The following is a 56,524-nucleotide window of genomic DNA, read 5'->3' on the forward strand; positions in this document are numbered from 1 at the left end:
ATTTCAAAAAAGAATAGACCAAAAATTGAAAGATAATTATGAGTTGATTATTAACACAGATAATTCAAATTCTTTAACAAAAAAGTTTTTTTATAATAAAATAAAAAAAAATTATAATAGTCTTGCTTACACAAGCGTTATTAAACATAAAAAAGTTCCAAATACTTTTGCTAGACAGATTTTTACTAAAAAGGGTCCTATAGCCTTTTTACCAATTTCAAATAAGAAAACTTCTATAGTTTATTCGATTAACGAGGAGAAAAAAATAGATCAAAAAACTTTATTAAATTTCCTAAATATTTATAATGATTTTTATGACATCAAACAAATAGAAGAATTTAAATCATTTAATCTAATTTCTACAAATCTAAGAAATTATTTCTATAAAAATATACTTGCATTTGGTGACCTAATACACAGGATTCATCCATTGGCTGGCCAAGGTTTTAATATGACAATTAGAGATATTGAACAATTAATTAATATCATTAAACATAAAAGAGATTTGGGTCTCAATTTAGATATTTCTGTTTGTAAACAATTTGAAAAAAATACAAAATCAAAGAATATAATCTTTTCTAATGGAATTGATTTAATTCATGAGTTTTTTAGCTTTGAAAATAAAACTAACAATAAAGTTTTAAGCCAATCACTTCAATTACTTGGGAAAAATCAATCTCTAAATAAAATGTTTATAAAATTTGCAGATAATGGATTGATTTTTTAGTTATTGAACTGTGTTATTCTCATAAACATCAAATGTATATGTTTTTAAAATTTCAGCAATTTTATCTTTTCTGAGATCCAAGTTTTTAGCTTCTAGTAAAATCTGTTTTTCTTCCAGTGTGAAGGGAGACGCCATAGCAAGCGCATTTATTGTTTCATCCAAGCTTTGTTTTTCTAAAGCTTTCCAATTTATTATAAAGCCTTTCTTTTCAAATAGTGATTTTAGATCTTTAAATATGAGCTCTAGATCAGAAAACTTTAATTCTTCTATTCTTTCATCTAGATCTCTTGCAAAATTATCATAGTTAACTTTTAGAATTCTGTATTTTTTTTCTGATTGTATTTCTTTAATATTTTTAAATCTTGAGATACCTTTCAATTCAATTAAATATCGACCATCCTCGGTTTCTCTAAATGAAGTAATTTTTCCTACACACCCCACTTGGTATAGTTCTGGAACACCATGTTGATCACTTGATTTTTTTGGTTGAATCATTCCAATTAGTTTGTTTGATTTCATGCTGTCGTTAACCATATCTATATATCTTGGCTCAAAAATATTTAGAGGGACACTTGTTTTTGGAAATATTATAAAATTACTTAATGGAAATACAGGTAGTTCAGCAGGAAGATTTTTCATATATAACTATTAACAAAAATTATATTATAGTTCTATATTATTAATTTTATGATTATCTGGATTGCTTCATACCCTAAAAGTGGAAACACTTGGTTAAGAGCTTTAATTAGTACCTATTATTTTTCTAAAGACGGTATTTTTAATGATAGGTTATTAAAAAATATTGATCAATTTCCAACCAGTAACTACTTTAGAGATTTTAATCATAATAAAAGCATACCTGGAGATACCTGTAAATATTGGATTAAAGCGCAAGAAAAAATAAACTCTAAAATAGATATTAAATTTTTTAAAACTCACAATGTTTTTGGCAAGGTAAATAATTTTGATTTCACAAATTCTCAAAATTCAGTTGGTTGCATTTATGTTGTTAGGGATCCAAGAAATGTAATTACATCTCTAAGAAATCATTATCAATTAAATAATGACCAAGCTTTTAATTGGATTACTGATGAAAAAAATTTTATTTATAATGTATTAGAATTTGAAAAAGAGGGATACAGTGATTTCCAATTTATAAGTTCCTGGAGCACAAATTATAAATCTTGGAAAATTCAAAAAAAAATTCCAATAAAAATAATAAAATATGAAGATTTATTAAATTACACATATGTAATTTTTTCTGATGTTTTAAAATTTATACAAGAAATTACTAATGACAGTTCAAGTTTAGACAAGGACAAAATAAAAAAAACTTTACGTTCGACATCTTTCGAAGTTCTTAAAAAAAATGAGATTAAAAACGGTTTTTCAGAAGCTGTGCCCAAGAAAGATGAAAGAGATAGGAAAATTACTTTTTTTAATCTTGGACCAGATAATAATTGGAAAAAAATATTAGATAAAGATATTAAAGAAAAAACTGAAAAAGCTTTTGATAGTTATTTAAAAGAATTAAATTATAAATAGTAAATTTTCTTATTGCTTGCATTTATAAAAACCGCTAACTATAATGTTTTTTAAATAAGCGGGCATAGCTCAGTGGTAGAGCGTCTCGTTGCCAACGAGAAGGTCGAGGGTTCGACCCCCTTTGCCCGCTCCATTTTTATTTAAAAATAATGATTAATCAAAATAATAATGCTCTTAGAGAATTATTTAATTTAGCACTCGATAATCACAAAAATAAAAAATTTATAAAAGCTAAAAATCTTTATGAAAAAATTCTAAACATTAATCCAAATTTTCTAGATGCTAAAAATAACTTGGGCTTAGTTTTATTGGCAGAGAATGATTATTTAAACGCAAGAAAAATTTTTCAAGATGTTGTTGAAACGAATCCAAAGATTATTTCAGCTCAATATAGTCTAGGATTTATTTTTAAAAAAATAGGTGATTACGAAAATTCAATCAAGTCTTTTAAAAATGTAATTAAGATTAATTCAAATCAACTAAATACTAATTATAATCTAGGACTTATTTATAAAGATATTGGTGATCAAAAAAATGCCGAAAAACATTTTAAAGAAGAAATTAGACTAAACCCCAGATTTGTAGACGCACATAATAATCTTGGCATAGTATTTTCAAGTTTAGGAAATTATGAAGAAGCGATAAATTGTTTTATCAATGCATTAAAATTTGATTCAAACTTTAAAAGTGCTAAAGAAAATTTAGTGTTAGCTTTAACAAGTTGTAATTTTGAAAGCACTAATCCAATAGTAACTCTGCATAATGATATAAAAAAAAAGTATAAAAATTTAGATTTAAAGCAAAATTTAAAAAGTAATGACTTAACAAAAAATTTTGGGAAATTTAATCAAAATTTTAATAAACACAAAAAATATATTGAAGAGATTAATTTTACTGAAACTCAAACTTTTAGACGAAACTCCTATAATTTAAACTGTGAAAGGCATCATGAGCTTTACAATAAAAAAAAAATTATATCAAAGTTCTGTTTTGGTTGTTTTAAAATACAAATTGAACCAAATTGTGTTCTTGATTTAGTTAAGTTATATTTTGTATTTGATGATTTCAGATTTTTAAAAAATAATTGGAGAAAATGTATGCTTGAGTTTAGACAGAATATTAATGGTCTGTATAAAGGTTTTATTTATTGTACGTCTCTTAAAGAAGCAGAGGATATTTCAAATTATATTAAACCTATATTGCATAAGACTATGTCATTTAAATTAAGTATTAAAAGAGGATGTTCAGAGTTTTATGATACCTTTCCTAATTTCAAAGAACTTGATACAAAAAATAATGATTATATGCAGTATGATCCAGAATGGGAACTTTTAGAAAAAAATTTTGATAAAAATAAAAAAATTAACAAAAAAACTTTATCTACACTAAGTGGATTATCATTATCTGATTTTTTAGTTATTAATAATTGGCTAAATTATGCAAAAATGATAGATGATCGGTCATATAAAAAAGTAAGTGAAGAATTTATTTACTCAAATTATATTTTTGAAAAATTATCTAATCAAATTGAATTTCGAAAAAAACAATTTTCGTGTTAGTATTTTAAAAATGAGTGACCTTGAAAATAAAAAATGTTTGCCATGCGAAGGTGGGTTGATTCCATTTGATATATCAGAAATTCATAAATATCAAAAAAAGGTTGATGGTTGGGATATAGCAAAAGATGAAAATAAAATATTTTTCTTATTTAAAAAATTTAAATTTGAAAATTTTATAAAAAGTCAAAATTTTGTTATTGATGTTGGTAAAATTTCTGAAGAAGAGGGTCATCATCCAGATATAAGTTTTGGCTGGGGTTATGCAGAAATTAAAATCACCACTCATGCTATCAAAGGTCTTTCAGAAAATGATTTTATTTTAGCTGCTAAGATAGATAAAGCTATTAATGTCTGAAATGTCTTGTCTTAGAAAAGACTAGAATAGTATCTGTTTCGTTTGCAAATTTAATTATTTCTTTGTCTCTAATGGATCCTGAGGGCTGAATTACAGCCTGAACTCCTGATTGAACTAATTTTTCAATTCCATCTACAAATGGAAAGAAAGCATCTGATGCTGCAACTAAATTATTTCCAAATAAATTAAATTTTTTCATTTTATTAATTGCTATCTCACAGCTATCTAATCTACTAGGTTGACCTGATCCAATACCAACAATTGACTCATCTTTTGCAAGAACAATTGCATTCGATTTGACATATCTACAAACATTAAATGCAAAAAATAAATTTTTAAGCAGTTTGGGGTTTGGTTTTCTTTTAGACACAACTTTAAAATCTTTATTTTTGAATATTTTTAAGTCTTCAGATTGAACTAATATTGCTTCATTTGATGAGGCGAATTTCGTAATTTCACTAAGTGAATAATTTGTTGCATCAATTAAACGTAAATTTTTTTTAGTTTTAAGTATTTTTAGAGCCTCACTATCAAAACCATTAGCAATAATTACTTCTAAAAAAAGTTTATTAAGCTCTACCGCAAGATTTTTCTTTATTTTAAAATTACAAGAGACAATTCCCCCAAAAGCACTTATGGGATCACATGCTAATGCAGCTTTATAACTATCTAGAGGATTTGAATTTATTGAAACACCACAAGGGTTTGCATGTTTTACAATTACAGTACCTTTATTTTTTGGTAATGATTTTGAAATAGTTAAGGCAGCAAATATGTCGTTAAAATTATTATAACTTAGTTGCTTTCCTTGAATTTGTTTTAAATTAGTTTTTAAATTTTTTGAATAGTATCCACTGTATTGATGTGGATTTTCTCCATATCTAAGTTTTTCAATTAAATTTGCAGAAAAAACTTTTTTATCTGGTAAATGTATATTTGCTTTTTTATTAAAATAATTTGAAATCACAGAGTCATAGTAAGCAGTTTCAGTAAAAGCTGTTCTTGATAGTTTTTCTCTAAAGTTTAATGATGTAGCTCCATTATTTCTATTCATCTCATCTATTAATTCTTGATATTGATCTGCAGAAGTAATGACCGTTACGTCATTATAATTTTTAGCAGCAGACCTAACCATTGTGGGACCACCCACATCTATATTTTCAATTATTTTTTTGTGATTATTCGTAGTTTCTAAAGTTTTTTCAAAGGGATAAAAGTTAACAATTACTAGATCAATATTTTCAAAATTATTTTTTTTTAAGTCATTTAAATGTGTTTTATTATTTCTTTTATTAAGGATACCTGCATGTATTTTTGGATGCAAGGTTTTAACTCTTCCTTCTAAAATTTCAGGGGAATCTGTAAAGTCAGATACTTCTAAACAATTAAATTTTAATTTTTTAATTTCTTTATATGTTCCACCAGAACTAATAATTTTGATGTGATATTTTTTTAAAATATCTAAAATAGGTTTTAAATTATTTTTATCTGATACAGAAATAAGAGCTGTTTTTATTTTTTTCATTATATTTTACTTATTTCCCATCTAATTATTTGTTCACTTTCATTATTCAGGTCTGAAATAAATATATTTTGGTTTTCTTGATATGAATTTTTATTACCGAAAAATAAACCATTATCAATATTTATATCATAGTTATCACAACTAAATTGCCAACCCTCATCTTCTAATTGTATTAATATAAACTTATTATTTTGTGTTTTCATAACTTTAGAATCAGGATGAAGGTGAAACCTAATATCAAATTTAATTTGCTTATCAGGATTTTTTCTTACTATTTTGTCATGACCAATAAATTTAAATTGTTCCGGATAGAATTCTATTTCTCTATGATGATCTAATTTAAACTTTTTGAAGTAACCATTATGACTTGCTGAAATTTTCCAATAGTTTTTCTCAAAAACTACATTTTTATTCCCAATTTTTAAATCTTTTTGTGTAAAAAAATTATTACCAGCTTTAATAAAATCACATGAAGAATAATCTTCAATTGAAAGTGTACTTTGTAAAGCAGTACTTTTGGAAAATTTATTAAATCTATTTTTCGTATCTGGATAATATCCAGAATTTGAAATTAATTTTTTATCATTAGAAAAAATTTCAAAAGATAAGGCGCCTGCTTGGTAATCTTTGGTATATATTTTTTCAGGATTTGAACCAATGTCAGCTGCTAGAATAAACTTTTTATTTTTTAATATTATATATCCAGCTAACTCATTGATTTGATTTTTAAAAGTATATCCAAATCTTTTTAAATATTGATCAAATTCATGATGATTAGATAAATAATTTCCGTTAAAAAAAATATCTTGTTTTATGTTTTGCCATATAAAAGCATAACTGGATCCTAAATAATATATAGTTTCATCAATATATTCTGGAATTAGATTTTGTGATTCTTTAAACCACTCTCTAATAATGATGAGATATTTAAGATAAAAAACTAAATTTTTAATATTTCTTGATTTGGGAAAACCTTGTTTATCAAGAGAGTGTTTAATTAAATTTTTTAATATATTTAAACCCTTGTCTAAATAATTTTTCTCATCTTTATATGCTAAACCTGTTAAAATTATTGCAGCACAGCCAATCAGTTTTTCTTCTGTTTCATTTAAATTTTTGATTTCGTTTATCAAATGGTTAGTTTGTTTCTGAACCATATGATTAAAAAATAATCTATATTCTTCATTACTATCTTCATAAGTTAACTGATGATTGGAAAGCCAAGCAATAATTCTTTTTGCTGTAATATTGAATTCCCAGATATTCTCATCAAATTTTTCATTCTTATTAATCCAATTGAGAATAATTGTTTGCGTAGTTTCTTTTGACGATTTTAAATCTAAACTGAAAAACCAAAAAAAATTGTTAAGTTTTTTAAAGTCCTTTGAGGAAATATTTTTTTGCCATATGGTCTCAGTTGCAAAATCTTCAATTTTATATTTTTTTTTCTGATACGTTATAATTGAAGATAAAAGATGAGGACTTGGTTTATATTCAAAATTGTTATTAAAGGTTTTTGAAATTCGCTTTTCATAAAAATTTGAATTTTTATATAATTTTTTAAATAAAGATTTTAATTTAAAAAATATTCCACTAGAAAGATTTAAGGAATTTTGAGATTGCATTAACTTATTTTCTTTTTAATAAATTAATATTTTTTTTAATATCTCCATCATTGCTGTTAAAAACTGTTGTACCAGATACAAGAATATTAGCACCAGCTTCAATTGCTATTTTGCAATTGTCGAAATTTATCCCACCGTCTATTTCAATATCAAAGTTAAGTTTTTCTATTTCTCTAATTTTTTTTAATTGTTTAATTTTTTCTAAGACTTCTGGCATGAATTTTTGTCCACCAAACCCAGGATTTACACTCATTATTAAAACTAAATCAATTTTATTTAATAGATTTTTAACTAAATCTATACTTGTTTCAGGATTGAGAGAAACTCCTACCTTTTTTTTTAGATCTTTTATTTTATTTATTGAATCTTCTAAATTATCAGTTGCTTCTGGATGCACAGTAATTATATCTGCACCCGCATCTGCATAAGCTTCTATGTATTTATGTACTGGAGAAATCATTAAATGAACATCAAATTTTAACGAACAATGTTTTCTGAGGGCTTTAATCACTGGAGGGCCGATTGTTAAGTTTGGAACAAAGTGTCCATCCATAACATCTACATGAATCATGTCAGCCCCACCTTCCTCAAGTCTTTTTATTTCATTGCCTAATTGGCTAAAATCAGCTGATAAAATTGAAGGTGATATTTGTATATTTTTCATTGATATCTAGATTTACTAGTATCAATTTTTAAAATTTAATTGAATTAAAAAATTGATAAATCTGTCTAGAAATTTCACTTTCAAGAGGAAAAGACAACATCCCCATAACTGAATATCCCAAGATCCAAGGCATCAAATAAAATCTAATCATGAAAAAGAACCAAGCTACGTAAAGTGGCACTAATGGTTGTATAATAAATGATGGTGTGACAAGTTTAAAAATTCTTAATAAGGGATTAGTAAATTTTACAAAAGCTTTCATAAAGAAAAAATTTGAATCTTCTCTTTGAAAGATATTCATTGCTACTCTCCCAACTAAAGTCCACATTATAATTCCAAGGATATAGTCAATTATATAAACTAAAGGATGAAAGTTAGCAGACATTAAAGAATTTATATTTGATCTTAAAAAGAAAAAAAAGGGGCGAAATTAATCGCCCCTTAAAAAGATTATTTATTTTTGGCCACCGATTACAGATGCACCCGCAGGTACCCTAGAATCATCAACCATTTTTTGTGTTGCAGCGCTTGGTGCTGAAGTCATTAAACTTACAACAACCATAGCTACTAAGCTAACAGTAGATCCGAAGATACCAAATGTTAACTGAGTAATTCCTAAGAATCCGCTTCCTCCACTTCGTACCCAAACTAGATACGCGAAACCAGAAACTAATCCTAAGACCATACCAGCTATAGCACCTTCTTTATTAGCTCTCTTCCACCATACACCAAGTACAAGTGGCCAGAACAATCCAGACATCGCAAAGTCAAAAGCCCAGATTACTGAACCTAAGATACCTTGGATCTCCATTGCTGCAATAGTTGCTCCTGCAAAACCAATTACTACAAGTAATACCCTTGCAACAACTAGTCTCTTAGCAGTCTCAGCTTTAGGGTCTACCATTTTGTAGTAAACGTCATGCGAGATTGCATTTGCAATTGCAAGAATCAAACCATCTGCAGTTGACATCGCAGCTGCCAAACCTCCAGCAGCAACTAGACCTGAGATTACATATGGTAATCCAGCAATTTCTGGTGTTGCTAATACAACGGCTTTACCACCCATGAAGAACTCGTTTAATTCAACAGTTCCATTTCCGTTAAAGTCGCTTACAAACATCAGATTTGCTTGGTTCCAGTTTTGATACCAATCGATTGCTTGAACTTCTGCAATTGATTTACCAATAATACCTGTCGGTAAGTTTGGATCAATCAAAGCAAGCTTAGATAGTGTCGCTAACATTGGTGCAGAAGAATATAGTAGGAAGATAAAGAACACTGACCAACCTACTGATTTTCTAGCTGCTTTTACACTTGGAGTAGTAAAGAACCTCATCATTACGTGTGGTAATGAAGCTGTTCCCATCATCATTGCTAATGCTAATGAGATGAAAGCCCAAGGTGTTGCATTTACTTCAGAGTGAGCTTTAGTAATACCAGCTAACCCTTTAGGTACTGTAGCTAAATCAGCAGCAGAGTTTTTAACAAAACCATACTGTTGTTCTAACTCACCAATTCTAGCAACTTCATCAGCTAACATGAAGTGTGGGAAGAAACCCGCACCAATATTATTACTGATCCAGAATACAGGAAGTAGGTAAGCTATAATTAGTACAATGTATTGCGCAACCTGTGTCCAAGTTACCCCTCTCATACCACCAAGCATTGAACATAGTAAAATACTTACTAGTCCAACATATACTGCGTATTGGAATGGGATATCTAAAGCAACAGCTGCAATAGTACCTGTAGCGTTAATTTGTGCAGTCACATATGTGAATGATGCAACAGTTAAAACGATAACTGCCATCAATCTTGCAGTATTACCACCGTATCTAGTACCCACGAAATCTGGAACTGTGTAACAACCAAATTTTCTTAAGTATGGTGCTAATAAAGTTGCAACTAACACATAACCACCTGTCCAACCTACAAGCAAAGCCATATATCCATAACCTTTGAAGTAAATACCACCTGCCATCGCAACGAATGAAGCACCTGACATCCAGTCGGCTGCTGTTGCCATTCCGTTGAACACAGTTGGAACCGTTCTTCCAGCTACGTAATAGTTACTTGCTTGGGCTGTTCGAGATAGCCAACCAATTGCTGCGTAGATGAAAATGGTAAAACCTACAAAGCAAATACCTATTGCTTTTGCAGACATACCCATCTGCTCACCAATCGCCATTAAGATTATGAAACCTATAAATCCACCTGTGTAGATTCCATAAACTTTAGGCAAGTTATCTATAAAATTACCCTTAATCATTAGTCGTCTCCTTTTTCACTGAAGCCGAACTCTTCATCAATTTTTTCTTGTCTACCTGCAAACCAGAAAATAAGGATTACAAATATTGCAAGAGAACCTTGACATGTGAACCAATAAGTTAATGGATACCCAAAAGGTCCAGTAACCGAGTTCATTTCAGCTCCAAAAAGGAATATACCCATTGAGAATACAGCCCAGATTGCTAATGTAACAAATAGCAAACCTCTGGTCTTTTCCCAGTGTTGAGCGCTTTTCGCCATGTATACCTCTCTTTTTTAGTTATAACTGATAAAACCATAACCATTATGAAAGAGAATAAAAGTGTAAAATTAGCCGTATTAGGTTAATTTTTTCATTTATTTTCAATAAAATTAACTTTTTATGAGTAAAAAAAAATTAAGTTGGAAAGATTTATCTTTAAGTGATTTCAAAGTTTATTTTTTTTCCTTGTTTAAAGCTTTTATTCCTAAAACAAAAATTAAAACTTTAGATGAGTTAGAGGAGTTTATTCAAACAAAATCTGCATGGGTATCTCAAGTTACACTTTATAGTTATTTAAAAACTAGAATGGGGACAAGATATGTTCTTCATTTTGATAATGATGAATTTATGAAATCTGTAAATGAAGCCAAATGGAACATTTATTCTGTTGCTCTTCAAGATTTAACTTTCTTTGCTTTTTCATATTTAAAAGTTCATTCTAGTTTTAATGAACTAGACAAAGCTAAAGAAATTTTTTTAAAAATTTTAGATGATGAGACAACAAATAACATGCCCTTAAATATTATTGAAGACGCGAAAAAAGAATTTGATGAAAGACTAATTAAAATTAATTGGGAGAAGTATCACAATGATCGTCCTTTCAATCCAAGTGCTTTGGCAATGTATAAATGGGCACCAATAGCAGATGAATTAAAAACTCTTGATCGAAAAATAGTTTTAAATTCTGTTATTTTAAAATGGGATGTTATTAAAAAAGAATTTAAAGACAGAATACAGTTTTAAATATTTTTTCTGTTTTCAACTAAACTATCTACAACACTAGGATCGGCTAATGTAGTTGTATCTCCCAATTGACCATGTTCATTGGCAGCAATTTTTCTTAAAATTCTTCTCATTATTTTTCCAGACCTTGTTTTTGGAAGTCCCGGAGTAAAATGAATTAAGTCAGGTGTAGCAAGTGGACCAATTTGTTTTCTAACCCATAGCTTTAGATCTCTTTCGAGTTCACCAGTTTCTCTTTCACCAGCATTTAATGTTACATAACAATATAGTCCATTACCTTTAATATCATGTGGGTAACCTACAACTGCCGCTTCTGCTACCTTTGGATGAGCTACAAATGCACTTTCAATTTCAGCAGTACCCAAGTTGTGTCCTGATACAATAATTACATCATCTACCCGACCTGTAATCCAATAATATCCATCCTTGTCTCTTCGACATCCGTCACCCGTAAAATATTTGCCCTCAAACTGAGAAAAATAAGTATCAATAAATCTTTGATGATCCCCATATACTGTTCTCATTTGTCCAGGCCATGATTGCGCTATACAAAGTCTTCCTTCTCCAGGTCCTTTTATCTCTTTGCCTGATTTATCAACCAACATAGGCTTAATTCCATAAAATGGTTTTGTAGCAGAGCCAGGTTTTAAAGGAATAGCACCTGTTTGAGGGGCAATTAATATCCCTCCTGTTTCTGTCTGCCACCATGTATCTACAATTGGGCACTTAGAATTTCCTACTGTTTTGTAATACCACATCCAAGCTTCTGGATTTATTGGTTCACCAACAGTTCCAAGTAACTTTAAAGATTTTCTAGATGTTTTTTTTACAGGCTTATCACCTTCTCTCATTAGAGCTCTGATTGCAGTGGGTGCAGTATAAAAAGTATTTACTTTGTATTTATCTACTATTTGCCACCATCTAGAACTATCAGGATAGTTTGGTATTCCCTCAAACATTATAGTTGTTGCACCGTTCGAAAGAGGACCATAGATAATATAACTGTGACCTGTTACCCAACCAATATCAGCAGTACACCAATAAATATCTTTTGGTTTGTAATTAAAAATATATTGATGAGTCATTGATGCATACACCATGTATCCACCTGTTGTATGTAAAACTCCCTTTGGTTTTCCAGTTGAACCTGATGTGTATAAAATAAATAAAGGATCTTCTGCGTTCATTTCCTCTGGCTCACACTGAGAAGGAACATCTTTAATTAAATCATGATACCAAACATCTCTATCATAATTCCAACTAATTGAATTTCCTGTACGTTTAACAACGATACATTTTTTTACATTAGGACAGCTCTCTAATGCTTCATCAGTTGTTTCTTTTAATGGAATAGTTTTTCCACCTCTAACACCTTCATCTGCTGTAATTATATATTCAGACTCACAGTCATTCACTCTTCCAGAAATCGAGTCTGCTGAAAAACCTCCAAAAATAATTGAGTGGACTGCACCAATTCTAACACACGCTAACATTAAAATAGCAAGCTCTGGTATCATTGTAAGATAAATTGTAACCCGATCTCCCTTTTTAATACCTAATTTTTTTAAACCATTTGCAGCTTTAGAAACTTTTTGATGAAGTTGTTTATAGGTAATTTTTTGACTATCTTTTGGATCATCACCAACCCATATTATTGCTGTTTTATCTTTTTTATCTTTTAGATGTCTATCGATACAGTTTGCAGATGCATTTAGTGTTCCATCTTCAAACCATTTAATTTTTACTTCTTTAGAACTGTATTTAACATCTTTAATTTTTTTATAAGGTTTAATCCAAGTAATTCTTTTTCCTTCTTTTTTCCAAAATTCATCGTTATTTTTTATAGATTGAGAATATTTTTGCTCGTATTTACTTTTGTTGGCCAAACTACTTTTGATCCACTCAGGTTTAGTTTTTATAATTAATTCAGGAGCAGGATTTTCACTTTGTTTTAAAATTTTTTTTGATTTTTTTCTTTTAACTTTAGTTTTTTTCTTAACTGCAGTTTTCTTTCTTACTTTAGTTTTTTTTTTAGATTTAGCTTTTTTCTTTTTTTTTGGCATGGATTATTTTTTTTTAAATTTTACTCATGTTATTTATAATTTTCCAGCTTTTATCATCAATTGGCATTACTGAAAGTCTACTTTGTTTAATGAGCGCTAAATCCCTTAAATTCTTATTTTTTTTGATATTTTCAAGGGTCACTGTTTTAGAGAATTTGCTTTTAAATTGGACTGTTACTGCAACAAATCTTCCAGTCTTATCAGTTTTATCTAAATAGTGTTCTTTAATTACTTTTACTATTCCAACCACTTCTTTACCAATATTAGAGTGATAAAAAAAACATAGGTCTCCCTTCTTCATACTTTTTAGATTGTTTGCTGCTTGATAATTTCTAACACCATCCCAAGGTGCTCCTTTTTTTCCAGCCTTAATTTGTTGATCAATTGACCAAACGTTTGGTTCAGATTTTATTAGCCAATAATTCATTATTTAATTTATAATATAATAAGTTATATTTTAACTTTTTAAACAATTGTTGGGCAGTTAATATTTTAGTTTATGAGAGCAGCAAATTATTCATCGATGAATATATACAATCAAGATCAGATTAAAGAAATAAATAGCATTATTAGGTCTAATTTTGTACCAGGAAAAGATAATTTTGCATCAAAATCAAACAAAACTTCCGAGGTTAAATTTGTATATTACGGAAAGCTTCAAAAATATTTAGCTAAATTTGTAGACTTTTGTTTTACAGCAAACAATAATTTTTTTGGTTTTGATCTTCATCCACTAACTGATCTTAAAAAACTCAATTATAACATTTATGATACTGGTCAAGAATATACTTGGCATATAGATGCAGTTCCAGGCGATCCAGTTAGAGATATTAAATTAACAGCCTTATTAAATTTATCTGATGAGAATTATGAGGGTGGCGAATTATCTTTGTTCAGAGCTAATGAAATAATTTGCAATGAATTTAATCAACCTGGGAGCGCAATTATATTTCCCTCATTTATAAATCATAAAGTTAATAAGATAATATCAGGTAGAAGACATACTTTAGCAATTTGGTTGTCTGGGCCAAAATTTAGGTAAAAATTTTAAATTTTTACACCTGCACCTTTTAAAAATGCAGCTTTCTCGTCTAAAGGCCATCTTGGTTTTGCTGGATAATCTAAATTATTAAATTCATTCAATTTATATTTTTCCAGACCTACCATTGCGATCATTGCAGCATTATCCCCACAAAGTTCTATTGGTGGAAATATACTTTTGTAGTTATTAGCTTCACATAAATTAATTAACATAGATCTAATTTTTTTATTAGCAGCAACTCCGCCAGCTACTACAAAAACTTTTTCTTTTAATTCATTTTCTTTTTCAAATTCTTCAAATGCTATCTTAGTTTTCTTATAAAGAATTTCTTCAACTGTCTTTTGAAAAGAAGCTGCTAAGTCAAATTTTTCTTGATCTGTTTTTATAGTTTTTGAAATTTTTAAAATTGCAGTTTTTAATCCTGCAAAAGATAAATTGCATCCACCTTTATTAAAAATTGGTTTAGGTAAATCATATTTTTCAGGATTCCCTTTTTTTGCTAAAACTTCGATTTGTGGTCCACCAGGAAATTCAATTCCTAAAAGTTTAGCTGTTTTATCAAATGCTTCACCTAATGCGTCATCAATAGTTGTTCCTAACCTTTTATATTTTCCAAGACCTTGAACACTTAAATATTGTGAGTGACCTCCTGAAATTAATAATAATAGATAGGGATAATTTAAATGGGAATTTAACTTAGGACTTAATGCATGGCCCTCGAGATGGTTAACTGCTATAAAAGGTTTATTGATTGCGCTTGCAAAAGCTTTTCCAAAACTTAAACCAACCGACAAACAAACAATTAAACCTGGCCCAGCAGTTGAAGCAACAGCATCAATTTCTTCAATTTTTTTTCCACTATCTGAGATTGCTTTCTCAACAATCCAGTCTATTTTTTCTATATGTGATCTTGCGGCTAGTTCGGGAACTACTCCCCCAAATTCTTTGTGAACATCAACCTGACTAGAAACAATATTGGATAAAACTGTTGGAATTCCTTTGTCATTTTCAGTTATTATAGATGCTGCAGTTTCATCACAGCTAGTCTCTATTCCAAGAATTAAGGGTTTTTTACTCATTCAAATAGTTTTTAATAATTGTACAATCTCAATACAAGTAAGAAATAAATTTTTAATGAATAGAAAAATTATAATAGGCTCAAGAGGAAGTAAATTGGCTTTGCTTTATGCGCAAAAAGCTAAAGATAAAATTATTGAAGTTTTAGAATTACAAGATGATCAGATTGTCGTTCAAACAATAACTACAAAAGGTGATCAAATTCAGGATCGAAGATTGTCAGAGGTTGGTGGTAAGGGTTTATTTTCTAGTACGATTGAAAAAGAACTGAAAGAAAAAAAAATTGATATAGCGGTACATGCATTAAAAGATATGCCAGCCATTGAAACTGAAGGACTTAGAACTAATTCATTTTTACAAAGGACAGATCCAAGAGAAATTTTAATAACAAATGACAACAAAAATATTAAGGAATTAAAACAAAATGCAACAGTAGGAACCTCATCTTATAGAAGGGAATTTCAAATTAAAAAAATAAGATCAGATTTAAACTGTAAATTAATAAGAGGAAATGTAGATACCAGAATCAAAAAGCTAAGAGAAGGCATTTATGATGCAATAGTTTTATCTTATGCGGGTATAAAATATTTAAATTTAGATAATGAAATCTCTGAAATTTTTTCGACTGATCAAATTATTCCAAGTGCAGGCCAAGGTATTATTGCTTTACAGTGTAGAGATGATGATGATGAAATTATAAAAGTTTTGGAAAAAATAAATCATAAAGATACTTATATGAGAGCTCACATAGAGAGAAACATTTTAAAGGTATTGGAAGGTGACTGTGAAACTGCAATAGGTGCTCATTCAATTATAGAAGGGGATAAAATTACCGTTGAAGCTGAACTATTCTCACTAGATGGTTCTCAAATATTTTATGAAAAAAAATCTGGTAGTATTGATATGTTTAAAGAAATTGGAACAGAAGTTGGTAACACTTTAAAAATTAAATCAAATAATTCATATAAAAAGTAAAATGCATATTTTGTTAACTAGACCCATAGAAGATTGTTCAGAAATGATAGTTAAGTTTCAATCTTTAGATCATAAAGTTTCTCACCTTCCATTAATAAATATTCAAAAAGTTCAACATGAAGAAATTAACTCTGGTGATTATGGTGGTTTAATTTTTACAAGTTCTAATGCTGTAAAAAATTTAAATGTAGAAGATTTAGATAAAAAATTAATTTGTTTTTGTGTTGGTAGTGCTACAGAAAAAAAAGCTAGAAGTTTAGGATTTCAAAATACAATTGCTGCAGAAGGAAATGTTTCAAATCTTAAAGAACTAATTTTTCAAAATTATGAATTAAAAGAAACTCCACTTCTTTATATAAGTGGTGAGATCATAACAACTGATTTAGACCAACAATTATTAAAAGAAGGGTATGCAGTTAAACGTATTATTAATTATAAAGTAAATCATACTGAAAAATTTGATGAAAATTTTGTTAATGAATTAAAGCAGAATATACCTGATATTGTTTATGTTTATTCTCAAAATAGTGCCTCTAGTTTCTTAAATTTTATAAAAATCTATCAAACAGAAAACCTTTGGATGAATACAAACTTAATGTGTATAGGTGAAAAAACCTCGTCAATATTGAATGAAATCAAATGGAAAAAGATATTTCTTTTTAATCCTGGAGAAGAAGAGTTTTTGTTATATAAAATTTAGGTATGGAATTAATAAATAATTTTTCTGAAATATTTTTATCTGTTTGGAATAAAGGAATACTTGGTGTTGATATTTTTCAAATTTTAATTGGGATAGGGATATTCTTACTTTTTTTAGTCTTTAGAGGGTTAATTAGTAAATTAATTATAAAAAAATTAGAAATTATCTCAAAAAGAACAACAAACAAATTAGATGACACTTTTGTTCAGTCATTAATTGGTCCGGCTAGATTTTTACCAATTGTATTAGGTTTCTTTATTGCGAGTTACTACATGACTTTTTCAACAGAGGGTAGAGAAGTAGTTGATACAATTAATAGAACTTTAATTACGATATTAATTTTTTGGGTTATTCACCAAATTATAGAACCCATTTCATATATCTTAAGTGGACTAGATAAACTTTTAACTAGAGAACTTATTGGTTGGATAATTAAATCACTTAAGATTTTAATATTTATTTTAGGATTAGCTGCAGTACTAGAATTATGGGGTATTAAGATAGGACCAATTATTGCTGGTCTCGGTTTGTTCGGAGTTGCTGTTGCACTTGGAGCACAAGATTTATTTAAAAATTTAATTTCAGGAATTTTAGTATTAGTTGAAAAAAGATTTAAAATTGGAGATTGGATTGCAGTTGATGGGATCATTGAAGGTACAGTTGAAAAAATTGGTTTTAGATCAACAACTATAAGAAAGTTTGATAAATCTTTAGCGATTATTCCTAATTTTCAATTTGCAGAAAATGCTGTAGTTAATGTTAGCGAAACATCTAATTGGAGAATTAGATGGATAATTACATTGCAGTACGACTCTACGATTGATCAATTAAAAAAAATAAGAGAGGAAATTGAAAGTTATATAAACAACAGTGAAGACTTTAATCAATCAACTGGGGTTGCGGTTAGAATTGAGAAGTTTTCTGATAGTTCAATAGATTTATTGGTAAGATGTTTTACGAATTCAAATAGTTGGAGTAATTCACTAGAAGTTAAAGAGAGATTAGCAATTGAAATTAAGCAGATTGTAGAAAAAAATAAGGCCTCTTTTGCTTTCCCAAGTCAGTCAATTTATGTTGAGAAAAAATGATAGCAATTTTTTATTTAGTTTTACAGATTTTAAAATTGTATTCTTATGTTGTAATAGCAAATGTAGTTATAAGCTGGTTGATAGCATTTAATGTTTTAAATACTCAAAATAGATTTGTTTACTCAATTTTAGAGCTTACTTATAAATTAACTGAGCCAATACTTAATAAAATTAGACGTTTTTTACCCAATTTAGGATCACTAGATATTTCACCAATCATTCTTCTTCTATTGATTTGGTTTATTGAAATGTGTATGAAGCTCTACATTGCACCAATAATTTTTTAGAAAGTAAAATGATTTTAATTGACGGAAAAAAAGCTGCAGCTGAATTAAGAGAAGAATTAAAACAAGAAGTATCAGGACTTAAATCTAAATATAATAAAGTCCCAGGTTTAACCGTGATATTAATTGGAGATCTTACTCCAAGCCAAATTTATGTTCGTAATAAAGAAAAATCAGCAAATGAAGTAGGGTTAAAATCGGAAGTAATTAAATATCCAGATAGTGTTGAAGAAAAAACTGTTTTAGAAAAAATTGAAGAATTAAATAAAGATGAAACAGTATCAGGAATTTTAGTTCAATTGCCGTTACCAAAACATATAGATAAGCAAAAAGTAATTGAGGCCATCGATCCTTCCAAAGATGTAGATGGTTTTCATCCAATGAATGTTGGTAATCTTTCATCAGGTTATGAAAGTTCAGTTCCCTGTACGCCTCTAGGCTGTTATTTGTTAATTAAAAAAATTGAACCAAATTTAAGTGGAAAAAAAGCAGTAGTAGTTGGTAGATCAAATTTAAATGGAAAACCAATGACTCAACTACTCTTGAAAGAAAATTGTACTGTAACAATTACCCATTCAAAAACTAAAGATCTAAAAGCTGAATGTTTAGAAGCTGATATAATTGTTGCAGCAGTTGGAATACCCGAACTTGTAAAAGGAGATTGGGTTAAAAAAGATGCAATAGTAATTGATGTTGGTATCAATAAAACTGATAAAGGTATTGTTGGAGATGTTGATTTTGAAGATGTTTCAAAAAATGCAAAAGCTTTAACCCCAGTTCCAGGCGGTGTGGGACCAATGACTATCGCTTGTTTATTAAAAAACACAATTGAGTGTTTTAAAAGATCACAAAAATAAAGACTTTTTATATAAGTTTAATTGTCTCAAGGATATTTAAACTGATTTAATTACTGTTGTATTTGATAAGCTCGTTTTGATGAAAAAACCCAAATACGAATACAGGATTGCAATTATAATGATTTTATTAACTGCAGTTCCAATTGGAGCCACTCAATTGGGTTGGTATTTATATAACAAACAAGTTGGTTTTGATTTTGGAATGATTGCTGGAGTTTTTTCTGTTATCTTAGCTGGATATTTGATGTATGAAAAAGGTTGGAGAGATGAGGATGAGGATTAATTAATGGAAAAAATTATTTTTTTTGCTTTAGCAGTTCCAATTCTAGGATTTGTTTTTTACCTAGGTGGTTCTGCAATCATGAAGGGTTTTAAGGCTAAAGTTGATAATCGACCCAGTAAACCTGAGGAAACTGAAACAGGCTCTGAAACAGTAAATAGACTCTCAAATAGTAACGATTTAAGCTCTGAAATTTCTAAATTAAATGAGTTGTACAAAAATGGAGCTCTTACCCAAGAAGAGTTTGAGAAAGCTAAAAGTAAATTACTGAATAATTAAATTTAGACATGTTTAAGATAATTCCCAATAAAAAAAATATTGGGGCAGAAATTACTGGTAACGTTAAAAAAATTTCTAAAAAAGATTTTAAATTTTTTTTTAAAGCACTCGAACTTTATGGTATGATTTTTTTTAGAAGACAAAAACTAAATTCTTCACATTATATAGCGTTTGCTAAACATTTTGGTAAATTAGCAAAATATCCAAGACTAAAAGGATTAAGTAAGAAATATAAACAAATTACTGTCGTTCAAAGAAAAGCAACAGATAAAGGACCTAGTTTTGGAGAACAGTTTCACACAGACTCAATTTACACAAAAAAACCACCTAGATTTACAATGCTTTATTCTAAACTAGTTCCTAAAAAGGGTAGAGCAAATACTGAATTTTCCTCTCAATACTTAGCTTATGATTATTTGCCTAAATCAATAAAAAATAAATTACTAAAAGTGAAGGGAAGGTACTCTTCTGAAGGGCCAATTTCAGTTACTACAAGAGAAAGAGTAAAAGAGAAGGGTAGAAAGATTGATGAATTAAAATCTATTCATAAAATTATAAAAAAAATAAACTCTAAAAATACGATTTATTGCAGTCCCGGACATCTTGTAGGATTTTCTCCAAATTTAAAAAATTCTGAAAAAGTTAAAAAACAATTATTTAAGCACCAAGTTAAAAAAAAATTTCAATACTCATTAGAATGGGAAAAAGATCAGTTAGCTATTTGGGACAATAGATCCATGCTCCACCAAGCTACCCCTTTTAAAGGCAATAGAATTATGCATAGAATAACTATATTGTAGTTATAATAATTCGTTTAAGGATTTTACCTCACCAATATTAAATGTAATTGCATCTTCTCTTTTAAATCCATAATTTTCTGCATTATCTTTAAATCGAATTGGTGGTTCCATAATTGGCTCTAAAGATAAAACAAAAGTCCCCCAATGCATTCCTAATACTTTTTTGCTTTTAAGATCTTTTGCTACATTTAAAGCTTCTTCTGGAGTTGTGTGATAAATAGTTTTATCGAACATTGGTTTAAAATTATAGGCTCCAATGTTGATCATAGTAAGATCAATTGGACCATATTTTTCCCCTAATTCTTTATAAATATTTCCATAACCAGTATCGCATGCAAATAAAATTTTCCTATTTTTATATTCAATTAAAAAATTTCCCCACAAAGTTTTGTTTGTGTCTGTTAGGCTCCTTTTTGACCAATGAACTGCCGGTAGCAAGGTTACTTTTAAATCACTATTAATATTTTTATGATCATACCAATCCATTTCATTTACATCTTTGTAATTCTTAAAATATTTTCCAAGGTTAAGTGGAACCAACACTTTTGCATCCTTGTATGGAAAATTTCTGATAGTTGACATATCTTGATGATCATAATGATTGTGAGTTAATAAAAATAAATCTGTTTTTGGAATTTCGTTTAGATCTAAAGCAGGTTTAGTAAATCTTTTTGGTCCAAATATTAACGGACCTGCATTTTTTGAAAAAACAGGATCAGTAATAATTGTTGTATTACCTAATTTAATTAAATAAGTAGCGTGCCCAATCCAGGCAATGTAATCACCATCTTTGTATTTTTCTAAATCAGATTTAACTTTTTCTTTTTCGACAACATGTTCATTTGGAAAATTAAGACTAATTTTTTTTCTTAGTTTACTGAAAGTTCTATAAGAAAATTTACCCGACCTAGATATCACAACAGGCGAACCTTTAGGATTTCGAAAAGTTCCATCTGATAAATGGTGATAAGGTTTCTCTTTCATTACATTAATTATTTTTTTCCATTAGCCACAAATCATCTCCAGCTAAAAAGTAAATTTTCCCATCAATAGGGTGAACTTGTATGTCTCTAATTCTCCCAATTTTATCCTTAAAAATAATTTCCTCTTGGATTTCAGATGTGTTTGAAAATATTAATTTTCTTAAAGATTTATCTTTAAGGGAAGTAATTAATGCATGACCATTCCATTCTTTAAACTCTTTACCTTTATAAATTTTAATGGCACTTGCAGCGATTGATGGAACCCAATATCGAATGGCTTTTGTAAATCCTGGTTTCCATTTTGGACCAATTTTAGTACCTGAGTAATTTGTTCCTCCCCATCCTAAAATTTTCCAACCATAATTTTCTCCTTTTTTGGCCTCTCCAAACCAATCACCACCTCTTGCTCCATGATTGCTCATATAAATTTTTCCATCAAATTCTGAAAAAGTTAAACCCTGAGGATTTCTAACTCCTATCTGGTATATCTCTGGAAGCCAATCTGGCTTACCTTCAAACTTAGGGTTATCTTTTGGAATACTTCCATCTAAATTAATTCTAATAATACTGCCCGGATGTTGAGTTGGATCTTGAGCAATCATATTCAAGCCTCTTTCACCTGCAGAAGCAAATAAGTAATTTTCCTTGATAGCAAGTCTCGATCCAAAATGATATCCAGACTCAATTGGTGGATTTGCTTGAAATATATTCTTAAAATTTAAAGAATTCTTATTTAAATCTGCTTTTGCAATTGAGGTACTGGTTTTCCAGTCTCCTCTATTTTCTGAATATGAAATCCATAATTTTTTATCTTTATGAATAATATCTAAAAGACCACCTTGACCATGAACAAAATAGTTTAAATTATGTTCAACTTCAGAAATATTTTTTGAAACAATGTTAATTATTTTAATTTTGCCACCTTTTTCTGTAACAATTAATTCTTCATTATTAATGAAACTTGAACCCCATGGTTCACTAAAAGATCCTAATTTTTCAAAATTATAATTTTTGGAATTTGCTGTTGTAGAAATTAAAATAAAAAAAAATATAAAAATAAATTTTTTCACTTTATGAAAGTTTAGATCTACCACCATCTACAGCTATAACTTGACCAGTGATCCAAGAACTATCTTCTGTAAGTAAAAATTTAGCAAGTGATGCTGAATCTTTTCCCTCCCCTAATCTTTTTAATGGATGAGCTTTTGCAATACCTTCTGCTAAAGCAGCATTTTTTAACATTGGTTCAGCAATTTTAGATTTTGTTAAGCTTGGTGCCACACAATTTACTCTTATGTTTGGAGCAAATTCTGCAGCTAAAGAAACAGTCAGACCTTCAACAGCTGCCTTTGCTGACGCTATAATTGCATGATTGGTGAAACCTCTTTGTGCGGCAACAGTTGAAAACATTACAATTGAACCTTTATTTTTTTTTAAAGTTTCTTGATATCCCTTGATAGCCTCGACAGCAGAATAAAGATTAAGTTTCATACATTTTTGAAAATCTTGTTCATTAATCATTCTAAGTGGCTTTAAGTCTATGGATCCTACACAGTAGGCCAATCCTTTGATTTCAGAAATATCTGATTTAACTTTTTCTATAAATCCATCCTCCAAAACATCCGCAACAGTATGTGAGCACCCAAGCTTTTCTACAATTGGAGCAAGTTCACTTTCATTTCTTGCAACTAAATGAATATCATTTCCTGAATTTTTTAATTGTTCTGCTAAACTAGATCCAATCGAGCCAGTTGCACCAAAAATAAGATATTTTTCTGACATAAAAATTTTTATTAGTTATATTTAAATATGAAGTTATTTTTTATACTTGGCAATCAATTATTTCCAACAAAATACATTGACCGCTTCAAAAAAGACCATCTATTTTTTATGGCCGAAGACAAGGGTTTATGCACCTATGAAAAGCATCATAAACAAAAAATTTTATTATTTTTATCATCAATGCGATCTTATGCTGATCAATTAAAGAAAAATAAATTTAAATTAGACTATGTCAAAATTGAAGACAAAGAGTTTCATGATGATTATTTAAAAAAGTTAAAAAAAATTATTACTCAAAAAAAAATAAAAGAGATTTCTAGTTTCGAAGTAGAGGATAAATTTTTTGAAAAAAAAATTTCACAATTTTTAAAAAAAGAAAAAATTAATTGGCATGTAATTCAAACACCAATGTTTTTAAATTCTAGAGAAGATTTTAAAAATTATTTATCAAAATCAAAAAAACCATTTATGGCAACTTTCTATAAGGATGTTAGAAAAAAATCTGGAATATTGATGGGGTCAGATGGTAATCCAATCGGAGGTAAATGGAGTTTTGATGAAGATAACAGAAATAAATTACCAAAAGATACATCAATTCCTAAATTTCCAAAAATTAATGAAACTAGTCACACAAAAAAATTGAAGCCTATTATTGAGAAGGAATTTAAAAACCATCCAGGGAGTACAGATAATTTTTGGTTTGCTACTGAATATGACGATGTAGTTAAACTTTTAAACTTTTTTATAAAAGAAAAATCTAATCTATTTGGTGATTATGAGGATGCTGTTGATCAAAAAGATAATATTCTTTTTCATAGCGCTTTAAGTCCTTATATAAATTTAGGCATAATAACACCTGAATTTGTAATCCAAAAAATTTTAGATTTTCATAAAAAAAATAAAATTAGAATGAATTCCTTAGAGGGTTATGTGCGTCAGGTAATTGGATGGAGAGAATTTATGCGTGGAATTTACCAGTCCTACTCGCATGAAATGGAAACAGGAAATTTTTTTAAACAGAATAGAAAAATGAAAAGTTCATGGTATGAGGGTACTACTGGTCTTCCACCATTAGATTATGCGATTAAAAATGCAGTCAATCATGGTTGGTCACATCACATTGAAAGATTAATGATCTTATCCAACATCATGAACCTTTGTGAGATAAAGCCCACAATTGTTTACAAGTGGTTTATGGAGATGTTTGTAGACTCATCAGATTGGGTAATGGTTCCCAATGTTTATGGAATGGGATTGTTTAGTGATGGAGGGATTTTCGCCACTAAACCTTATATTTGTGGATCTGCATATTTTATGAAAATGATGGACTTTAAAAAAGGTGATTGGTGTAATACCATGGATGGTCTTTATTGGAGATTCATAGATCGGAACAGAAAATTCTTTTTAAAAAATCCAAGACTATCAATGATGGTTAGAATTTTTGATAAAATGAAAGATGAGAGAAAAAAAATGATTTTATCAGAGGCTGATAAATTTATTAAACAAAATACAAACTAAACTTTATGTATATTGCCATTACTGGTTTAAAGCCAAAAAATTTTTTTTCAAAATTAAGATTTTGGTTATTAGCAATCCCATCTTTTAGGGCAGCACAAAAAGCTGAAGGAAACATATTTTGTGAAACGAAGCCATTTAACGGATACCAGCATACTTTAACAGCTTGGAAAGATAGAAAGCTGATGGTTAAATATTTAAATGGAACTGAGCACTCAAAAGCAATGAGAAATTTTAGAGCAATTGCAACAGGTTCTACATATGGTTATGAAAGTGATCATATTCCAAATTGGGATGAAGCTTTAGATCTTTGGAATAAAAATTTTAAAGAATATTAAATTGAAAAAACAAAACTTACCTTCAAAAATATGTCTTGTATGTAAAAGACCATTTACGTGGCGAAAAAAATGGAAACTTAATTGGGATAGAGTAAAATATTGTTCCAAAAAGTGTTCTAAGCTAAGTTAATCATAGTGAATATAATTGTACTACAACATATTAAAATAGAGGATCCAGGCTACATTAAAGATTTAATGCTATCTGATGGATTTAATTTAACCACAATAGAGTTAGACGAAGGTGAAAAAATACCAGAGGATCTTAGTAAATTTGATGGTATGTTTTGTATGGGAGGACCAATGGATACCTATATGGAAAAAGAATATCCATGGTTAATTGAAGAAAAGAAAAAAATTAAAGAATTTGTTGTAGATTTGAGAAAACCATATTTAGGTTTTTGCTTGGGCTGCCAATTATTAGGAGAGGTAGTGGGTGGTAAAGTTGTTAAATCAAATCCTGCAGAAATTGGTATTATGGATATTGATTTTTCTAAAGAAAAAGAAAACGATAATTTGTTTTCACAATTTCCTGATAAAATAAAAAGTTTACAATGGCATTCCTATGAGGTCCAGGGAATCGAAAACAATAATGATATAACTTTATTGGCTTCCTCACCGATTACTAAATATCAAATATTTAAATATCAAAACCACGCTTATGGAATTCAATTTCATATAGAAATAAAAGATACAACAGTCAATGAATGGGGATGTGTTCCTGAATATAAGAAAGCTTTAGAGGATCAGCTTGGGAGTGATGCTTTAAAAAAGTTTGATCAATCAGCAAAAGATAATATGAATGACATGAACAATTATTCTACAATCCTTTATAATAATTTCAAAAAACTTCTATGATTTGCATAAAGACTGAAATACCTAATGAGCTAAACGATATAGATGATGAACTTAAAGCAATCTACCACAGCAAAGATACAGTCTGTTTTTACATTTTTAAAACAAGAGAGTTAAGAAATGAATTTTTAGAAAAAACAAAGGGTATGAACAAAAGTGAGCGTGAAGAGATATATAAAAATTATGAATAATAAAATTTTTGAATGGGCAGGGGTTATAACAGCAATATTATATTCTTTATTTGTAGCTTTAAACATAGGTATAGAATTTTTTGGATTTTGTTTATTGCTTCTGTCAGCTATTTTAATTGGAATTTGGGCTTATAGAGGTGGCCATAAAGGAATTCTTTTACTTCAATTCTTCTATGCGACTGCTGGAATTATAGGTATGGTCCGATGGTTTTAACTGAAGGTTGAAACAATTTTAGGAATATAATTTTTAAAATTAAAAAAACCCTTATTACAATATTGCCAAGCTAACTGATCAAGGTTTCTGTATAAAAAACTCACATTTATATCATTTGAATTTAAGTAGTCTAAATTTTCACCAACTGCTGGATACAAACCATAACGATTTTCAATGTTTGTCACTTCACTTATATCAATTAACTGAAAATCAATAGATTGATTTTTTAATCTTTGTTCTTGGTCTTCTATTAACTGAGATTTAAATTTCACTAATTTTTCACTGAGTTTAATAGATCTATTTTCGTTTTTGTTATAAACTAAGTAAATTTTCTTAAAGTTTTTTTCTTTAAAGTCAGTGATTTCAAATGAGAGATTATTATCAAAAATTAAAAGATTTTTTTCTTCAATATTTTGTGGGTTAGTAAAATCTTGTTTTATTATTTGATAAGATTTTTCTGAAATTTTCGGAGGAGCGTTTTCATTCAATTTTATATTTTGAAATCTATTGTTCGTGAATTTTTTAATATTCCATTCACTAGCAAGATAGTGTTTGCCTTGAGTTTGGATACCCGCAACCCATCTCCATCCTAGAGTATTTGATGCAGCATCTCCATCATATAGATGTTTCATGAAAAATTCCGCACCTAGTTGCCAAGGTAGTTCTAAAGTAAAAATCCAAATACTAGCAAACCACATTCTTGTGTGATTATGCAGATAATTGTTTTCTTTTAGCTCGTTAACCCACTCATTGAAGCATTCAATAACTGTTTTTCCTTCTATTGCTGAGATGTAATTTTTATTATTTTTAAACTCATTTTTTATTTGATTTAATTCAATAAGATAATCTGTCCAAACATTTGGTCTTAGCTCTAGCCAACCTTTCCAATAAGTTCTCCATAAAACTTCTTGAATAAATTTTTCATTTTTTGAAAAAGAAAATTTGCTTAGAGCTTTCTGGATGACTTCTTTTTCATTTATAATTCCGTGTGTTATGTATGGAGATAAGCATGATATATTGGATCTTTTTTCAGGACCAAAATCAAAATTTCTTAATTTAGAATAATCTGCAAGACCATTATTTATGAAATCGTCTAATTTATTTAATGCTTCATATCTGGAAGTTTCAAATATCATTTTAATTACAGTTTGTTTTAATTACATCTTCTAGCACAGTTGCACTTTGAGCACCTGAAATAAAATCATTTCCTATCTCATAAAACGGAACACCACTTATATTTTTTTTTTTAGCAATTAATATTTTTGAATTTACATCCTCAATATTTTTATCATTGATAAAGTTTTTAAAGATCTCTTCAGAAATATCATGTTGTTTTGCAATATTGGTTAAAACATCAATATCTCCTATGTCGAGACCATCAATAAAATATGATTGATAAATTTTTTCTTTTATCTGGTTTTGTATATTAAATTTTTCACTCAAAATTATTAGTAAATGAGATAGAACTGTATTTGGAGTTTTTTTTATATTATCTAAATTAAAATTCATTCCAGCCTCTTTTGCTTTTAATTTCATATTTTCATACATGGGATTTGCAAATTTTTTCCCACCAAATTTTATCTCAAGATATTTATCACGAGTAATTCCCTCAAGAGGCATATCTGGGTTTAATTGAAAAGGTATATGTTTAATTTCAAATTTTATGTTTGGAAATTTTTTAATCGCTGTATTTAAATTTTTATGACCTATGTAACACCATCCACAAATAGTGTCTGCGAATATATTTATTTTCATTTATTTATGAACGAAGTTTTTTCTTATGAAAATTAATAAATCTTTCAACATTAGATTTGTTAAATGTTTTATTTTCTTCAAATGAAACTTTTTTCATAGAGTAGGCTGAACTGTTTGTAATTCGAGACTCGATTATTACATTTCCTTTATAAAGTTTAAGTTTTACTGAGCCATTAACTTTGTTTCTTTTAAGATCAACAATTTTTTGAAGTTTAAATCTTTCTTTTGAATACCAATAACCATTATAAATAAGTTCAGCATATCTTGGCATAATCTGATCTTTTTTATGCATTGTTTCTTTATCTAAAGTTACAGACTCGATTGCTCTATGTGCATGAATTAATAAAGTTCCACCTGGTGTTTCGTATACACCTCGAGACTTTATTCCAATAAATCTGTTTTCAACTAAATCGACTCTTCCTATTCCATTTTTTCCAGCAATGTTGTTCAATTTTTCTAATAGTTTTGAAGGAGACATTTTTTTTCCATTAATTGCAAAGGGATCTCCATTTTTAAAATTGATGGTAATAAATGAAGGCTTGTTTGGAGCTCTCTCAGGAGAACTTGTTCTTTGGAAAATAAATTCTGGCGCAGAATTTTTTGGATTTTCTAATACTTTCCCTTCAGTTGATGTATGAAATAAATTGTCATCTACTGAAAAAGGTGGAGCACCTTTTTTATCTTTTGGTATTGGTATCCCATGTTTTTTTGCATAGTTAATTAAATCAGTTCTTGATCTTAATTTCCAAATTCTCCATGGAGCAATAATTTTTATTTTTGGTCCAAAGTAATGATAGCCTAATTCAAACCTTACTTGGTCGTTTCCTTTTCCTGTAGCACCATGTGAAACTGCATTAGCTTTAAATTTTTTAGCAACTCTTATTTGGTCTTTGGCAATCAATGGTCTAGCAATAGAAGTCCCTAAAAGATACACCCCTTCATAAATCGCATGTCCTCTAATCATTGGATAAACGTAATCTTTTACAAAAACATCTTTTAAATCTTGGATAATAATATTTTTGACACCAAATTTTTTCGCATTCTTAAAAATTTTTTTTCTATCAATTTCTTGACCAACATCAGCAGTGTAACAAATTACTTCAGCGTTATAATTTTCTTGAAGCCATTTTAAAATTATGGATGTATCTAAACCGCCTGAGTAGGCAAGTACAATTTTATTTTTTGATTTCATTTAATTATGTGCAAGCTTTTTTTGATGCATTGTACGCTTTGGTAAATCCAAGCAAAGAATAATGATCAATTGTTTGGGATCCATTTTGATTGTATCCAGTAATCATTATTCTTGATCCCTTCTTCATTCTACTAATCATTTTTACTTCAATTTTGTTATCAGCAATCCATGCAAATCCTTGTTGCATTATATCAAACTTAAATTTGTTCTTTCCAGATGCTGCAATAACAGAATTCTTGTTATTAAATTCATATCCAGGAGTAACACTTACTTCATTTGAAATATTTTCTTCTGGTCTAAAAGTTACAAATAATTTTGCATCTCTTTTGTTTGATTTTGGTGCTTGAAGTACAGGTACTGATTGAGCAAAACATACTTTGCCATCAGGTTCATATGCCACCATTGCCTCCCAATCTTTGTATTTACCAATTTTTTTTACTTCCTGAGCAAATAGATGATTTGAACTTAAGATAAGTATAGTTGATAAAATTAATATTTTTTTAATTAAGGACATGGGTTTGGATAAATTGTTTGAACTTGATTGATTTCTTCAATGACATCATTAGATAAATTTACATTTACACTTTCTATATCTGATTTCAACTGCCCCATTGTAGTTGCACCTATAATTACACTTGTCATAAATTCTTGAATTTCACAGAATTTAATAGACATTTGAGTCATATTTAAATTGTGTTTCTCACAGATTTTAAAATAAAGTTCTACTGCAGCCTCTGTGTTAGGTTTTCTATATCTTGTCCAAAAATCAAAGTCTCTTTCCATTCTTGATCCTTTAGGAAAATTTTTATTTCTGTACTTTCCCGTCAAGTATCCACTTGCTAGCGGTGAATATGCAAGGCATCCAATTTTTTCTCTAATAGAAACCTCGGCTAATCCCACTTCATAAGATCTATTTAGTAAGCTGTATGGATTTTGAATAGACATCATTCTTGGTAAATTTTTATCTTTTGATAGCTGTAAATAATTTAACGCTCCCCAAGGAGTTTCGTTTGAAAGACCAACGTATCTTATTTTCCCAGCTTTAATATATTTATCTAATTCCCCAAGAACATCTTCAAATTTATTCCATTCATTTTCTTTATGAACATAACCAAGTCTTCCAAAATTATTTACATTTCTTTCTGGCCAATGCAGTTGATATAAATCAATATAATCTGTTTTAAGTCTTTTGAGACTATTGTTCAAAGCCGACTCTAAGTTTGGACCTGTAAAACTATTTTCTCCATTTCTTAAATAATCTCTTGCTGGACCAGCAACTTTTGTAGCTAAAATAACTTCTTTTCTTTTTTTTGTTTTTTCAAACCAATTACCAATTATTTCTTCAGTGTCTCCATAAGTTTCTTTACGAGGAGGAACTGCATACAATTCAGCTGTGTCCCAAAAATTTACTCCATTGCTTAAAGCAAAGTCCATTTGTTCAAATGCTTCATCTGGAGTATTTTGTTCTCCCCAAGTCATTGTACCGAGACAAATTGTACTTACATCAAGATCGGTATTTCCCAATTTTTTGTAATTCATTAATGTTTTATGTTAACTTTTTATTAATCTTTTAAGGTGTCTTGAATAATCATTAAAAGACTATTATATATAGCATATTATGGAATTTGATAAAAACGGAATATTAAACAGAGCAAAAGCAGCGCAACAAACTGCAGCTGTAATGGATGAAGGCTTAAGAGCCTACATGTTAAAAGTTTACAACTATATGGCAACAGGTGTGTTGTTAACAGGGATCATTGCATTAATAACATTTAAGATGTCAGTCGTGACTGATCAATCAGGAGCAATTGTTGGATTAACACAAATGGGGAATGCAATTTATTTGTCAGGACTTAAATGGTTAGTAATGTTGGCTCCTTTAGGTATCGTTTTTTACATGAGTTTTGGAATTAATAAGATGAGCGCTTCAAAAGCTCAAACAACATTTTGGGTGTTTGCAGCTTTAATGGGACTATCTTTATCTTCAATCTTATTAGTTTATACTGGTTTAAGTGTTACTAGAGTATTCTTCATAACATCAGCGACTTTCGGAGCGATGAGTATTTATGGTTATACAACTAAAAGAGATTTAACGAAGTTTGGATCATTTTTAATGATGGGATTGATTGGGATAATTATTGCATCAATCGTTAATATTTTCCTAAAGTCTTCAATGATGTACTTTGTAATTTCAATTTTAGGTGTTTTAATTTTTGTAGGTTTAACAGCTTATGATACTCAAAAAATTAAAAACATGTATGTTGCAAGTGACTCTGGTGAAATCGTAGGAAAAAAAGCAGTAATGGGTGCTTTAACATTATACCTAGACTTTATTAATCTGTTTATAATGTTGTTAAGACTTTTTGGTCAAAGACGATAATTTATTTTTGAAGTTTCTTCCAATTAGTATTTTTAAGCAAAGACTTAAGTTCGTAAGAATTTTTTAAAATCTTACCGCTTGTATCTGTGATTAGGTATTTTAAATTCTTATTTTTTGGCTTAAAGTTTTTACAGATTTTATAGAGCGCATTTTCTGCTGCATTCCTAAATACACTAAAGCTAACTTGTTTGCTTGATATGTTGAGACCATAATCTTTCCAAGATCCTTCGGAAACCATCTTAGCATAAAGATCTAAAATAATTTTAAGCTCATCTTTTTCAAAAAATTGTTTTTCCTCTATTTTGTTATGTGGATTGTTTACTACTAATCTTAAGTTATTAAGCATCTATTTTATGTTTATTTATTAAAGGTACCTGAAATCCAGTAAACACTATTGTTATTGGAAGCATCCCCCATACTTTAAAATTAACCCAAAATTCTTCAGTTTGTGTTCTCCAAACAAATTCATTTAATAATGCAAGACCGAAGAAAAAAAACATCCATCTTCGATTTAAAATTTCCCATCCAATATCTGACAAAGGTATTGATTTACCCATAACTTTTTTAAGCACTGGTTCTTTCGTAAAGTATTTCCCAAAATATAAAGCCAAAGCAAACATGATATTTATTATTGTTGGTTTTACATAAATAAATATTGGATCATTAAAGTAGATAGTGAGACCTCCAAAAAAAGTTATTAAAATTCCACTTAACAAAGGCATCGGTGGTATTTTTTTTTCAAAAAACCAAACAACAGCTAATGCAATAATAGTTGCAACTATTAAGGGAGGAATTGCTACTGATAAATTTTTTCCACTGTTGTAATAATAGAAAAAAAATATTGCTAAAGGTCCAAAATCAGTAACAAATTTTAAAAAAGATTTATTCACTTAAAAGATATTAACATATTTGCCACATCACAAAACATTAATATTTTTTACATTGATTTTTATTTTTAAATACCCATACTAACTTACATGGCAATCCAAAAAGCTAAATTCTCAATTGGAGATATTGTTAAACACAAGCACTTCGAATTTAGAGGTGTTATTTATGATGTAGACTTCGAGTTTAACAATTCCGAGGAATGGTATCAGTCTATTCCTAAAAACGTTAGACCAAGAAAAGATCAGCCTTTTTATCATTTACTTGCTGAAAATGATGAAATTACTTACGAAGCCTATGTTTCTGAGCAAAACCTTTTAATGGACGATTCAGATGAGCCTATAAAACATCCATTAATTGAAGAAATTTTTTCAGGAAAAAAAGGCTCAAGCTATTTCAAGCTTTCTAATTAGCTATCATTATTCAAACACATTTATTTCCAATCTAGGCCACACTAATTTTTTATAAATAGTCATATTCTGATCAAGAGTGTTAAAAGTTAATCTTTCTTTATTATCTCCCCCTTTTCATTCTTGATCAGATAATTTTTCACAATAGTATTTTTAGAATAAATCCCTAAATTAGGGTTATGTTTAAACTTTTAGAACCAAATAAAATTTTTCAAATTACTTCGAAGGCACCAAAATATGTTTTATTTTTATTCGTTATCGTTCTATCTGTTGGATTAGTTGAAGCACTTATATTGTCTCCAGAAGATTACAAGCAGAGTGACGCTGTTAGAATTATGTATGTTCATGTTCCTGCAGCATGGATTTCTCTTGGAATTTTTTCTTCAATAACTGTTTTATCAATTTCAGGATTTATTTTTAAAAACAAAAATTTTTTTTTAATATCCAAAAGTCTAGCACCCTCTGGTTTTGTTTTTAATATTATTGCTTTGGTAACAGGTTCTATATGGGGGAAACCTACTTGGGGTACATGGTGGGCCTGGGATGCGAGGATTACTTCTATGTTAATTTTAGCTCTATTTTATGCTTTATACTTAATCTCTTGGAGAATTTATGAAAATGAAGAAAAAGTTTTTAAAATCTCAACTTTTATTACCATTCTTGGAATTATAAATGTGCCAATAATTAAGTACTCTGTTGATTGGTGGAATACACTTCACCAACCTGCCTCAATAAATATCTTATCTAAAAGCTCAATCCATTCATCAATGCTTTATCCATTATTGATAATGACTGCGGCATTTGCTCTATTTTCGTTGTTAATTTTCTTAATGAAATATAATACAGAACTGATAAAAATTAAAAATAAAGGCTTAGATAGATTATGATTAACGAATTATTTATGAATGGATATGCAGTATACGTATTATCTGCATTTGGTTTTACTTTATTAAGTTTCCTAAGTTTATATTTAGTAACAAAGGTTCAATTTATTAAAGAACAAAATAAATTTGTTGCTAAATTTGGATCACTTAACACTGAACAAGCTAATTCCGCAAAATCACAAAGAATAAATAAAGAAATTTTAGCTGACGCAACAAATAACTAATTTTTGATCAATGTATGGTCGAAAAGTTAAGTTGAGATTTCTGTTTGTTACTACTATCTTATTAATTTTAATTTTAACTGTTTTTTTAGTTCTAAAATCTTTAGAAGAAAACGTTGTTTATTTTCAATCTCCATCAGAAATTAAGTCATTAACAGAGCTAACAAATAATAAAATCAGAGTAGGTGGAATGGTTAAAAAAAATTCTATTAGTATGAATTCTAATGAAGTGAATTTTATTATTACAGATTTTAAAAATGAAATTAATGTTACCTATTCAGGTGCTGTCCCAAATTTATTTGAAGAAGGAAAGGGAGTTGTAGCCGAAGGTGTTTTGAAAGATAGAAATTTCTTTTCAGCAACAAAAATTTTAGCCAAGCATGATGAAAATTATATGCCTCCAGAGGTTAAAGCTGCATTGGAGGAAAATTAATTGATTTATAGCGTTGTTGGATATTATGCTCTAATTTTAGGATTAATTAGTGGTTCAATTTTGATCTATTTTTCAGTTCAAAATTTTAGAAATTCAGAAATTTTGGATACTAAAATATTATCATTATCATTTTTACAATTATTTTTTGTTGTTATTAGTTTTTTTGGTTTAGTTTTATCTTTTGTAGTCTCAGATTTTAGTAATGAAACTGTGTTTAATAACTCTCATACTACAAAACCTTTATTCTATAAAATTACAGGGACTTGGGGAAACCACGAGGGTAGTTTGTTGCTGTGGTTGTTGGTTCTAACATTATTCATTTTCATTTTTTTGCTAAGAACAAATAATCAATCAATAAAATATAAAACTCTAACAACAATATTTCAGCAGATAATAATTATTGGTTTTTTTATATTTTTATTAAAAACTTCTAATCCATTTAATTTCTTATTTCCAATTCCTGTGGAAGGTTTAGGGTTAAATCCAATATTGCAAGATCCAGCATTAGCAATTCATCCACCTATTTTATATTTAGGCTATGTTGGTTCATCAATAATATTTTCCTCCGCACTAGCAGCCACAACTTTAAAAATGGTTTCAGGAAGCTGGGCAACCCATATAAAAAAATGGACTTTGGTTTCTTGGATATTTTTGACATTGGGAATTTTACTAGGTTCTATTTGGGCATATTATGAACTTGGATGGGGAGGATTTTGGTTTTGGGATCCAGTTGAAAATGTATCTCTTATGCCTTGGTTAGCATTGACCACATTATTACATTGTATATTAGTTTTAGAGAAAAAATTGATTTTAACTTCTTGGGTTATAATTTTATCTATAGCTACATTTACACTTAGTATGTGTGGAACTTTCTTAGTTAGATCAGGTATCCTTAATTCAGTTCATACTTTTGCTAACGACCCAGAAAGAGGTCTATTCATATTAATATTTTTGTTTGTTCTAATTTTTATTTCTTTATTTATTTTTTTCTTTTTTCATAAAGAGGATCAAAAGAATTCAATAAATCTTTTTTGGTTAAGTAAAGAAAGTGCAATTATATTGAATAATTGGTTCATGATGTATTTTTTATCTGTAGTTTTAATCGGTACAGTGTATCCAATTTTTTTAGATGTAATTTCCTCAGAAAAAATATCTGTTGGTCCACCGTTTTACCATAAACTAATTATCCCTTTCCTAATTCCATTTTTAATTGCTATGGCAATTGGACCTCAATTGAAATGGATTAAATCTAACTTAGAGAGTAAAAAAATTCTTATATTTTTATTATTTATATCGATTTTAATATCATATTTAATTGTTAAGAATTTTGATAAAAATTTACTTGTAAACACTATTTTAATCTCAAGTGCATTTTATTTGTTTTTTATTACTGTAAGGGATTTTTTTGCAAAAAAATTTAAAAACATTTCTCAAACTATTGCTCACTTTGGATTTAGCTTATTAATTTTAAGTATTTTATTTAATAATTTACTTTCTAGCGAAGTAATTACCAATCTTAAAATTGGTCAGAGTTATGAAAATTCAAAATTTAAAATTATACTTGAAGATGTAAACCAGAGAAGTGAAAAAAATTTTAGCTCAGTGGTAGCAAATTTTAAAATAATTTCCTCAGATGGAGAAATTAATAAAATGTCTCCAGAGTTAAGAATTTATAATCAGCCAAATATAGTAACCAGTGAAGCTGATATTAAAACTTCTTTAATGAAAGATAAATTTATTGTCATAAACTTAGTGCAAAATCAGGAATATTTTAATGTTAGATATCAAGACAAACCTTTTATGCTTTGGATATGGGTGTCAGTGTTATTATTAAGTATGGGTGGAATATTAAGTTTGTTTAGAAAGAGAATATGAAAGATAAATTAATACCTTCAATAATAATAATAAGTTTTATAATTATTTTTTTTATATTTTATAAAGGTTTACAGGAAACAAATATCTATACCCCTAAGTCAGAAATAAAAAAAGATATTCCAATTTTTTCTGGTGTTAAGTTTGATAGCAAAGAAAATGTTAACTCATCAGAAATATTTAATTCAAATAAATTTTATTTATTAAATATATGGGCCTCATGGTGTGTGCCCTGTAGACAAGAACATTCTTATTTAATGAAATTAAGTGAAAACAATAAAGTAACTTTAGTTGGATTAAATTATAAAGATAATTTTAATAATGCTCAAAATTTTCTAATAAAATTGGGAAATCCATACGAAACAATATTATTAGATGAAGATGGTACAATTTCAATAGAGTGGGGAGCATATGGTGTGCCAGAAACTTTTTTAATTCATAAAAATAAAATAGTTACAAAATATATTGGACCGCTTAATGAAGAATTAATTAATGAAATTAACTCGATTATAAAATGAAAATTTTAAAGACAATTATAATTATTTTATTATTAATTCCAAAAATATCATTTGCTGATGATCAGCTTGAAAGAAATAAGATTACCAAAAATTTAAGATGTTTAATTTGTCAGGGTCAATCTGTGTACGATTCAGATTCTGATTTCGCAAATAGTATGAAAATTTTAGTTGATAAAAAACTTGAGGAAGGATTATCTGAAAACCAAATTTATGATTTTTTTAAGGAAAAATATGGTGAATGGATTTTGTATGACCCTACTTTAAATAAAAATACTTATATTCTTTGGTTATTGCCAATATTGATATTTTTACTTGGAGGTGCAATAATCTTTAAAAAACTAAAATTTAAAAAATAATCCAAAATGTATTTAAAAAAATTTTTAATTTTATTTTCATTTCTAGTTTTTACGATTTCTTCAAATGCAGAAGAAATCAAACAGAGAGATCTAAATACAGAATTTAATGTTTACACAGGTATGTTTGATTTTAGTGATGATGGAAAAAAATCAACTTTAATAGGTTTTCAGCATCAAAATGAAAACCTAAACAGAGATACTTTTTTAGGAAATTTGTCACCTATTACTGGTGCTCTTCTTACAGCTGACAGTGCAGCTTATGTTTATACAGGAGTAGAAGCACAATATAAAATAGGTTCTTTAAATTTTAATCCAAGTTTTACTCCAGGATTATATCACGAAGGTGATGGAAAAGATTTAGGTCACGTTTTAGAATTTAAATCTGAGTTACAAATTTCTTTAGATATGTCTGAGAGCAGTCAATTTGGTTTTTCATATAATCATATATCTAATGCTAGTTTAGGAAGTAAAAATCCTGGGGCAAATAGTTATATGTTTAATTTCTTTAAAAGCTTCTAATACCTGCTTATGAATTTAAAAGATTGTTACAATTTTGATGATTTTAGAAAATTAGCAAAAAAGAAACTCCCAGCACCAATATTTCACTATATTGATGGAGGTGCTGATGATGAAATTACTTTAAATAGAAATACAAATTCTTTCAATGATTGTGATTTAGTTCCAAATATTTTGAATAGTGTTGGTGAGCCTGATTTATCAACAACAGTATTTGGTAGAAAAATTGATATGCCTTTATTTCTATCACCAACAGCGATGCAAAGTTTGTATGACCCAGAAGGTGATAAAGCTTCTGCAAGAGCAGCAGAAAAATTTAATACAATTTATAGTATGTCAACAATGGCATCATTCTCTATAGAAGAAGTTGCGAATGTTTCTAGCGGTCCAAAACTATTTCAACTTTATATCCATAAGGATAAATCAATTACTGATGATTTAATTGATAGATGTAGCAGAGCAAATTTTGACGCTATGTGCATTACTGTTGATACATTAGTTGCAGGAAATAGAGAAAGAGATCATAGAACTGGTTTTACTACTCCACCTAAATTTACATTAGATAGTTTATTAAGTTTTGCCATGAGACCTGGTTGGGTTTTTAAATATTTTACTAATAAAAAATTTGAGTTAGCAAATATTAAAAACAAAACCGACAAAGGAACAAATATAGCTAAATCAGTAATGGATTATATTAATGAGCAATATGATCCAGCGATGAATTGGAAAGATGCAGAATACTGTATTAAAAAATGGAATAAACCAATGGCACTAAAAGGTGTGATGTCTGTTGAAGATGCAAAGAGAGCAATTGATATAGGCTGTACAGCGATAATGATATCTAATCATGGGGGAAGACAATTGGATGGATCGAGATCACCTTTTGATCAAGTTAAAGCAATTTCAGATGCAGTAGGTGATAAGTTAGAAATTATTCTAGATGGTGGAGTAAGAAGAGGAACGCATGTTTTAAAAGCTCTTGCAGCCGGCGCAACAGCTTGTAGTTTTGGAAAAGCATTTCTTTTTAGTTTGGGCGCTGGAGGACAACAAGGTGTTGAAAGATTACTAGAGAACATGCAAAAAGAAATTAGAAGAAATATGATTTTGATGGGCTGTAAATCTGTAAAAGATCTTGATGAATCAAAAATAATCTACAGAAATTAAGATAAATTAAGGAAATTCAAATTTTATCTTAATAGACAATTAACTTAATTTATGTATATTTTCCAACTTTATTATGAAACTAGCAGCGTCACTTGATAGACTTGGAACAGAAAGTGCTTTTTCAGTTTTAGCAGAAGCTAAAAAATTAGAAGCACAAGGAAACCCAATGATACATCTTGGGTTGGGTCAGCCAGATTTTAAAACACCTAAACATGTAGTTGAAGCTGCAAAGAAAGCTTTAGATGATGGTCACCATGGCTATGTTCTTTCAAATGGAATTTTAGAGTGCAGACAAGCGGTTACTAGATGGATCAAGAAAAGATATAACGCTGAAGTAGATCCAGAAAGAATTATCATAATGCCAGGTGGTAAACCTACAATGCATTATGCTATACAGTGTTTTGGGGAGCCAGGAGCAGAAATTATTCATCCTACACCAGCTTTTCCTATTTATGAGTCTATGATTAATTATACAGGTTCTACTGCTGTACCTTATGATTTAACAGAAGATAAAGATTTAAAATTTAGTGCAGATAAAATTTTATCTTTAATAACTGAAAAAACTAGATTGTTAATTTTAATTAATCCTAACAATCCAACGGGAAGTTTTGTTGAGAAATCTGAAATTGATAAATTAGCAGAGGGTTTAAAAAAACATCCTCATGTGACTATCTTAAGTGATGAAATTTACAGTAGACAAATATTTGACAACAAAGAAATGCCAACATTCTTTAATTATCCTGAGCTAAGAGAAAGACTAATTGTTTTAGAAGGTTGGAGTAAAGCTTACTCAATGACAGGTTGGAGATTAGGTTGGAGTTTTTGGCCTGAAAATTTAATAGAACATATTAATAAATTACTAATCAATAGTGTCTCTTGTGTTAATGCTGCAGCTCAATTTGCAGGAATAGCAGCACTTGATGGACCAGACGATTCAATTGATTTGATGATGGAAAAATTTACACAAAGAAGAAAATTAATTCATGAAGGACTGAATAGTCTACCCGGAGTAGAATGTAGTTTGCCAGGAGGAGCATTTTATGCATTTCCAAAAGTTATAGGGACTGGAATGGATGGTGCAGAGTTTTGTAAAAGAGCTATGCATGAAGCGGGCGTTGCTATTGTCCCAGGCACAGCATTTGGAAAAACATGCAAAGATTACGTAAGATTTAGCTTTGCTGCATCTCAGGATAACATTTCTAACGCATTGGAAAATATCAAAAAAATGCTAGGTTAAGCTATGTCTGAAATAGCTTTACCAAAAATTGATAGGTCTATTGTATCTAATAAATCTCAAATAGTAAAAAAACTATCATGTCTAACTAATCCAGAAAATGTTTTAAGCGAAGCTGATGAATTAAGACCTTATGAAACTGATGCGCTTTCAGTTTATACCCAAACGCCTTTAGCTGTGGTCTTGCCTGAAAACACTAAAGAAGTTAGTGAAATTCTTAAATATTGTAATGAAGAAAATATCAAAGTAGTTCCAAGAGGAGCTGGAACAGGTTTATCCGGTGGGGCATTACCTTTGCAAGACGCTATCCTTTTAGGTTTAGGAAAATTTAATAAAATTTTAGAAATTGATTATGAGAATAAATGTGTGATCACTCAACCTGGTGTTACTAACTTAGGAATTACTCATGCTGTGGAACATAAGGGTTTTTATTATGCTCCAGATCCATCTAGCCAATTAGCTTGTTCAATCGGTGGTAATGTGGCTGAAAATTCAGGAGGTGTTCATTCTTTAAAATATGGAACCACTACAAACAATATTTTAGGTGTAGAAATGGTAATGATGGATGGAACTATTTGTAAAATTGGAGGAAAATCTTTTGATCAAGAAGGGTATGATCTAATGGGATTAATTTGTGGTTCAGAAGGATTATTAGGAGTTGTTACCGAAGTAACTGTCAAGATTCTAAAAAAACCAGAAGTTGTTAAGGCAGCTTTAATTGGTTTTCCATCTATTAAAGAAGGAGGAGATGCAGCGTCTGAAATAATTTCAAGCGGAATAGTTCCAGCTGGAATGGAAATAATGGACAAAGCCCTTATAGAAGCAACAGATAATTTTAGTAAAGCTGGTTACCCAAGAGATGCAGAATTATTATTAATTGTTGAACTTGATGGAACAGAGTCTGAAGTAAACGAGTTGATCAAAAAAGTTGAGATAATTTGTAAAAAAAATAATTGTTCAAGTTTAAAACTAAGCAAAAATGAAAAAGAAAGACTATCTTTTTGGGCTGGAAGAAAAGCTGCTTTTCCAGCATGTGGAGCAATGGCTCCAGATTATTACTGTATGGATGGCTCAATACCTAGAGGCAAACTCGCAGAAGCTTTACTTGAAATAAAAAAACTTTCAGAAAAATATAATTTACCAGTGGCAAATTGTTTCCATGCAGGTGATGGGAATTTACATCCATTAATTATGTTTGATGGGAATGATAAAGAACAGTTAAGAAAAACTGAAGAGTTTGGATCAGAAATATTAAAAACTTGCGTAAAACTTGGAGGAGTAATCACAGGAGAGCATGGAGTTGGTATCGAAAAAAGAGAACTTATGTGTGAGATGTTCAACGATAATGATATTCAACAACAGTTAGATATTAAAAAATCATTAGATGAGAAAAACTTACTAAATCCTGGAAAAGTATATCCTATTCTTAGAAAGTGCGCGGAGGAAGGAAGGGTTCATGTCCATAAAAGCAAAGATAAATTCCCAGATCTTCCAAGATTCTAATAACATCTATTATCCAAAAAACGAAAGTGAAGTTTCAGAATTAATTAGAGAACTTTACAAAAAAGATTCTCCTACAGAAATAATAGGAAATAATTCTAAAAGCTTCATTGGAAATAAAGCTCAATCAGCAAACACAATGTCACTTTCGAAATTAACAGGCATAATAGATTACAGACCTGAGGAATTGTATATTAAAGTAAGGGCTTGCACACCAATTGAAGAAGTTGAAAAAATACTTGATGAAAATAATCAGGAATTAGCCTTCGAGCCTATTGATTTTGGTTATATAAAAAATGGTGTATCTAACAAAGGAACTATAGCAGGGTATTTATCCTGTAATTATGCAGGCTCAAGAAGGTTTAAAGTTGGAAGTGTTAGAGATCATGTGTTGGGTTTTAAAGGAGTAAATGGCAAAGGGGATATTATTAAATCAGGTGGCACAGTAGTTAAAAATGTTACTGGTTATGATTTGTCAAAACTCATAGCAGGATCCTTTGGTACCTTAGTAGCTTTAACAGAAATTACTTTAAAGGTTCTACCAAAAAAAGATTCTTCAAATACAATTGCAATTTATATTGATAAATCTGAGGAAATTTTTGATTTATTTATTAAATTATCAAGTTCCAGCAGTGAAATATCAGGAGCAGTGTATGTTCCTAATAAATCAAAGGATGATGATTTCTTAAAGAAAAAAAATTCTGTACTAAAATTTAACGATTTAAAATCTAATACTTCTTTTCTAGCTTTTAGAGTAGAGGGAGATAAAATTTCAATAAAGGAAAAAATTAAAAATTTAAGCAAAGAACTTGAACTTGATAAATTTGAAACTTCCACTTTAGATGTTTATCAGTCAGAACCATTTTGGCAAAAAATTAATAATTTAGAAATTTTTGAAAATACAAAAAATAATTTAATCAGAATGGTTATTCCTCCAGCAAAAGGATCAAATTTATTAAAATTTTTAGATAATAAATATAAATATTTTGTAGATTGGTGTGGATCATTATTTTGGATAGAAGTTGATGAACAAAAAGAAGAAAAAATAAAAGAGCTAAAAAAAATAGCACTGGAGTCCGGTGGTTATTTAACTGTAATAAAAACTTCTGCAGATTATGATTATGGAGAATCAATTTTTACAGTCGATGATATACGTTTGATGATTTCAGAAAAAATTAAGAAAAGTTTTGATCCAAAAAGAATTTTAAACCCTGGAAAAATGTATAGAGGAATTTAATGCAGACAAAATTTACTGAACAGCAACTTAAAGACTCTGATAATTTTGCTACAGAAAAAGTATTTAAAAAGTGTGTTCACTGTGGAATGTGTAATGCTACTTGCCCTACACATCAGCTGTTAGGTGATGAATTGGATGGTCCAAGAGGTAGAATTTATCTTATTAAGGACATGTTGGAAAATAACAGAAAACCAACTGAAAAAGTTGTTAAGCATATCGATCGTTGCCTTTCATGTTATAGCTGTATGACTACTTGTCCTGCTGGTGTGAATTACATGCACATCATAGATCATGGAAAAAAATATATTGAAAAAAATTATCAAAGATCTTTTTTTGACAAACTAATTAGATATTTTTTATCAATCACTTTACCAAATGTTAAAGTATTTAGACTCTCAAGTTTTTTTGTTAAATTGGCAATGCCATTTAAATTCTTAATGCCTACAAAGATTAAAGACATGATTGAATTAATGCCAACAACTTTTCCAAAAAAAACTTTACCTATTAAAGAGATTTACAAAGTTTCAGACAAGAAAAGAATAGCAAGAGTTGCTTTATTAACTGGATGTGTACAAAAAGAAATTTCACCTCAAATAAATGAAGCAACAATCAGATTATTAAATAGACATGGGGTTGAAGTTGTAGTTCCAAAAAAAATTCGTTGCTGTGGATCTTTAAATCACCATCTAGGAAAAGAAGAGGATGCTCACCAAGATTTTAAAAATAATATAAATACTTGGTATGAGGAGCATCAAAAGGGAAATTTAGACGCAATTTTATCTAATACATCAGGTTGCGGTACTACCATGAAGGATTATGGTTTTATTTTTAGAGATGACAAAGAGTTAAGTAAAAAAGCAAAAGTCATATCAGATCTTACAAGAGATATTTCTGAATATATTTTTGAAAGTTTAAAACTAAATATAAAATCTAAAGGAAGGAAATATAAAGTTGCTTATCACTCTGCATGTTCAATGCAGCATGGTCAAAAAGTTCATTCACAACCTATTTCGTTACTTGAAAAAACTGACAATGAAATAATGGAAATTCCACAAGGGCACATTTGTTGTGGATCAGCTGGAACTTATAATATTTTACAATCAAAAATTGCAAAACAACTACTAAAAAATAAGGTAAATAACATAGAAAGTTTAAATCCTGATTTTATTTCAACAGGAAATATTGGTTGTATTACCCAAATTTCTCATGGTACTAAAGTCCCAATTTTACATACAATTGAAGTTTTGGATTGGTACACAGGCGGTCCCAAACCTGAAATTTTAAAATAGGGGTTTTATGAAAAAAATTTTAATTACTAGAAGACTGATCCGAGAGAGTGAAGATAAAGCATCAAAATTATTTGAAGCTAAATTTAATTCAAACGATGAACTTTATTCACAATCAAAAATTATTGAAATGAGCGAAGGATGTGATGGAATTTTATCATCTTTAACTGAAAAATTAGATGCTGATACAATAAATAAACTTCCAGATAGTATTAAAATAATTTCAAATTTTGCAGTTGGTTTTGGAAATATTGATTTAGATGCTGCTAAAAAAAGAGGTATTGCTGTAACTAATACTCCAGAAGTTTTATCAGATGCTACAGCTGAGATAGGAATATTACTTATATTAGGAGCTTGTCGAAGAGCATCAGAAGGAATCGAGTCTGCTCGTGAGGGTGGATGGAAATGGTCTGCAGATTATTTAATTGGAAAACAGTTAACAGGAACCAGATTAGGAATTCTAGGTATGGGTCGTATCGGTCAAAAGATTGCGAATATTGCTAAATCTTTAGGCATGGTTATTCATTATCATAATCGTTCAAAGTTAAGCGAGGATAAAGAGCAGGGTGCAATTTATCATGATAGTATAAAAAGTCTTTTTTCAGTTTCAGATGTTTTATCTATCTGTTGTCCAGCTACAAAGGAAACAGAAAACCTAATAAATAAAGAGACAGTTGAGTATTTCCCTAAAGGTGCTGTGATAACAAATGTTGCTCGAGGTGATATAGTTGATGATGAAGCTTTGATTGATGCATTGAATAGAAGAAAAATTTATGCTGCAGGATTAGATGTTTATAAAAATGAACCAAACTTAAATCCTGGTTATTTAAAAATCCCGAGTGTTTTTGTTTTGCCTCATTTAGGAAGCGCTACAAAAGATACTAGAATTGCAATGGGAAATTTAGCGATAGACAATATAGAAGAATTTTTTAGAACTGGTAATTGCGTTAATAAAGTTAACTAAATTTTAATGAATAAACCGGTTCTAGCTAAATCAAAAGCTATTATAATTTTTTTAGTTTTTGCTTTAGGATATTTTATTTCTACTCTCTTAAGAGCAATAACTGCAACAATTTCACCTGAATTAGTAAATGAATTTAATCTTTCTGCAGGAGAGCTTGGATTATTGGGAGGTGGATATTTTCTAGGATTTGCAAGTGTACAAATCCCTTTAGGTTATATGCTAGATTTGAGAGGTCCAAGAAAAATTGTTTCATATTTTTTATCATTAACCATTATTGGTTTATTGATATTTGCACTTGCTCAAAATTTTTTAACTCTTTTGGTGTCTAGAATTATTATAGGAGTTGGTGTTGGAGCTTGTTTAATGGGGCCTTTGACTGCTTATCGGATTTGGTATCAAGATGAAACCCAACAACGTGCAAACTCATGGATGTTAATGGTCGGTGCAATTGGTATGTTATCATCAAGTTTACCAGTTCAATTTTTCTTACCTATAATTGGTTGGAGAAATATATTTTTGCTTTTAGCTTTCATAACTTTGGTTTGTATAATTTTGATAATTATTTTTATCCCTCAGTGGACTTCAAAAGGTAATCAGAAAAAAGATGATGCAAAATTGAGTATTGTTTGGCAAAATCAATTCTTCAGAAGCGTTATTCCAATGGGCTTTTTTAGTACTGGAGGATTATTTGCTATCCAAACACTATGGGCTGGTCCTTGGATGATAAAAGTATCTGGGTATACACCAGAGGAAAGTGCAACAGGGTTATTTTTAATTTATTTTTTTATGCTGCTATCATTTTTAATATGGGGATATTTTGTTCCAAAATTTTCAAAGAACGTTAATGATGCAATCAGATTGTTGAAATATGGTTCACCATTAAGTTTATTGGTATTGGGTATAATTATTTATCTAGGTCCAAATACAGAGTCAATTCATTGGGCATTATTTATAGTTTCAGCTGTATTTTTGTCCTTAATCCAGCCAGCTGTTGGAATGGCTTTTTCTGTTTCTAATGCAGGTAAAGCTCTAACTTCTTATAATCTATTGATATTTATAGGCGCCTTCTTTCTGCAATGGATAATTGGGCTTATTATAGATTTAGGATTAAGTTTAAATTATTCTGAAATTGTTTCATTTCAATTAGCAATGTCTTTTGTACTAGTTACATCTTTAACTTCTTATTTGTATTTTTTATTAAAAAATAATTAATTTAGATGTTTATAAATTGTAGTTCTAGATACACCCAATTTTCTTGATGCTGCAGAAATATTATTAGTCTCACTAAAAGTTGATCGAATTAAGATACATTTTTCTCTTTTAATTTTTGTATCCTCACAATTTTTACAGGCGTAAGTTTTGTTTTGTTTGCCAGTTTCTATAAATTTACTTTCTTTAAAATTTTGACTTTTGACTACAAAAACAGATGAACCTAGATGATCTGTTATCTTTAGAGTTTTATTATTTAAGATATCTGATGCAATTGATGAAAATGAAGTTGTAAAAATTTTGTTAAAATTCTCATTTTTTAAATCAACTAGTCCATTAAGCATAATTTTTGCATTATTGTTTGCACCCACAATTAATCCATCCCCATTTATCGCCAGCATCCCAACACTAGTTGTAGTTAGATATTCTTGTCTTGGGTGAAAAGAAATAATTAATTCGTTTTCAAATTTTTTAATAAACAATTTAGTTTCGATACTTCTAGTAGCAAGTCTTACTAAAGCTAGTGTATGTTGTTCTCTAGACATCGAGTCTGTTGAGGCATCAATAATACCAATAATTTTACCATCATAATTTATGATTGGACTTGCAAAACATGAAATATTTTCATGAGCAGTAAAAAAGTGTTCTTTACCTGAAACGATAGTTGGTTTTTTTAGTTCAACAGATAATCCAAGACCGTTTGTTCCACAAATTTTTTCTGCCCAAATTGATCCTGGTATTACCGTTTTACCAACGTCAGTTTGTAAACAAGATTTGTCATAAATTGTATCTAAGACTAATCCTTTCTCATCTGAGTAAGCCACCATAAAATTTGTTCCTGCTATTTGCGAATAAAGAAGTTCAAGTTCAGGAATAATTATTCTTCTGATAGATTCATTTTGCTCTTTTATTTCTTTTAGTTCGATTGATGAAATTACACTTTGTTTAGGATCATTAAACGGATCAAGGCCTTCACTGATACATCTCAACCAACTTTCATTAATATCTTTTCCCATCTCATAAGAGTTCATATTCCTTTTATGTAGGATATTTCTAAGTTCGCTGTTTGAGTGACTTAAGTTTGACATTTTAAAAGTTTATTTGATTTTTTAGATACAACAACCAACCACAGGTTGTAATTGTTAACTTTTTGTACATATAAAGATGCCGTTGACTCCATTCTATATCGGAACTTTAATAGTGTTACTGAAATATTAAAGGAGAGATAATAATGAAAGCACAGGTTTTGCATAAGTATGACCCTGAAATGAAAGAAAAGGTCTGGGTCACAGGTGAGGAGATGCCAGATCCTAAAATTGAAAAGGCGTCAGACGTTATAGTTAAAATTGGTGCTGCAGGAGTTTGCAGAACTGATTTACATATTATTGAAGGAGTATGGAAACACATCCAAGATCCAGATGGAAAATTATTACCATGCGTAATGGGACATGAAAATGCTGGTTGGGTAGAAGATGTAGGTTCAGACGTTACTGAATTTAAAAAGGGTGACCCTGTAATATTACACCCACTTATTTCTGGAACAGGAGGAACTTGTTTAGATTGTAGAAGAGGTAATGATATGCACGCTGAAGCAGGTGCATTTCCTGGATTAAGTATTAAAGAAGGTGGCTACGCTGAACTATTAAAAACTAGCGTTAGAAATCTAATTAAACTTCCAAAAGTATTAGCGCCTAAAGATGTTGCACCTTTTTCAGATGCAGGTCTTACAGCTTATAGAGTGGTAAAAAAAGCAACAAGACATTTGCTACCTGGTCAGAGCTGTACAATTATTGGTGCAGGAGGTTTAGGTCACATCGCTATTCAATGTTTAAAAGCTATGTGTGCAGCAGATATTATTATTGTTGAAAAATCTGAAGCAGCATTGAAACATGCAATGGAACTTGGTGGTGACCACGGAGTTTTAATTGATGGAAACGAAATTGAAAAAGTTCAAGAACTAACAAAAGGAAAAGGTTCTGAAGCTGTAATTGATTTCGTAGGTGAAAAAGGATCTACTGCCATGGGAATTCAAATGACTTCTAATGGTGGTTTTTACTACATAGTTGGATATGGAGAAGAAATTAAATCACTTGCAGTTGATTTAATTATTTCTGAGAAAACAATTGTAGGTAATTTAGTGGGAACGTGGTCTGAATTATATGAATTAATGGAGTTAGCTGACAGAGGTAAAGTTAAGCTCTCTATGCAGGAGTATAGTTTAGACGATGCTAATAAAGCGCTTCATGATCTTAACGATGGTAAGGTTAAGGGACGAGCTGTTTTAGTTCCATAAAAAAAAAAGAGAGGTGATAATGAAAATAATAAAAACCTGCTTAACGGCTGTAATATCAAGTATGATGATATTTAGCCCTATGGCATATGCTGATAAGTGGAGTGATCAATTCCCACATATCAAAGCAACAGGAGATATTCCAGGTGATTGTTCTTATGAGGAAATGTCTAAGAAAAATTACAAAGGAAAAACTCTTAAAATAAATACTCACGCAATTCCAGTAATGGGAGAGCCAACAGCTCTTCATGCTGAACAGTTTGAAAAATTAACTGGAGCTAAAGTTGAAGTTACTCATACACCAGCGGGTGATTTGTATTCTAAAGCAATGGTTCCTTTTCAAGCTGGACAAGCACCTTACGATATTGTGTTTGGATTTTCTAACTTTATCAATGACTGGAAAAGATATTTAGCACCAGTTCCTAAGAAGTATATGAACTCAACAGAGATGAAAGACGTAACTAAATCTCATATGGGTGTATCATCTTGGGATGGAACTATGTACCAGTATCCAGTTGATGGTGACAGACACTATCTAAAATATAGAAAAGACGTCATTGATAATCCTGAAATGCAAAAAAAATATAAAGCAGAAACAGGAAAAGATCTAAAAGTTCCAACAACTTGGAAAGAATATGCTGAGATGGCAAAATTCTTTAATGGTTGGGACTGGGATGGAGATGGTGAGTTAGAATATGGTTCAGCTGAAGTTATGAAAAAAGACGACTTAATGTTCGCAGCTTTTTTCAGCAGATCAGTTGCATATGCTAAAAATCCAAGAACTCCAGGTGGTTTCTTTTTTGATTTAGAAACTATGAAACCAAACATTAATAATCCAGGTTTCGTTGAAGCTTTAACTGATTGGGTTGAAGCTACTAAATATGTTCCTCCAGGGGGAACTAACTTTGGTCTAGGTGACGAAATTGGATCATTTGGTGGTGGACAAACTTTATTTAGTTTTTCATGGGATGATGCGTTTATTGCAGCGATGCAGGATGATAGCCCTATTAAAAACAAAGTAGGTGCAGCTCCTCTTCCAGGTGCTAACAAAGTTTGGAACAGAGTTTCAAATAGCTGGGAAAACCAATACAACCAAGCTCCTTACATTGTTTGGGGTTGGGCAGTTGGTGTTGCTAAGAAAAGTAAAGTAAAAGATATGGCGTTTGATTATCTTTGCTTCTTCTCAAATGGAGCAAACCACCAAGCTGACTTAGCAATTGGTAGATTTGGTGTTAACCCTTTCAAAAACTCTGACTTCGACCCTAATATTTACATTAATAGTATGGGTTGGGATCCAGAGATCGCTAACAGTTACACTCAAACACTTTTAGATATGGAGAAAAGTCAAAATAGAGTTTTCCCTCTAAGAGTTCCAGGTGTATTTGAGTTTACAAGTGCTGTTGCTACAGGAACTTCTAAAGCTTTAGCAGGACAATTGTCTCCTCAAGAAGCATTAGACGAAGTTGCTAAAGAGTGGGAAGCAATTGTAAGCAGAGTAGGTAAAAAAGCAGTAAGAGATGCCTACGCTGTTGGTGTTAAAATGGAAGATAACCAACTATAATAATACTTAATTTATGTGGCCGTTTATTAAAATGGCCACATATAAAAAACATAATATAATCCAATTTTACAAATGAACTTTAAGCATAAATATTTCTTTCTGTTTCCAGGTCTATTTGTGCTGATTGGAATTTTAATCTTTCCAATTATTTTTGTTGTTAGATTAAGTTTATCTGGATGGAATAGTTATAATCCAGGTTTAGATTTTATAGGTATAGAAAACTATATCCGTCTATTTACAGACGACCCAAGATTTTGGGAATCTTTTTTTAGATTAAGTTTTTTATCTGTTACAACAGTAATTCTCCAGTATGTAATTGGATTTGCTCTTGCACATATGGTTTGGAAAGACATCAAATTTAAAAGATTTTTTAGAGTATTATTTTTAGTTCCAATGATGACAACTCCAGTAATTATGACTGTTATTTGGAGAACTTTTTTTCATGAGTCTTTAGGACCTGTTAATGATATTTTATCTAATTTTGGTTTATCTCCGAAATGGTTAACAGACCCAGCTTTAGCTAAATTTACAGTAATTATAGTTGAGGTTTGGCAGTGGACACCGTTTATGTTTCTACTTTTATTAGCAGGTTTATTGTCATTACCTAAAGAACCATTTTTAGCTGCTGCAATTGATGGAGCTAGTCCAGTTAGAAAGTTTATTTATGTAACTTTTCCGCTAATGGCACCTATATCAATTGGGGCAATAATTATAAGATTAATTGAGGCATCTAAAATTATGGATACGGTATATGTCCTAACATCAGGAGGTCCAGGTACCTCAACAGAAACATCAAGTTTTTATATTTTTATTAAGGGATTGAGAGAGTTTCAAATGGGATACGCAGCTTCGATGTCTTTTACTTACTTAATTATTATGATCATAAGTTTAACAATTATTGCAAAGGTTTTAACTAAATTACTTTTAAAAGAATAAATTATGAGCAAGCTTTATACATTTTTAAAATATTTTTTTATTGTCTTTTGGGCAGTTTTTGTTGTTGCTCCTTTTCTTTGGGCCTTAACTACATCGTTTAAAGATTTTCAATCTGTAAATGGGGGAGTTACGTATATACCATGGGTAGATTTTGAACCTAATTTAGAGGGTTGGAAAGTTTTGATAAAATCTCCAGCTAAAGGTGGAGTTGATATAGTAGAACCTTATTTCAATAGTTTATTTGTAACCTGTACTGCAAGTTTAATTAGTATAATTCTTGGCACATTGTCAGCTTATGCTTTATCCAGATACACCTTTAAAGCAGGTTTTGTAAAAAATAATGACATTACATTTTTCTTTATTTCTCAAAGAATTATGCCGCCAATTGTTTTGTCAATTCCATTTTTCTTATTTCTAAGTTCAATTAATTTATTAGATAGCCTCGTCGGATTGATTGTAGTTTATATTGTTTTACTGATGCCTATTGCAGTTTGGATTATGGTTGATTTCTTTAATAAAGTTCCAAGAGAGATTGATGAAACAGCTTTGATTGATGGATGTAATCCTTATCAAGCTTTCTTAAAAGTGGTGCTACCAAACTCAATACCAGGATTAATTGTTGCTGGTATGTTTTGTATTATTTTTGGATGGATAGACTTTTTCTTTGCATTCATTTTAACTTTCACAGAAGTACAGTTATTACCAGTAAAAATTGTTGCTTTGAACTCATCTGTTACTCCATGGTGGAGCTTATCAGCATCTGCCCTGGTTTCAGTTGCACCATTAATTATAGTAGCCTTCATAGTTGAGAGATATCTATCTAAAGGAAACCTATCAGGAGCAATTAAATAATGAATTTAATTGCTAACAACTTAACCTATAAACCAAGTGAAGAATATCACTTAAATGAAGTGTCATTTAATTTTAAAGAGGGGAATTTATACACAATTCTTGGAAGAACTTTGTCAGGTAAAACAACTTTACTAAAAACTATAGCTGGTCTTTTAACTCCAGATAGCGGTGCTATTGAATTTGATGGTAAGGATTTTTTAAAGGTTCCAGTTTGGCAAAGAAATGTAGCTATGGTGTATCAACAATTTATTAATTACCCTCATTTAAATGTATTTGAAAATATTGCTTTTCCTTTGAGACAAAGAAAAATCGATAATGAAGAAATCAAAAATAAAGTAATGGAGTCTTTAAAATCAGTTGGGTTAGTTGGCTATGAAAACAGAAAAATACAGGAGTTGTCTGGTGGTCAGCAACAACGTGTCTCTCTAGCAAGATCATTAGTTAAAAATGCTAAAATATTATTGCTAGATGAGCCTTTAGTTAATTTAGATTACAAATTGAGAGAACAGCTTAGAGAGGAATTTAAGAGTTTGTTTTCAAAGGGTTTAGCTGATGAAACTATTTTAATTTATTCTACTACAGACCCAAGAGAGACCATGGAACTAAATGGAGAAGTAATTGTTTTAGATGAGGGGAAAGTGCTACAAGTAGGTCCAGCAAAAGAAATATTTGAGAACCCAAGTTCTTTAAAAGTTGCTGAAATTTCTAACGACCCACCTATGAATATTATTGAAGCAGAAATATCTAATGAGCAAATAAGATTTGAAGGTATTGAAATTAAAGCGCCTAATCATTTATCAAAGTTAACAGATAGCGGATTAAAGATTGGTTTAAGATCTTCCGATATTGAACTTAATGAAAATGGTCATGAATTTGAAGTTGAGCTTGCTGAAATTAGTGGTTCTGAAACTTTACTCCATTTAAAAAGAGGAACTATAAAAATTATTATTTCTATAGAAGAGGTTTTGAATTTTAAAATTCATGACAAGATTAAAATAGATTTTAAAATAGATAGAGCTTATGCCTTTGCTGCTGATGGTAAATTAGCATCCTCACCATTTGGAGGAAACAATGGCTAAAATTGATTTAAGTAATATCTCACATTCTTACAATCCAAATGATCCAAATCCAGTTTATGCATTAAATCCATTTTCGATGACTTGGGAGAACGGAAATAGATATGCAATCTTAGGTCCTTCTGGATGTGGAAAAACAACGATGTTAAATATTGTTTCTGGATTAGTAAGACCATCAGCTGGAAAAATATTATTTGATGATAAGAATGTTACAGATTTAAAAACAGAAGAAAGAAATATTGCTCAAGTTTTTCAGTTTCCAGTAATTTATAACACCATGACAGTTTTTGAAAATCTTGCTTTTCCATTAAAGTGCAGAGATTTTTCAAAAGCCAAAATAGATGAAAGAGTTAATTCTGTTGCAGAAACTTTAAATTTAAAATCTTTTTTAAACTCTCCTGCGCGAAAATTAACAGCAGATCAAAAACAATTAATATCTTTAGGAAGAGGTTTGGTACGAGAAGATGTTGCTGCAGTTTTAATGGATGAGCCTTTAACTGTTATTGATCCTGATCTAAAATTTAGATTAAGAAGAAACCTAAAAGAAATAAACGAACAATACAAAACAACGTTAGTTTATGTAACACATGATCAAAACGAAGCCATGACATTTGCAGATAATATAATTGTGATGAGCGAAGGAGAGGTTGTGCAAACAGGTTCCCCTAAAGAATTATTTGAAAGACCTAATACAACTTTTGTTGGTTACTTTATTGGTTCACCTGCTATGAATTTATTTGATAGTGAAGCAACTTCAGAAAATACTGTTAAAATAAATAATACAATAATTAAAACGAATACAAATTTGTCTAATTTAAAAAATAAAAATATAAAATTAGGAATTAGATCTGAGTTTATTAAAATTGCTAAAAATCAAAGTGAAAATCTTGTTGATGTAAATGTTCAAAAGGTTGAAGATTTTGGTAATTACAAATTGATTACTGCGAGAATGGATAATTTTGAAATTAAATCTAAAGTTAATAGAGAAACCGAAATTTCAGGTGAAAAAATTAAACTTCATATTCCAGCTGAAAAGTGCTGTATTTACGAAAATAATAAATTAATTTAAGTTTGAAATTCTACCTATAATTGTAAAAAAATCCTATCTAACCCATTCTAGGTTACTTTTTAGAAAGACTCTAATGTGAAAATATGTTTTAGTGCTTGCCAAGTTAATTAACTAGAGGAGAATAAATGATTAAGAATAAGAAATCTTTGAAGAGTTCTAAAACTCCTTCAAGAAGAAAGTTCTTCAAAGCAGCGGCAGCAACTGGTGCAGCAACAGCAGCAGCAGTAGCTATGCCAAACATTGCTTTAGGTGACGGTCACGTTACTTTAAAAATGCAAGCTGCTTGGCCATCAGGTGCTAACATCTTTTTCGAAATGGCGTCAGACTATGCGAAAATGGTTAGCGATATGTCAGATGGTAAATTAAAAATTGACGTTCAACCAGTTGGAGCAGTTGTAAAAACTTCTGAAATTGGACAAGCGGTTAGTTCTGGAGTAGTAGATATGGGTCACTGGGTGACAGCATACTGGTACGGAAAAAACCCTGCTGCATCTCTTTTTGGAACAGGTCCTTCATACGGAATGTCATCTCAAGAAGTTATGGGATGGATGGAGTATGGTGGAGGAAGAGCTTTATATGATGAAGCTGTAAAAAGCGTAGGATTTAATTACTACGGTTTCTTCCATATGCCAATGCCTGCACAGCCTTTTGGTTGGTTCAAAAAGAACGTAACTAAAGTATCTGATGTTAAAGGTATGAAGTATAGAACTGTTGGTCTAGCGACTAACGTTTTAACTGCTATGGGAATGGTTGTAAGACAGTTACCAGGTGGTGAAATCCAACCAGCAATGAAAACTGGTTTGATTGATGCTGCTGAGTTTAACAACCCAACATCAGACTCACAGTTTGGAATGCAAGACGTATCTAAACATTATCACTTAGGAAGTTTCCACCAATCTCAGGAAATGTTTGAAGTGCCGATTAACAAGAAAAGATACGATAGCCTTTCACCAGCTCATCAAGCTATCTTGAGAAATGCTGCTTACGCTGCAAACTCAGATAACTACTTCAAAGCATTGGTTAGATATTCAACTGACCTTGCTAAGTTGATGAATGAGCATAAGGTAAACGTTTACCAAACATCTGATGCAATTTTAGCTGAGCAATTAAAAGGCTGGGATAAAGTTGTAGGAGAGTTTGCTGCTAAAGACGCTTTCTTCAAGAAAGTAGTAGACTCACAAAAAGCATACGCTAAGAGAACTATGAAGTATCTGTTGATGAATCAACCGAACTACAAATTAGCTTATGAAAATGAGTTTGGTCCAATCGAAAAAGTTAAAATCTAATTAACTTTAAAATAAATTTAAAAGGGGGTTGAAAAACCCCCTTTTTTTTACACGTATTTTAATATATTTCTTTGATATGAAGTCATTTATTCAATTTGCAGATACTCTCAGCACATCGATGGGAAAAGCTTTCTCTTGGTGCATCGTAGTTTTAATGGGAGGAACTGTTTATGAAGTAGTGATGGCTTACGTTTTTAATTCTCCAACGCTATGGAATTTTGACTTTAGTATGCAAATGTATGGTGCAATTTTAATGATGTCAGGTGCTTATTGTTTAGCTACGGAATCTCACGTAAGAGGAGATGTTATATATAGACTGTTTAGTCAAAGAACCCAGGCTTGGATTGATTTAGTATTATATTTTATTTTCTTTTTCCCAGGAGTAATTGCATTAGCTTTTTACGGATATGAGTATGCAGCGCTTGCTTGGAAAATAAAAGAGACTAGTTGGAGTAGTCCAGCTCAAATTCAAATTTATATGGTTAAAACTATGATACCAGCTGCTGGTGTTTTATTAATAATTCAAGGGATTAGCGAAGTATTCAGATCAATTATTTGTATTCAAACAGGACAATGGCCAGCAAGAATGGTTGTGGCAGAAGAAACAGAACAAGTTTTAATGAGAACAGCTCAAGAAGAGGACGAAAAAAATGTTATTTAGTCTAACAAATCCAGAAATTGCAATTTTGATGATGGGTATGTTTTTGTTTGCAGTTCTCTTAGGTTTTCCGATTGCTTTTACTTTAATGGCTATGGGAATTGGGTTTGGATATTTTGCTTATTACGATGCAACAATGATGGAGCACATTTTTGATAATCGTATATTCCAATTGTTTGTTCAAAA

General features: G+C 29.8%; 66 protein-coding genes and 1 tRNA gene (1 of these 67 cut by a window edge). 46 read left to right on the plus strand and 21 right to left on the minus strand.

The genetic code is table 11. The features are described from left to right. Positions 1–727, plus strand: a 727-nt coding sequence (locus ACTTAY_RS04230) for an FAD-dependent monooxygenase (protein ID WP_440672496.1), incomplete at its 5' end; no start/stop codon positions are given. Here the strand turns inward: ACTTAY_RS04230 and ACTTAY_RS04235 are convergent. Continuing rightward, entirely contained in the window at positions 728–1,366 is a 639-nt protein-coding gene (locus tag ACTTAY_RS04235; RefSeq protein WP_440672497.1) for an LON peptidase substrate-binding domain-containing protein, read from the minus strand. 48 nt (positions 1,367–1,414) lie between these two features. Here ACTTAY_RS04235 and ACTTAY_RS04240 point away from each other — a divergent pair, with 48 nt between their 5' ends. The 4 genes from ACTTAY_RS04240 (at position 1,415) to ACTTAY_RS04255 (ending at position 4,186) form a co-directional block, all read left to right on the plus strand. Further along, complete coding sequence (locus ACTTAY_RS04240; protein WP_440672498.1) at positions 1,415–2,272, plus strand: sulfotransferase domain-containing protein; 858 nt, start codon at positions 1,415–1,417, stop codon at positions 2,270–2,272. Positions 2,273–2,330: 58 nt separating this feature from the next. Continuing rightward, a tRNA-Gly gene (locus ACTTAY_RS04245) sits at positions 2,331–2,405 on the plus strand. 16 nt (positions 2,406–2,421) lie between these two features. Next, the gene (locus tag ACTTAY_RS04250; RefSeq protein ID WP_440672499.1) at positions 2,422–3,831 is read left to right on the plus strand and encodes a tetratricopeptide repeat protein; all 1,410 of its coding nucleotides are present in this window, start codon (positions 2,422–2,424) and stop codon (positions 3,829–3,831) included. A gap of 10 nt (positions 3,832–3,841) precedes the next feature. Then, on the plus strand, positions 3,842–4,186 hold the full coding sequence (locus ACTTAY_RS04255; RefSeq protein WP_440672500.1) for a 4a-hydroxytetrahydrobiopterin dehydratase: 345 nt from the start codon (positions 3,842–3,844) through the stop codon (positions 4,184–4,186). On the opposite strand, the gene purH is transcribed toward ACTTAY_RS04255, so the two are convergent. The 6 genes from purH to ACTTAY_RS04285 all read right to left on the minus strand — a co-directional run bounded on the left by purH (position 4,176) and on the right by ACTTAY_RS04285 (position 10,529). Next, positions 4,176–5,711 carry a bifunctional phosphoribosylaminoimidazolecarboxamide formyltransferase/IMP cyclohydrolase gene (gene purH, locus ACTTAY_RS04260; RefSeq protein WP_440672501.1) on the minus strand — a complete coding sequence of 512 codons (1,536 nt, stop codon included), beginning with the start codon at positions 5,709–5,711 and terminating at the stop codon, positions 4,176–4,178. The two genes, ACTTAY_RS04255 and purH, sit on opposite strands and share 11 nt — an antisense overlap. After that, on the minus strand, positions 5,711–7,336 hold the full coding sequence (locus ACTTAY_RS04265; protein WP_440672502.1) for a heparinase II/III domain-containing protein: 1,626 nt from the start codon (positions 7,334–7,336) through the stop codon (positions 5,711–5,713). Before ACTTAY_RS04265 ends, purH begins: the two co-directional genes overlap by 1 nt. A gap of 4 nt (positions 7,337–7,340) precedes the next feature. After that, the gene (gene rpe / locus ACTTAY_RS04270; protein WP_440672503.1) at positions 7,341–8,000 is read right to left on the minus strand and encodes a ribulose-phosphate 3-epimerase; all 660 of its coding nucleotides are present in this window, start codon (positions 7,998–8,000) and stop codon (positions 7,341–7,343) included. Between the two features lie 28 nt (positions 8,001–8,028). Then, on the minus strand, positions 8,029–8,385 hold the full coding sequence (locus tag ACTTAY_RS04275; RefSeq protein ID WP_440672504.1) for a hypothetical protein: 357 nt from the start codon (positions 8,383–8,385) through the stop codon (positions 8,029–8,031). Positions 8,386–8,454: 69 nt separating this feature from the next. Continuing rightward, entirely contained in the window at positions 8,455–10,269 is a 1,815-nt protein-coding gene (locus tag ACTTAY_RS04280; RefSeq protein WP_440619142.1) for a sodium:solute symporter family protein, read from the minus strand. Beyond that, complete coding sequence (locus ACTTAY_RS04285; protein ID WP_440672505.1) at positions 10,269–10,529, minus strand: DUF4212 domain-containing protein; 261 nt, start codon at positions 10,527–10,529, stop codon at positions 10,269–10,271. The genes ACTTAY_RS04280 and ACTTAY_RS04285 overlap by 1 nt, the downstream gene beginning before the upstream one ends. A 121-nt stretch (positions 10,530–10,650) precedes the next feature. Between ACTTAY_RS04285 and ACTTAY_RS04290 the strand changes: the two genes are divergently transcribed. Beyond that, positions 10,651–11,274, plus strand: coding sequence for an esterase (locus ACTTAY_RS04290; RefSeq protein WP_440672506.1), 624 nt, complete (start codon positions 10,651–10,653; stop codon positions 11,272–11,274). Here ACTTAY_RS04290 and acs read toward each other — a convergent pair. Together acs and ACTTAY_RS04300 are read right to left on the minus strand one after the other, a co-directional pair. Beyond that, positions 11,271–13,337: an acetate--CoA ligase gene (acs, locus tag ACTTAY_RS04295; RefSeq protein WP_440672507.1), complete on the minus strand. Its 2,067-nt coding sequence runs from the start codon at positions 13,335–13,337 to the stop codon at positions 11,271–11,273. The two genes, ACTTAY_RS04290 and acs, sit on opposite strands and share 4 nt — an antisense overlap. Before the next feature lie 13 nt (positions 13,338–13,350). Further along, positions 13,351–13,764: an EVE domain-containing protein gene (locus ACTTAY_RS04300; protein WP_440672508.1), complete on the minus strand. Its 414-nt coding sequence runs from the start codon at positions 13,762–13,764 to the stop codon at positions 13,351–13,353. Positions 13,765–13,836: 72 nt separating this feature from the next. Between ACTTAY_RS04300 and ACTTAY_RS04305 the strand changes: the two genes are divergently transcribed. Further along, a complete protein-coding gene (locus ACTTAY_RS04305; protein ID WP_440672509.1) occupies positions 13,837–14,379 on the plus strand; it encodes a 2OG-Fe(II) oxygenase in 543 nt (180 codons plus the stop codon). Positions 14,380–14,384: 5 nt separating this feature from the next. Here the strand turns inward: ACTTAY_RS04305 and tsaD are convergent, their stop codons facing one another. Beyond that, a complete protein-coding gene (gene tsaD / locus ACTTAY_RS04310; protein WP_440672510.1) occupies positions 14,385–15,458 on the minus strand; it encodes a tRNA (adenosine(37)-N6)-threonylcarbamoyltransferase complex transferase subunit TsaD in 1,074 nt (357 codons plus the stop codon). Positions 15,459–15,513: 55 nt separating this feature from the next. On the opposite strand from tsaD, the gene hemC reads away from it, so the two are divergent. The 8 genes from hemC to ACTTAY_RS04350 all read left to right on the plus strand — a co-directional run bounded on the left by hemC (position 15,514) and on the right by ACTTAY_RS04350 (position 20,719). Further along, positions 15,514–16,431 carry a hydroxymethylbilane synthase gene (gene hemC / locus ACTTAY_RS04315; protein WP_440672511.1) on the plus strand — a complete coding sequence of 306 codons (918 nt, stop codon included), beginning with the start codon at positions 15,514–15,516 and terminating at the stop codon, positions 16,429–16,431. Position 16,432: 1 nt separating this feature from the next. Further along, positions 16,433–17,131 (plus strand): uroporphyrinogen-III synthase, encoded by a 699-nt coding sequence (locus tag ACTTAY_RS04320; protein ID WP_440672512.1) that lies wholly within the window; start codon positions 16,433–16,435, stop codon positions 17,129–17,131. Positions 17,132–17,133: 2 nt separating this feature from the next. Next, positions 17,134–18,219, plus strand: coding sequence for a mechanosensitive ion channel family protein (locus tag ACTTAY_RS04325; RefSeq protein WP_262589969.1), 1,086 nt, complete (start codon positions 17,134–17,136; stop codon positions 18,217–18,219). Further along, positions 18,216–18,506 carry a YggT family protein gene (locus ACTTAY_RS04330; RefSeq protein WP_262589968.1) on the plus strand — a complete coding sequence of 97 codons (291 nt, stop codon included), beginning with the start codon at positions 18,216–18,218 and terminating at the stop codon, positions 18,504–18,506. The genes ACTTAY_RS04325 and ACTTAY_RS04330 overlap by 4 nt, the downstream gene beginning before the upstream one ends. 8 nt (positions 18,507–18,514) lie before the next feature. Next, positions 18,515–19,360 (plus strand): bifunctional methylenetetrahydrofolate dehydrogenase/methenyltetrahydrofolate cyclohydrolase FolD, encoded by an 846-nt coding sequence (folD, locus tag ACTTAY_RS04335; protein WP_440635371.1) that lies wholly within the window; start codon positions 18,515–18,517, stop codon positions 19,358–19,360. A gap of 79 nt (positions 19,361–19,439) precedes the next feature. Next, positions 19,440–19,643, plus strand: coding sequence for a hypothetical protein (locus ACTTAY_RS04340; protein WP_262589965.1), 204 nt, complete (start codon positions 19,440–19,442; stop codon positions 19,641–19,643). 3 nt (positions 19,644–19,646) lie between these two features. Continuing rightward, positions 19,647–19,919, plus strand: a complete 273-nt coding sequence (locus tag ACTTAY_RS04345; RefSeq protein ID WP_440672513.1) for an SHOCT domain-containing protein — start codon at positions 19,647–19,649, stop codon at positions 19,917–19,919. An 8-nt stretch (positions 19,920–19,927) separates the two neighbouring features. Continuing rightward, entirely contained in the window at positions 19,928–20,719 is a 792-nt protein-coding gene (locus ACTTAY_RS04350; protein WP_440672514.1) for a TauD/TfdA dioxygenase family protein, read from the plus strand. Here ACTTAY_RS04350 and ACTTAY_RS04355 read toward each other — a convergent pair whose 3' ends face one another. Genes ACTTAY_RS04355 through ACTTAY_RS04365 form a run of 3 tightly spaced genes read right to left on the minus strand, consistent with a single transcriptional unit; the run spans position 20,720 to position 23,484 of the window. Next, positions 20,720–21,703, minus strand: coding sequence for an MBL fold metallo-hydrolase (locus ACTTAY_RS04355; RefSeq protein WP_440672515.1), 984 nt, complete (start codon positions 21,701–21,703; stop codon positions 20,720–20,722). A gap of 4 nt (positions 21,704–21,707) precedes the next feature. Beyond that, a complete protein-coding gene (locus ACTTAY_RS04360; RefSeq protein WP_440672516.1) occupies positions 21,708–22,799 on the minus strand; it encodes a PQQ-dependent sugar dehydrogenase in 1,092 nt (363 codons plus the stop codon). Continuing rightward, the gene (locus ACTTAY_RS04365) at positions 22,774–23,484 is read right to left on the minus strand and encodes an SDR family NAD(P)-dependent oxidoreductase (protein WP_440672517.1); all 711 of its coding nucleotides are present in this window, start codon (positions 23,482–23,484) and stop codon (positions 22,774–22,776) included. The genes ACTTAY_RS04360 and ACTTAY_RS04365 overlap by 26 nt, the downstream gene beginning before the upstream one ends. Positions 23,485–23,511: 27 nt before the next feature. On the opposite strand from ACTTAY_RS04365, the gene ACTTAY_RS04370 reads away from it, so the two are divergent. From ACTTAY_RS04370 to ACTTAY_RS04395, 6 genes are read left to right on the plus strand one after another with little or no spacing between them, the layout of a single operon-like run. Then, positions 23,512–25,002 carry a cryptochrome/photolyase family protein gene (locus ACTTAY_RS04370; protein WP_440672518.1) on the plus strand — a complete coding sequence of 497 codons (1,491 nt, stop codon included), beginning with the start codon at positions 23,512–23,514 and terminating at the stop codon, positions 25,000–25,002. Between the two features lie 5 nt (positions 25,003–25,007). Further along, on the plus strand, positions 25,008–25,337 hold the full coding sequence (locus ACTTAY_RS04375; RefSeq protein ID WP_262589956.1) for a hypothetical protein: 330 nt from the start codon (positions 25,008–25,010) through the stop codon (positions 25,335–25,337). Position 25,338: 1 nt separating this feature from the next. Then, complete coding sequence (locus ACTTAY_RS04380; protein ID WP_440672519.1) at positions 25,339–25,467, plus strand: DUF2256 domain-containing protein; 129 nt, start codon at positions 25,339–25,341, stop codon at positions 25,465–25,467. A 5-nt stretch (positions 25,468–25,472) separates the two neighbouring features. Continuing rightward, positions 25,473–26,192, plus strand: coding sequence for a type 1 glutamine amidotransferase (locus ACTTAY_RS04385; RefSeq protein ID WP_440672520.1), 720 nt, complete (start codon positions 25,473–25,475; stop codon positions 26,190–26,192). Continuing rightward, the gene (locus ACTTAY_RS04390; RefSeq protein WP_262589953.1) at positions 26,189–26,380 is read left to right on the plus strand and encodes a hypothetical protein; all 192 of its coding nucleotides are present in this window, start codon (positions 26,189–26,191) and stop codon (positions 26,378–26,380) included. Before ACTTAY_RS04385 ends, ACTTAY_RS04390 begins: the two co-directional genes overlap by 4 nt. Next, the gene (locus ACTTAY_RS04395; protein ID WP_023854586.1) at positions 26,373–26,594 is read left to right on the plus strand and encodes a hypothetical protein; all 222 of its coding nucleotides are present in this window, start codon (positions 26,373–26,375) and stop codon (positions 26,592–26,594) included. Before ACTTAY_RS04390 ends, ACTTAY_RS04395 begins: the two co-directional genes overlap by 8 nt. On the opposite strand, the gene ACTTAY_RS04400 is transcribed toward ACTTAY_RS04395, so the two are convergent. From ACTTAY_RS04400 to ACTTAY_RS04420, 5 genes are read right to left on the minus strand one after another with little or no spacing between them, the layout of a single operon-like run. Next, entirely contained in the window at positions 26,591–27,730 is a 1,140-nt protein-coding gene (locus tag ACTTAY_RS04400; RefSeq protein WP_440672521.1) for an FAD-binding domain-containing protein, read from the minus strand. The genes ACTTAY_RS04395 and ACTTAY_RS04400 overlap by 4 nt on opposite strands. A 1-nt stretch (position 27,731) precedes the next feature. After that, positions 27,732–28,349, minus strand: coding sequence for a DsbA family oxidoreductase (locus tag ACTTAY_RS04405; RefSeq protein WP_440672522.1), 618 nt, complete (start codon positions 28,347–28,349; stop codon positions 27,732–27,734). A gap of 4 nt (positions 28,350–28,353) precedes the next feature. Continuing rightward, positions 28,354–29,541, minus strand: coding sequence for an argininosuccinate synthase (locus ACTTAY_RS04410; protein ID WP_440672523.1), 1,188 nt, complete (start codon positions 29,539–29,541; stop codon positions 28,354–28,356). 4 nt (positions 29,542–29,545) lie between these two features. Next, positions 29,546–30,055 carry an invasion associated locus B family protein gene (locus ACTTAY_RS04415; protein ID WP_440672524.1) on the minus strand — a complete coding sequence of 170 codons (510 nt, stop codon included), beginning with the start codon at positions 30,053–30,055 and terminating at the stop codon, positions 29,546–29,548. Continuing rightward, on the minus strand, positions 30,046–31,080 hold the full coding sequence (locus ACTTAY_RS04420; protein ID WP_440672525.1) for an aldo/keto reductase: 1,035 nt from the start codon (positions 31,078–31,080) through the stop codon (positions 30,046–30,048). The genes ACTTAY_RS04415 and ACTTAY_RS04420 overlap by 10 nt, the downstream gene beginning before the upstream one ends. Before the next feature lie 79 nt (positions 31,081–31,159). Here ACTTAY_RS04420 and ACTTAY_RS04425 point away from each other — a divergent pair, with 79 nt between their 5' ends. Further along, a complete protein-coding gene (locus ACTTAY_RS04425) occupies positions 31,160–31,921 on the plus strand; it encodes a Bax inhibitor-1/YccA family protein (protein ID WP_262589945.1) in 762 nt (253 codons plus the stop codon). A 1-nt stretch (position 31,922) separates the two neighbouring features. Here ACTTAY_RS04425 and ACTTAY_RS04430 read toward each other — a convergent pair whose 3' ends face one another. Both ACTTAY_RS04430 and ACTTAY_RS04435 read right to left on the minus strand, forming a co-directional pair. Continuing rightward, positions 31,923–32,267: a DUF2794 domain-containing protein gene (locus ACTTAY_RS04430; RefSeq protein WP_440672526.1), complete on the minus strand. Its 345-nt coding sequence runs from the start codon at positions 32,265–32,267 to the stop codon at positions 31,923–31,925. After that, on the minus strand, positions 32,260–32,811 hold the full coding sequence (locus ACTTAY_RS04435; RefSeq protein WP_440619109.1) for a septation protein A: 552 nt from the start codon (positions 32,809–32,811) through the stop codon (positions 32,260–32,262). The genes ACTTAY_RS04430 and ACTTAY_RS04435 overlap by 8 nt, the downstream gene beginning before the upstream one ends. Before the next feature lie 87 nt (positions 32,812–32,898). On the opposite strand from ACTTAY_RS04435, the gene hspQ reads away from it, so the two are divergent. The 15 genes from hspQ (at position 32,899) to ACTTAY_RS04510 (ending at position 46,613) form a co-directional block, all read left to right on the plus strand. Beyond that, complete coding sequence (gene hspQ, locus ACTTAY_RS04440) at positions 32,899–33,219, plus strand: heat shock protein HspQ (protein ID WP_262589942.1); 321 nt, start codon at positions 32,899–32,901, stop codon at positions 33,217–33,219. Positions 33,220–33,395: 176 nt separating this feature from the next. Then, positions 33,396–34,103 (plus strand): heme ABC transporter permease CcmC, encoded by a 708-nt coding sequence (gene ccmC, locus ACTTAY_RS04445; protein WP_440655013.1) that lies wholly within the window; start codon positions 33,396–33,398, stop codon positions 34,101–34,103. Beyond that, complete coding sequence (locus ACTTAY_RS04450; RefSeq protein ID WP_440672527.1) at positions 34,100–34,324, plus strand: heme exporter protein CcmD; 225 nt, start codon at positions 34,100–34,102, stop codon at positions 34,322–34,324. Before ccmC ends, ACTTAY_RS04450 begins: the two co-directional genes overlap by 4 nt. A 10-nt stretch (positions 34,325–34,334) precedes the next feature. Further along, positions 34,335–34,754, plus strand: a complete 420-nt coding sequence (ccmE, locus tag ACTTAY_RS04455) for a cytochrome c maturation protein CcmE (RefSeq protein WP_440672528.1) — start codon at positions 34,335–34,337, stop codon at positions 34,752–34,754. Next, complete coding sequence (locus tag ACTTAY_RS04460) at positions 34,755–36,629, plus strand: heme lyase CcmF/NrfE family subunit (protein WP_440672529.1); 1,875 nt, start codon at positions 34,755–34,757, stop codon at positions 36,627–36,629. It abuts the gene before it with no gap. After that, positions 36,626–37,144 carry a DsbE family thiol:disulfide interchange protein gene (locus tag ACTTAY_RS04465; RefSeq protein ID WP_440672530.1) on the plus strand — a complete coding sequence of 173 codons (519 nt, stop codon included), beginning with the start codon at positions 36,626–36,628 and terminating at the stop codon, positions 37,142–37,144. Before ACTTAY_RS04460 ends, ACTTAY_RS04465 begins: the two co-directional genes overlap by 4 nt. Further along, positions 37,141–37,500: a cytochrome c-type biogenesis protein gene (locus ACTTAY_RS04470; protein WP_440672531.1), complete on the plus strand. Its 360-nt coding sequence runs from the start codon at positions 37,141–37,143 to the stop codon at positions 37,498–37,500. The genes ACTTAY_RS04465 and ACTTAY_RS04470 overlap by 4 nt, the downstream gene beginning before the upstream one ends. A 6-nt stretch (positions 37,501–37,506) precedes the next feature. Continuing rightward, entirely contained in the window at positions 37,507–38,019 is a 513-nt protein-coding gene (locus tag ACTTAY_RS04475; protein WP_440672532.1) for an acyloxyacyl hydrolase, read from the plus strand. Between the two features lie 9 nt (positions 38,020–38,028). Further along, positions 38,029–39,180 (plus strand): alpha-hydroxy acid oxidase, encoded by a 1,152-nt coding sequence (locus ACTTAY_RS04480; protein WP_440672533.1) that lies wholly within the window; start codon positions 38,029–38,031, stop codon positions 39,178–39,180. Between the two features lie 73 nt (positions 39,181–39,253). Next, positions 39,254–40,417, plus strand: a complete 1,164-nt coding sequence (locus tag ACTTAY_RS04485) for a pyridoxal phosphate-dependent aminotransferase (protein WP_440672534.1) — start codon at positions 39,254–39,256, stop codon at positions 40,415–40,417. A 3-nt stretch (positions 40,418–40,420) separates the two neighbouring features. Next, positions 40,421–41,917, plus strand: a complete 1,497-nt coding sequence (locus tag ACTTAY_RS04490) for an FAD-linked oxidase C-terminal domain-containing protein (protein ID WP_440672535.1) — start codon at positions 40,421–40,423, stop codon at positions 41,915–41,917. Beyond that, a complete protein-coding gene (locus ACTTAY_RS04495; protein WP_440672536.1) occupies positions 41,871–43,151 on the plus strand; it encodes an FAD-binding protein in 1,281 nt (426 codons plus the stop codon). The genes ACTTAY_RS04490 and ACTTAY_RS04495 overlap by 47 nt, the downstream gene beginning before the upstream one ends. Continuing rightward, entirely contained in the window at positions 43,151–44,440 is a 1,290-nt protein-coding gene (gene glcF, locus ACTTAY_RS04500; RefSeq protein ID WP_440672537.1) for a glycolate oxidase subunit GlcF, read from the plus strand. The genes ACTTAY_RS04495 and glcF overlap by 1 nt, the downstream gene beginning before the upstream one ends. Positions 44,441–44,447: 7 nt before the next feature. After that, positions 44,448–45,401, plus strand: a complete 954-nt coding sequence (locus tag ACTTAY_RS04505; protein ID WP_075505843.1) for a 2-hydroxyacid dehydrogenase — start codon at positions 44,448–44,450, stop codon at positions 45,399–45,401. Between the two features lie 6 nt (positions 45,402–45,407). Then, positions 45,408–46,613, plus strand: a complete 1,206-nt coding sequence (locus ACTTAY_RS04510) for an MFS transporter (protein ID WP_440672538.1) — start codon at positions 45,408–45,410, stop codon at positions 46,611–46,613. Here the strand turns inward: ACTTAY_RS04510 and ACTTAY_RS04515 are convergent. Further along, on the minus strand, positions 46,610–47,698 hold the full coding sequence (locus ACTTAY_RS04515; protein WP_440672539.1) for a GAF domain-containing protein: 1,089 nt from the start codon (positions 47,696–47,698) through the stop codon (positions 46,610–46,612). The genes ACTTAY_RS04510 and ACTTAY_RS04515 overlap by 4 nt on opposite strands. Positions 47,699–47,841: 143 nt before the next feature. Here ACTTAY_RS04515 and ACTTAY_RS04520 point away from each other — a divergent pair, with 143 nt between their 5' ends. From ACTTAY_RS04520 to ACTTAY_RS04560, 9 genes are all read left to right on the plus strand, one after another. Then, positions 47,842–48,903 carry an NAD(P)-dependent alcohol dehydrogenase gene (locus ACTTAY_RS04520; protein ID WP_262589926.1) on the plus strand — a complete coding sequence of 354 codons (1,062 nt, stop codon included), beginning with the start codon at positions 47,842–47,844 and terminating at the stop codon, positions 48,901–48,903. A gap of 19 nt (positions 48,904–48,922) precedes the next feature. Beyond that, a complete protein-coding gene (locus tag ACTTAY_RS04525) occupies positions 48,923–50,461 on the plus strand; it encodes an extracellular solute-binding protein (protein WP_440635396.1) in 1,539 nt (512 codons plus the stop codon). Between the two features lie 72 nt (positions 50,462–50,533). After that, positions 50,534–51,397, plus strand: coding sequence for a carbohydrate ABC transporter permease (locus ACTTAY_RS04530; protein WP_075505839.1), 864 nt, complete (start codon positions 50,534–50,536; stop codon positions 51,395–51,397). A 3-nt stretch (positions 51,398–51,400) separates the two neighbouring features. Then, positions 51,401–52,249 carry a carbohydrate ABC transporter permease gene (locus ACTTAY_RS04535; protein ID WP_075505838.1) on the plus strand — a complete coding sequence of 283 codons (849 nt, stop codon included), beginning with the start codon at positions 51,401–51,403 and terminating at the stop codon, positions 52,247–52,249. Beyond that, positions 52,249–53,328, plus strand: coding sequence for an ABC transporter ATP-binding protein (locus ACTTAY_RS04540; RefSeq protein ID WP_440650846.1), 1,080 nt, complete (start codon positions 52,249–52,251; stop codon positions 53,326–53,328). The genes ACTTAY_RS04535 and ACTTAY_RS04540 overlap by 1 nt, the downstream gene beginning before the upstream one ends. After that, complete coding sequence (locus ACTTAY_RS04545) at positions 53,321–54,394, plus strand: ABC transporter ATP-binding protein (RefSeq protein WP_075505836.1); 1,074 nt, start codon at positions 53,321–53,323, stop codon at positions 54,392–54,394. Before ACTTAY_RS04540 ends, ACTTAY_RS04545 begins: the two co-directional genes overlap by 8 nt. Before the next feature lie 125 nt (positions 54,395–54,519). Beyond that, positions 54,520–55,680, plus strand: coding sequence for a TRAP transporter substrate-binding protein (locus ACTTAY_RS04550; RefSeq protein ID WP_075505835.1), 1,161 nt, complete (start codon positions 54,520–54,522; stop codon positions 55,678–55,680). A 76-nt stretch (positions 55,681–55,756) separates the two neighbouring features. Continuing rightward, positions 55,757–56,341, plus strand: a complete 585-nt coding sequence (locus ACTTAY_RS04555; RefSeq protein WP_440650848.1) for a TRAP transporter small permease subunit — start codon at positions 55,757–55,759, stop codon at positions 56,339–56,341. Beyond that, positions 56,331–56,524: the 5' portion of a TRAP transporter large permease gene (locus ACTTAY_RS04560; protein ID WP_075505833.1), read on the plus strand. The gene runs 1,168 nt beyond the window's last position; the window shows 194 of its 1,362 coding nt (coding positions 1–194); its start codon is at positions 56,331–56,333; the stop codon falls past the right edge of the window. Before ACTTAY_RS04555 ends, ACTTAY_RS04560 begins: the two co-directional genes overlap by 11 nt.

This window comes from Candidatus Pelagibacter sp. HIMB1715 (genome assembly GCF_052047595.1).
Taxonomy (GTDB): Bacteria; Pseudomonadota; Alphaproteobacteria; order Pelagibacterales; family Pelagibacteraceae; genus Pelagibacter.

Bases quoted from the DNA above. Each gene is read 5' to 3' on its own strand.
- ACTTAY_RS04235 (WP_440672497.1), bottom strand. From the start codon at position 1,366: ATGAAAAATCTTCCTGCTGAACTACCTGTATTTCCATTAAGTAATTTT.
- ACTTAY_RS04240 (WP_440672498.1), top strand. From the start codon at position 1,415: ATGATTATCTGGATTGCTTCATACCCTAAAAGTGGAAACACTTGGTTA.
- ACTTAY_RS04250 (WP_440672499.1), top strand. From the start codon at position 2,422: ATGATTAATCAAAATAATAATGCTCTTAGAGAATTATTTAATTTAGCA.
- ACTTAY_RS04255 (WP_440672500.1), top strand. From the start codon at position 3,842: ATGAGTGACCTTGAAAATAAAAAATGTTTGCCATGCGAAGGTGGGTTG.
- purH (WP_440672501.1), bottom strand. From the start codon at position 5,711: ATGAAAAAAATAAAAACAGCTCTTATTTCTGTATCAGATAAAAATAAT.
- ACTTAY_RS04265 (WP_440672502.1), bottom strand. From the start codon at position 7,336: ATGCAATCTCAAAATTCCTTAAATCTTTCTAGTGGAATATTTTTTAAA.
- rpe (WP_440672503.1), bottom strand. From the start codon at position 8,000: ATGAAAAATATACAAATATCACCTTCAATTTTATCAGCTGATTTTAGC.
- ACTTAY_RS04275 (WP_440672504.1), bottom strand. From the start codon at position 8,385: ATGTCTGCTAACTTTCATCCTTTAGTTTATATAATTGACTATATCCTT.
- ACTTAY_RS04280 (WP_440619142.1), bottom strand. From the start codon at position 10,269: ATGATTAAGGGTAATTTTATAGATAACTTGCCTAAAGTTTATGGAATC.
- ACTTAY_RS04285 (WP_440672505.1), bottom strand. From the start codon at position 10,529: ATGGCGAAAAGCGCTCAACACTGGGAAAAGACCAGAGGTTTGCTATTT.
- ACTTAY_RS04290 (WP_440672506.1), top strand. From the start codon at position 10,651: ATGAGTAAAAAAAAATTAAGTTGGAAAGATTTATCTTTAAGTGATTTC.
- acs (WP_440672507.1), bottom strand. From the start codon at position 13,337: ATGCCAAAAAAAAAGAAAAAAGCTAAATCTAAAAAAAAAACTAAAGTA.
- ACTTAY_RS04300 (WP_440672508.1), bottom strand. From the start codon at position 13,764: ATGAATTATTGGCTAATAAAATCTGAACCAAACGTTTGGTCAATTGAT.
- ACTTAY_RS04305 (WP_440672509.1), top strand. From the start codon at position 13,837: ATGAGAGCAGCAAATTATTCATCGATGAATATATACAATCAAGATCAG.
- tsaD (WP_440672510.1), bottom strand. From the start codon at position 15,458: ATGAGTAAAAAACCCTTAATTCTTGGAATAGAGACTAGCTGTGATGAA.
- hemC (WP_440672511.1), top strand. From the start codon at position 15,514: ATGAATAGAAAAATTATAATAGGCTCAAGAGGAAGTAAATTGGCTTTG.
- ACTTAY_RS04320 (WP_440672512.1), top strand. From the start codon at position 16,433: ATGCATATTTTGTTAACTAGACCCATAGAAGATTGTTCAGAAATGATA.
- ACTTAY_RS04325 (WP_262589969.1), top strand. From the start codon at position 17,134: ATGGAATTAATAAATAATTTTTCTGAAATATTTTTATCTGTTTGGAAT.
- ACTTAY_RS04330 (WP_262589968.1), top strand. From the start codon at position 18,216: ATGATAGCAATTTTTTATTTAGTTTTACAGATTTTAAAATTGTATTCT.
- folD (WP_440635371.1), top strand. From the start codon at position 18,515: ATGATTTTAATTGACGGAAAAAAAGCTGCAGCTGAATTAAGAGAAGAA.
- ACTTAY_RS04340 (WP_262589965.1), top strand. From the start codon at position 19,440: ATGAAAAAACCCAAATACGAATACAGGATTGCAATTATAATGATTTTA.
- ACTTAY_RS04345 (WP_440672513.1), top strand. From the start codon at position 19,647: ATGGAAAAAATTATTTTTTTTGCTTTAGCAGTTCCAATTCTAGGATTT.
- ACTTAY_RS04350 (WP_440672514.1), top strand. From the start codon at position 19,928: ATGTTTAAGATAATTCCCAATAAAAAAAATATTGGGGCAGAAATTACT.
- ACTTAY_RS04355 (WP_440672515.1), bottom strand. From the start codon at position 21,703: ATGAAAGAGAAACCTTATCACCATTTATCAGATGGAACTTTTCGAAAT.
- ACTTAY_RS04360 (WP_440672516.1), bottom strand. From the start codon at position 22,799: ATGGTGGTAGATCTAAACTTTCATAAAGTGAAAAAATTTATTTTTATA.
- ACTTAY_RS04365 (WP_440672517.1), bottom strand. From the start codon at position 23,484: ATGTCAGAAAAATATCTTATTTTTGGTGCAACTGGCTCGATTGGATCT.
- ACTTAY_RS04370 (WP_440672518.1), top strand. From the start codon at position 23,512: ATGAAGTTATTTTTTATACTTGGCAATCAATTATTTCCAACAAAATAC.
- ACTTAY_RS04375 (WP_262589956.1), top strand. From the start codon at position 25,008: ATGTATATTGCCATTACTGGTTTAAAGCCAAAAAATTTTTTTTCAAAA.
- ACTTAY_RS04390 (WP_262589953.1), top strand. From the start codon at position 26,189: ATGATTTGCATAAAGACTGAAATACCTAATGAGCTAAACGATATAGAT.
- ACTTAY_RS04395 (WP_023854586.1), top strand. From the start codon at position 26,373: ATGAATAATAAAATTTTTGAATGGGCAGGGGTTATAACAGCAATATTA.
- ACTTAY_RS04400 (WP_440672521.1), bottom strand. From the start codon at position 27,730: ATGATATTTGAAACTTCCAGATATGAAGCATTAAATAAATTAGACGAT.
- ACTTAY_RS04405 (WP_440672522.1), bottom strand. From the start codon at position 28,349: ATGAAAATAAATATATTCGCAGACACTATTTGTGGATGGTGTTACATA.
- ACTTAY_RS04410 (WP_440672523.1), bottom strand. From the start codon at position 29,541: ATGAAATCAAAAAATAAAATTGTACTTGCCTACTCAGGCGGTTTAGAT.
- ACTTAY_RS04415 (WP_440672524.1), bottom strand. From the start codon at position 30,055: ATGTCCTTAATTAAAAAAATATTAATTTTATCAACTATACTTATCTTA.
- ACTTAY_RS04420 (WP_440672525.1), bottom strand. From the start codon at position 31,080: ATGAATTACAAAAAATTGGGAAATACCGATCTTGATGTAAGTACAATT.
- ACTTAY_RS04425 (WP_262589945.1), top strand. From the start codon at position 31,160: ATGGAATTTGATAAAAACGGAATATTAAACAGAGCAAAAGCAGCGCAA.
- ACTTAY_RS04430 (WP_440672526.1), bottom strand. From the start codon at position 32,267: ATGCTTAATAACTTAAGATTAGTAGTAAACAATCCACATAACAAAATA.
- hspQ (WP_262589942.1), top strand. From the start codon at position 32,899: ATGGCAATCCAAAAAGCTAAATTCTCAATTGGAGATATTGTTAAACAC.
- ccmC (WP_440655013.1), top strand. From the start codon at position 33,396: ATGTTTAAACTTTTAGAACCAAATAAAATTTTTCAAATTACTTCGAAG.
- ACTTAY_RS04450 (WP_440672527.1), top strand. From the start codon at position 34,100: ATGATTAACGAATTATTTATGAATGGATATGCAGTATACGTATTATCT.
- ccmE (WP_440672528.1), top strand. From the start codon at position 34,335: ATGTATGGTCGAAAAGTTAAGTTGAGATTTCTGTTTGTTACTACTATC.
- ACTTAY_RS04465 (WP_440672530.1), top strand. From the start codon at position 36,626: ATGAAAGATAAATTAATACCTTCAATAATAATAATAAGTTTTATAATT.
- ACTTAY_RS04470 (WP_440672531.1), top strand. From the start codon at position 37,141: ATGAAAATTTTAAAGACAATTATAATTATTTTATTATTAATTCCAAAA.
- ACTTAY_RS04475 (WP_440672532.1), top strand. From the start codon at position 37,507: ATGTATTTAAAAAAATTTTTAATTTTATTTTCATTTCTAGTTTTTACG.
- ACTTAY_RS04480 (WP_440672533.1), top strand. From the start codon at position 38,029: ATGAATTTAAAAGATTGTTACAATTTTGATGATTTTAGAAAATTAGCA.
- ACTTAY_RS04485 (WP_440672534.1), top strand. From the start codon at position 39,254: ATGAAACTAGCAGCGTCACTTGATAGACTTGGAACAGAAAGTGCTTTT.
- ACTTAY_RS04490 (WP_440672535.1), top strand. From the start codon at position 40,421: ATGTCTGAAATAGCTTTACCAAAAATTGATAGGTCTATTGTATCTAAT.
- ACTTAY_RS04495 (WP_440672536.1), top strand. From the start codon at position 41,871: ATGTCCATAAAAGCAAAGATAAATTCCCAGATCTTCCAAGATTCTAAT.
- glcF (WP_440672537.1), top strand. From the start codon at position 43,151: ATGCAGACAAAATTTACTGAACAGCAACTTAAAGACTCTGATAATTTT.
- ACTTAY_RS04505 (WP_075505843.1), top strand. From the start codon at position 44,448: ATGAAAAAAATTTTAATTACTAGAAGACTGATCCGAGAGAGTGAAGAT.
- ACTTAY_RS04510 (WP_440672538.1), top strand. From the start codon at position 45,408: ATGAATAAACCGGTTCTAGCTAAATCAAAAGCTATTATAATTTTTTTA.
- ACTTAY_RS04515 (WP_440672539.1), bottom strand. From the start codon at position 47,698: ATGTCAAACTTAAGTCACTCAAACAGCGAACTTAGAAATATCCTACAT.
- ACTTAY_RS04520 (WP_262589926.1), top strand. From the start codon at position 47,842: ATGAAAGCACAGGTTTTGCATAAGTATGACCCTGAAATGAAAGAAAAG.
- ACTTAY_RS04525 (WP_440635396.1), top strand. From the start codon at position 48,923: ATGAAAATAATAAAAACCTGCTTAACGGCTGTAATATCAAGTATGATG.
- ACTTAY_RS04530 (WP_075505839.1), top strand. From the start codon at position 50,534: ATGAACTTTAAGCATAAATATTTCTTTCTGTTTCCAGGTCTATTTGTG.
- ACTTAY_RS04535 (WP_075505838.1), top strand. From the start codon at position 51,401: ATGAGCAAGCTTTATACATTTTTAAAATATTTTTTTATTGTCTTTTGG.
- ACTTAY_RS04540 (WP_440650846.1), top strand. From the start codon at position 52,249: ATGAATTTAATTGCTAACAACTTAACCTATAAACCAAGTGAAGAATAT.
- ACTTAY_RS04545 (WP_075505836.1), top strand. From the start codon at position 53,321: ATGGCTAAAATTGATTTAAGTAATATCTCACATTCTTACAATCCAAAT.
- ACTTAY_RS04550 (WP_075505835.1), top strand. From the start codon at position 54,520: ATGATTAAGAATAAGAAATCTTTGAAGAGTTCTAAAACTCCTTCAAGA.
- ACTTAY_RS04555 (WP_440650848.1), top strand. From the start codon at position 55,757: ATGAAGTCATTTATTCAATTTGCAGATACTCTCAGCACATCGATGGGA.